Annotated in this window: 50 protein-coding genes and 3 pseudogenes; 24 read left to right on the forward strand and 29 right to left on the reverse strand. The window is 72.4% G+C overall.

Translation table 11 applies throughout. The features are described from left to right. Positions 1-194, reverse strand: a pseudogene (locus B5M43_RS13305) (IS3 family transposase); the annotation flags it as partial. A 69-nt stretch (positions 195-263) separates the two neighbouring features. Here B5M43_RS13305 and B5M43_RS13310 point away from each other — a divergent pair. Beyond that, positions 264-650, forward strand: coding sequence for a hypothetical protein (locus B5M43_RS13310; RefSeq protein ID WP_055988888.1), 387 nt, complete (start codon positions 264-266; stop codon positions 648-650). After that, on the forward strand, positions 647-847 hold the full coding sequence (locus B5M43_RS13315) for a hypothetical protein (protein ID WP_134747375.1): 201 nt from the start codon (positions 647-649) through the stop codon (positions 845-847). The genes B5M43_RS13310 and B5M43_RS13315 overlap by 4 nt, the downstream gene beginning before the upstream one ends. A gap of 70 nt (positions 848-917) precedes the next feature. Here the strand turns inward: B5M43_RS13315 and B5M43_RS13320 are convergent, their stop codons facing one another. Both B5M43_RS13320 and B5M43_RS13325 read right to left on the reverse strand, forming a co-directional pair. Then, the gene (locus tag B5M43_RS13320) at positions 918-2,180 is read right to left on the reverse strand and encodes a Glu/Leu/Phe/Val dehydrogenase dimerization domain-containing protein (protein WP_134746696.1); all 1,263 of its coding nucleotides are present in this window, start codon (positions 2,178-2,180) and stop codon (positions 918-920) included. 163 nt (positions 2,181-2,343) lie between these two features. Beyond that, entirely contained in the window at positions 2,344-2,865 is a 522-nt protein-coding gene (locus tag B5M43_RS13325) for an Lrp/AsnC family transcriptional regulator (protein ID WP_134746694.1), read from the reverse strand. Between the two features lie 178 nt (positions 2,866-3,043). Between B5M43_RS13325 and B5M43_RS13330 the strand changes: the two genes are divergently transcribed. From B5M43_RS13330 to B5M43_RS13350, 5 genes are all read left to right on the forward strand, one after another. Further along, the gene (locus B5M43_RS13330; protein WP_055988891.1) at positions 3,044-4,021 is read left to right on the forward strand and encodes an ABC transporter substrate-binding protein; all 978 of its coding nucleotides are present in this window, start codon (positions 3,044-3,046) and stop codon (positions 4,019-4,021) included. Between the two features lie 7 nt (positions 4,022-4,028). Then, on the forward strand, positions 4,029-4,928 hold the full coding sequence (locus tag B5M43_RS13335; RefSeq protein ID WP_134746692.1) for an ABC transporter permease: 900 nt from the start codon (positions 4,029-4,031) through the stop codon (positions 4,926-4,928). Beyond that, complete coding sequence (locus B5M43_RS13340; RefSeq protein WP_134746690.1) at positions 4,928-5,719, forward strand: ABC transporter ATP-binding protein; 792 nt, start codon at positions 4,928-4,930, stop codon at positions 5,717-5,719. The genes B5M43_RS13335 and B5M43_RS13340 overlap by 1 nt, the downstream gene beginning before the upstream one ends. A gap of 69 nt (positions 5,720-5,788) precedes the next feature. Beyond that, on the forward strand, positions 5,789-6,328 hold the full coding sequence (locus tag B5M43_RS13345; protein ID WP_134746688.1) for a YaeQ family protein: 540 nt from the start codon (positions 5,789-5,791) through the stop codon (positions 6,326-6,328). A 120-nt stretch (positions 6,329-6,448) separates the two neighbouring features. Beyond that, a complete protein-coding gene (locus B5M43_RS13350; RefSeq protein WP_134746686.1) occupies positions 6,449-7,975 on the forward strand; it encodes an ATP-dependent DNA ligase in 1,527 nt (508 codons plus the stop codon). 76 nt (positions 7,976-8,051) lie between these two features. Here B5M43_RS13350 and B5M43_RS13355 read toward each other — a convergent pair whose 3' ends face one another. The 3 genes from B5M43_RS13355 to B5M43_RS13365 all read right to left on the reverse strand — a co-directional run bounded on the left by B5M43_RS13355 (position 8,052) and on the right by B5M43_RS13365 (position 11,586). After that, the gene (locus B5M43_RS13355; protein WP_205829533.1) at positions 8,052-8,612 is read right to left on the reverse strand and encodes a hypothetical protein; all 561 of its coding nucleotides are present in this window, start codon (positions 8,610-8,612) and stop codon (positions 8,052-8,054) included. Further along, complete coding sequence (locus B5M43_RS13360) at positions 8,605-8,856, reverse strand: DUF4242 domain-containing protein (RefSeq protein ID WP_134746684.1); 252 nt, start codon at positions 8,854-8,856, stop codon at positions 8,605-8,607. Before B5M43_RS13360 ends, B5M43_RS13355 begins: the two co-directional genes overlap by 8 nt. A 135-nt stretch (positions 8,857-8,991) precedes the next feature. Continuing rightward, a complete protein-coding gene (locus B5M43_RS13365) occupies positions 8,992-11,586 on the reverse strand; it encodes an AAA family ATPase (protein WP_134746682.1) in 2,595 nt (864 codons plus the stop codon). Positions 11,587-11,723: 137 nt separating this feature from the next. Between B5M43_RS13365 and B5M43_RS13370 the strand changes: the two genes are divergently transcribed. Together B5M43_RS13370 and B5M43_RS13375 are read left to right on the forward strand one after the other, a co-directional pair. Next, entirely contained in the window at positions 11,724-12,086 is a 363-nt protein-coding gene (locus B5M43_RS13370) for a metalloregulator ArsR/SmtB family transcription factor (protein ID WP_134746681.1), read from the forward strand. After that, positions 12,083-13,084, forward strand: a complete 1,002-nt coding sequence (locus tag B5M43_RS13375) for a cation diffusion facilitator family transporter (protein ID WP_134746679.1) — start codon at positions 12,083-12,085, stop codon at positions 13,082-13,084. The genes B5M43_RS13370 and B5M43_RS13375 overlap by 4 nt, the downstream gene beginning before the upstream one ends. Before the next feature lie 3 nt (positions 13,085-13,087). Here B5M43_RS13375 and B5M43_RS13380 read toward each other — a convergent pair whose 3' ends face one another. The 4 genes from B5M43_RS13380 to B5M43_RS13395 form a co-directional block, all read right to left on the reverse strand. After that, on the reverse strand, positions 13,088-13,528 hold the full coding sequence (locus tag B5M43_RS13380) for a hypothetical protein (RefSeq protein ID WP_134746677.1): 441 nt from the start codon (positions 13,526-13,528) through the stop codon (positions 13,088-13,090). Between the two features lie 184 nt (positions 13,529-13,712). Continuing rightward, the gene (locus tag B5M43_RS13385; protein ID WP_134746675.1) at positions 13,713-14,567 is read right to left on the reverse strand and encodes a prolipoprotein diacylglyceryl transferase; all 855 of its coding nucleotides are present in this window, start codon (positions 14,565-14,567) and stop codon (positions 13,713-13,715) included. A 4-nt stretch (positions 14,568-14,571) separates the two neighbouring features. Then, the gene (locus tag B5M43_RS13390) at positions 14,572-14,880 is read right to left on the reverse strand and encodes a hypothetical protein (RefSeq protein WP_205829532.1); all 309 of its coding nucleotides are present in this window, start codon (positions 14,878-14,880) and stop codon (positions 14,572-14,574) included. Further along, positions 14,877-16,505 carry a radical SAM protein gene (locus B5M43_RS13395; RefSeq protein WP_230668151.1) on the reverse strand — a complete coding sequence of 543 codons (1,629 nt, stop codon included), beginning with the start codon at positions 16,503-16,505 and terminating at the stop codon, positions 14,877-14,879. Before B5M43_RS13395 ends, B5M43_RS13390 begins: the two co-directional genes overlap by 4 nt. Positions 16,506-16,729: 224 nt before the next feature. Here B5M43_RS13395 and B5M43_RS13400 point away from each other — a divergent pair, with 224 nt between their 5' ends. After that, positions 16,730-17,203, forward strand: coding sequence for a histidine phosphatase family protein (locus B5M43_RS13400; protein WP_134746673.1), 474 nt, complete (start codon positions 16,730-16,732; stop codon positions 17,201-17,203). 12 nt (positions 17,204-17,215) lie between these two features. Here the strand turns inward: B5M43_RS13400 and B5M43_RS13405 are convergent, their stop codons facing one another. Next, complete coding sequence (locus B5M43_RS13405; protein WP_167626807.1) at positions 17,216-18,076, reverse strand: IclR family transcriptional regulator; 861 nt, start codon at positions 18,074-18,076, stop codon at positions 17,216-17,218. 167 nt (positions 18,077-18,243) lie between these two features. Here B5M43_RS13405 and B5M43_RS13410 point away from each other — a divergent pair, with 167 nt between their 5' ends. Beyond that, positions 18,244-19,608: an aminomethyltransferase family protein gene (locus B5M43_RS13410; RefSeq protein WP_134746669.1), complete on the forward strand. Its 1,365-nt coding sequence runs from the start codon at positions 18,244-18,246 to the stop codon at positions 19,606-19,608. A gap of 60 nt (positions 19,609-19,668) precedes the next feature. Here the strand turns inward: B5M43_RS13410 and B5M43_RS13415 are convergent, their stop codons facing one another. The 8 genes and pseudogenes from B5M43_RS13415 to B5M43_RS13450 all read right to left on the reverse strand — a co-directional run bounded on the left by B5M43_RS13415 (position 19,669) and on the right by B5M43_RS13450 (position 25,988). Beyond that, a complete protein-coding gene (locus B5M43_RS13415) occupies positions 19,669-20,052 on the reverse strand; it encodes a hypothetical protein (RefSeq protein WP_167626806.1) in 384 nt (127 codons plus the stop codon). 326 nt (positions 20,053-20,378) lie between these two features. Further along, entirely contained in the window at positions 20,379-22,058 is a 1,680-nt protein-coding gene (locus B5M43_RS13420) for a thiamine pyrophosphate-dependent enzyme (RefSeq protein WP_134746667.1), read from the reverse strand. Between the two features lie 131 nt (positions 22,059-22,189). Next, a complete protein-coding gene (locus B5M43_RS13425) occupies positions 22,190-22,666 on the reverse strand; it encodes a hypothetical protein (RefSeq protein WP_230668153.1) in 477 nt (158 codons plus the stop codon). 45 nt (positions 22,667-22,711) lie between these two features. After that, complete coding sequence (locus tag B5M43_RS13430) at positions 22,712-22,855, reverse strand: hypothetical protein (RefSeq protein WP_230668155.1); 144 nt, start codon at positions 22,853-22,855, stop codon at positions 22,712-22,714. A gap of 112 nt (positions 22,856-22,967) precedes the next feature. Beyond that, positions 22,968-23,507: pseudogene (locus B5M43_RS15460) on the reverse strand (MFS transporter); the annotation flags it as partial. A 103-nt stretch (positions 23,508-23,610) separates the two neighbouring features. Beyond that, positions 23,611-24,018, reverse strand: a pseudogene (locus B5M43_RS15380) (low molecular weight phosphatase family protein); the annotation flags it as partial. Next, the gene (locus B5M43_RS13445; RefSeq protein WP_230668157.1) at positions 24,015-24,389 is read right to left on the reverse strand and encodes an arsenate reductase ArsC; all 375 of its coding nucleotides are present in this window, start codon (positions 24,387-24,389) and stop codon (positions 24,015-24,017) included. The pseudogene B5M43_RS15380 and the gene B5M43_RS13445, both read right to left, overlap by 4 nt. A 93-nt stretch (positions 24,390-24,482) precedes the next feature. Then, positions 24,483-25,988 carry a SulP family inorganic anion transporter gene (locus B5M43_RS13450; RefSeq protein WP_055988911.1) on the reverse strand — a complete coding sequence of 502 codons (1,506 nt, stop codon included), beginning with the start codon at positions 25,986-25,988 and terminating at the stop codon, positions 24,483-24,485. Between the two features lie 166 nt (positions 25,989-26,154). On the opposite strand from B5M43_RS13450, the gene B5M43_RS13455 reads away from it, so the two are divergent. Beyond that, positions 26,155-26,508, forward strand: coding sequence for a MerR family transcriptional regulator (locus tag B5M43_RS13455; RefSeq protein ID WP_055988912.1), 354 nt, complete (start codon positions 26,155-26,157; stop codon positions 26,506-26,508). A gap of 86 nt (positions 26,509-26,594) precedes the next feature. Here the strand turns inward: B5M43_RS13455 and B5M43_RS13460 are convergent, their stop codons facing one another. The 3 genes from B5M43_RS13460 to B5M43_RS13470 form a co-directional block, all read right to left on the reverse strand. Continuing rightward, positions 26,595-27,464 carry a metalloregulator ArsR/SmtB family transcription factor gene (locus tag B5M43_RS13460; protein WP_082542967.1) on the reverse strand — a complete coding sequence of 290 codons (870 nt, stop codon included), beginning with the start codon at positions 27,462-27,464 and terminating at the stop codon, positions 26,595-26,597. Positions 27,465-27,624: 160 nt separating this feature from the next. Then, positions 27,625-28,152, reverse strand: a complete 528-nt coding sequence (locus B5M43_RS13465; protein ID WP_134746780.1) for a GNAT family N-acetyltransferase — start codon at positions 28,150-28,152, stop codon at positions 27,625-27,627. Further along, positions 28,143-29,444 carry an NAD(P)-binding domain-containing protein gene (locus B5M43_RS13470; RefSeq protein ID WP_134746750.1) on the reverse strand — a complete coding sequence of 434 codons (1,302 nt, stop codon included), beginning with the start codon at positions 29,442-29,444 and terminating at the stop codon, positions 28,143-28,145. Before B5M43_RS13470 ends, B5M43_RS13465 begins: the two co-directional genes overlap by 10 nt. Before the next feature lie 90 nt (positions 29,445-29,534). Here B5M43_RS13470 and B5M43_RS13475 point away from each other — a divergent pair, with 90 nt between their 5' ends. The 3 genes from B5M43_RS13475 to B5M43_RS13485 all read left to right on the forward strand — a co-directional run bounded on the left by B5M43_RS13475 (position 29,535) and on the right by B5M43_RS13485 (position 30,597). Further along, positions 29,535-29,882: a metalloregulator ArsR/SmtB family transcription factor gene (locus B5M43_RS13475; protein ID WP_134746752.1), complete on the forward strand. Its 348-nt coding sequence runs from the start codon at positions 29,535-29,537 to the stop codon at positions 29,880-29,882. A gap of 87 nt (positions 29,883-29,969) precedes the next feature. After that, positions 29,970-30,176 (forward strand): hypothetical protein, encoded by a 207-nt coding sequence (locus B5M43_RS13480; RefSeq protein ID WP_134746754.1) that lies wholly within the window; start codon positions 29,970-29,972, stop codon positions 30,174-30,176. Further along, positions 30,139-30,597, forward strand: coding sequence for a DUF6098 family protein (locus tag B5M43_RS13485; RefSeq protein WP_230668159.1), 459 nt, complete (start codon positions 30,139-30,141; stop codon positions 30,595-30,597). Before B5M43_RS13480 ends, B5M43_RS13485 begins: the two co-directional genes overlap by 38 nt. Positions 30,598-30,618: 21 nt before the next feature. Here B5M43_RS13485 and B5M43_RS13490 read toward each other — a convergent pair whose 3' ends face one another. From B5M43_RS13490 to B5M43_RS13500, 3 genes are read right to left on the reverse strand one after another with little or no spacing between them, the layout of a single operon-like run. Further along, the gene (locus B5M43_RS13490) at positions 30,619-31,581 is read right to left on the reverse strand and encodes a carbohydrate ABC transporter permease (RefSeq protein WP_134746756.1); all 963 of its coding nucleotides are present in this window, start codon (positions 31,579-31,581) and stop codon (positions 30,619-30,621) included. Next, positions 31,578-32,474, reverse strand: coding sequence for a carbohydrate ABC transporter permease (locus B5M43_RS13495; protein ID WP_134746757.1), 897 nt, complete (start codon positions 32,472-32,474; stop codon positions 31,578-31,580). The genes B5M43_RS13490 and B5M43_RS13495 overlap by 4 nt, the downstream gene beginning before the upstream one ends. Further along, on the reverse strand, positions 32,471-33,847 hold the full coding sequence (locus B5M43_RS13500; protein ID WP_230668161.1) for an ABC transporter substrate-binding protein: 1,377 nt from the start codon (positions 33,845-33,847) through the stop codon (positions 32,471-32,473). The genes B5M43_RS13495 and B5M43_RS13500 overlap by 4 nt, the downstream gene beginning before the upstream one ends. Before the next feature lie 239 nt (positions 33,848-34,086). On the opposite strand from B5M43_RS13500, the gene B5M43_RS13505 reads away from it, so the two are divergent. Next, positions 34,087-34,572 (forward strand): ferritin-like domain-containing protein, encoded by a 486-nt coding sequence (locus tag B5M43_RS13505; RefSeq protein WP_134746761.1) that lies wholly within the window; start codon positions 34,087-34,089, stop codon positions 34,570-34,572. Between the two features lie 59 nt (positions 34,573-34,631). Here B5M43_RS13505 and B5M43_RS13510 read toward each other — a convergent pair whose 3' ends face one another. Both B5M43_RS13510 and B5M43_RS15210 read right to left on the reverse strand, forming a co-directional pair. Beyond that, positions 34,632-35,306, reverse strand: coding sequence for a DUF6766 family protein (locus tag B5M43_RS13510; RefSeq protein WP_134746763.1), 675 nt, complete (start codon positions 35,304-35,306; stop codon positions 34,632-34,634). 2 nt (positions 35,307-35,308) lie between these two features. Further along, entirely contained in the window at positions 35,309-35,437 is a 129-nt protein-coding gene (locus B5M43_RS15210; RefSeq protein WP_268777923.1) for a hypothetical protein, read from the reverse strand. A gap of 211 nt (positions 35,438-35,648) precedes the next feature. Here B5M43_RS15210 and B5M43_RS13515 point away from each other — a divergent pair, with 211 nt between their 5' ends. Further along, a complete protein-coding gene (locus B5M43_RS13515) occupies positions 35,649-36,125 on the forward strand; it encodes an SRPBCC family protein (protein WP_055988919.1) in 477 nt (158 codons plus the stop codon). Between the two features lie 116 nt (positions 36,126-36,241). Continuing rightward, entirely contained in the window at positions 36,242-36,568 is a 327-nt protein-coding gene (locus B5M43_RS13520; protein WP_134746765.1) for an ATP-dependent DNA ligase, read from the forward strand. A gap of 72 nt (positions 36,569-36,640) precedes the next feature. Here the strand turns inward: B5M43_RS13520 and B5M43_RS13525 are convergent, their stop codons facing one another. Then, on the reverse strand, positions 36,641-36,979 hold the full coding sequence (locus B5M43_RS13525; protein ID WP_134746767.1) for a hypothetical protein: 339 nt from the start codon (positions 36,977-36,979) through the stop codon (positions 36,641-36,643). 149 nt (positions 36,980-37,128) lie between these two features. Between B5M43_RS13525 and B5M43_RS13530 the strand changes: the two genes are divergently transcribed. The 3 genes from B5M43_RS13530 to B5M43_RS13540 all read left to right on the forward strand — a co-directional run bounded on the left by B5M43_RS13530 (position 37,129) and on the right by B5M43_RS13540 (position 39,074). Further along, on the forward strand, positions 37,129-37,833 hold the full coding sequence (locus tag B5M43_RS13530; protein ID WP_134746769.1) for a GTP pyrophosphokinase family protein: 705 nt from the start codon (positions 37,129-37,131) through the stop codon (positions 37,831-37,833). A 75-nt stretch (positions 37,834-37,908) separates the two neighbouring features. After that, positions 37,909-38,583 (forward strand): ThuA domain-containing protein, encoded by a 675-nt coding sequence (locus tag B5M43_RS13535; RefSeq protein ID WP_134746771.1) that lies wholly within the window; start codon positions 37,909-37,911, stop codon positions 38,581-38,583. Continuing rightward, a complete protein-coding gene (locus B5M43_RS13540) occupies positions 38,580-39,074 on the forward strand; it encodes a glutaminase (RefSeq protein ID WP_134746773.1) in 495 nt (164 codons plus the stop codon). Before B5M43_RS13535 ends, B5M43_RS13540 begins: the two co-directional genes overlap by 4 nt. Here the strand turns inward: B5M43_RS13540 and B5M43_RS13545 are convergent. After that, complete coding sequence (locus tag B5M43_RS13545; protein WP_134746774.1) at positions 39,071-39,793, reverse strand: LysR substrate-binding domain-containing protein; 723 nt, start codon at positions 39,791-39,793, stop codon at positions 39,071-39,073. The two genes, B5M43_RS13540 and B5M43_RS13545, sit on opposite strands and share 4 nt — an antisense overlap. A 128-nt stretch (positions 39,794-39,921) precedes the next feature. On the opposite strand from B5M43_RS13545, the gene B5M43_RS13550 reads away from it, so the two are divergent. The 3 genes from B5M43_RS13550 to B5M43_RS13560 all read left to right on the forward strand — a co-directional run. After that, complete coding sequence (locus B5M43_RS13550) at positions 39,922-40,221, forward strand: hypothetical protein (RefSeq protein WP_134746776.1); 300 nt, start codon at positions 39,922-39,924, stop codon at positions 40,219-40,221. A gap of 152 nt (positions 40,222-40,373) precedes the next feature. After that, positions 40,374-41,783, forward strand: a complete 1,410-nt coding sequence (locus B5M43_RS15385; protein ID WP_167626814.1) for an AAA family ATPase — start codon at positions 40,374-40,376, stop codon at positions 41,781-41,783. Positions 41,784-41,960: 177 nt separating this feature from the next. After that, positions 41,961-42,155 (forward strand): transposase (locus tag B5M43_RS13560; RefSeq protein WP_230668036.1); only part of this gene is annotated, 195 nt, incomplete at its 3' end.

Here is a 42,155-nt window from a genome sequence, read left to right on the forward strand (position 1 = left end):
TCGATGTCGGCCTGCTTGACCCACATCCGCACGGACTCGACCCCGTAACCCAGCTGCGTCGCGACCCGCTGCACCGTCCCCTGCGTGACGCCGAGCTCAGCGCGCAGCGTCCTCACCATCCGCACCGCAGCGGCCTTCTCCTCGCTCGAGTAGCGACGCGTCGTCGGCTTCCCATTCGCCAGTTCCTTCGGCATGACTCCATCCTCGTTTCCAAGGTCAGGAGCCTCCAACAAACTCAGGGCGCTTCAGACTCGCCAGCCGCTGTGAAATCGAGCAATCGCGTAGCGAACGCGGTCGTCGCCTTCCGGGGGCGTCTCAGCATCGAGTCACGCCACGAGTCGAACGACGCGCGGCGCTGGGGGCAGGCGGCGACCGAGGTAGGAGAGAAGGTGTTCGCGTCGGCGTCCGAGGGTGCCGCGGTAGCCGCGCGGGTCGGAGCCTCCACGCTCGATCGGGCCACCGAAGCGTTCCGCGCGGTCGACCTCGATGGCGACGGTGTCCCAGACAGGCCTCGCGCGGCGGTTGCCGCTGAGGAAGCGCGTGCGGCTCTCAAGGGTGCGGCTGCCGGAGTCGCTGGGGCCCTCGGCACACTGTTCACGCGCAGGGAGTCCGTGGTGCCAGAGACGACCGAAGATGAGACGCGGCAGTGAGCGCGCAGTCGACGCCGGAGATGCCCAGCCTGGGTGACCTGCTGCTCGACGCGATGCTGCAGGTGCCGGGGCAGCTCTGGGCGGCGGTGCAGTTGAATCCCGGTCCTTGGGCACTCGTCGGTGCCATGTTCGCCGGCCTCGTGCTTCTCAAGTGGCTCGCCGGGCGTAAGCGACCGGGAGCGCCCCGCCGACGCTGATCCAGCCCCAGCACACGGGAGCGGCGGGGTCTGCCCGGCCCGCCGCTCCCGTGTGGGTCTCTCAGCGGCCTCAGCCGAGCTTGTCGAGCGCGACCTCGAGGGCGGCCGCGGCCAGGCGGGTGCGGGTCGCGCCGGTCGCGTGGACGTCTCGCAGCGCGGCGCCGATCGTGGCCGACACGTCGCCGAAGATGGCCTCGTCGGTGAGCGGCCCGGTGCCCTCCATGAGGTACGCGAACACGCGGGCCATGCCGGCGTTCGCGATGAAGTCCGGGATGACCGCGAGGCGCTCGTCCGCGTACGCGTAGGTCGCGCCGTAGAAGATCTCCGGATCGGCGAAGGGCACGTTCGCGCCGCTCGCGATCACCTGGACGCCGGCCGCGACGAGCCGGTCGATCTGCTCCCGGGTGACCAGGCGCGACGCCGCGCACGGCACGAACACGTCGGCGGGCGTGTCCCAGATGCGGGCGTCGACCTCGTCGAACGGCAGCAGGTCGTCGGCGGCCAGCGCGTTGCCCTGCTTGCGCAGGTACAGCTCGCGCACCTCCTCGCGCTCCATCCCGTCGGGGCGGATGACGCCGCCCGCCCGGTCGATCACGCCCACGATGCGCGCGCCCGCGTCGGCCAGGAACCATCCGGCGGCCGAGGCGACGTTGCCCCAGCCCTGCACGATCACGCGCTTGCCCGCGAGGTCCTCGCCGGTGAGCGCGCAGTGGTGGCGCACCGACTCGGCCACGCCCCATCCGGTCACGAGGTCGGCGACCGTGTAGCGGCGCTCCGGCGACGGCGTGAAGCGGGGATCGGCGACCACGCGCGAGACCCCGTCGCGGAGGCGGCCGATGCGGCGCACGCGGTGCGCGTCCTCGCCGGTCGCGCCGCCGTAGTGGCCGTTCGCGACGCCCTCGAGCGGGTGCCACACTCCGAGCGGCTCGGTCGCCGGCACGACGTCGGCGAGCTCGTCGACGTTGAGGTCGCCGCCCGTGCCGTAGTAGGTCTTCAGCAGCGGCGCGACCGCGCGGAACCAGCGGTCCAGCACCTCGCGGCGCCGCGGGTCGCGCGGGTCGAAGTCGATGCCCGACTTGGCGCCGCCGGTCGCCGGGCCCGACACCGTGAACTTGACCTCCATGGTCTTCGCGAGCGACACGACCTCGTCGCGGTCGAGACCGGCGCGCATCCGCGTGCCGCCGCCGGCGGCGCCGCCGCGCAGCGAGTTGATCACCAGCCAGCCCCGCGCCGGGGTCTCCGAGTCCTTCCACTCGAAGACGATCTCGGGGTGCTTCCCCTCGAAGGCCTTCAGTCGCTCCAGGACCGTGACGCCGCCATCGCCGTCGCTCATCACCCGTGCACACCTCTCCATCGATCGCGCCCCCTCGTCGGGGCGCCGAACACGAACACGGATGATGATCCGTGCCGCCGAAGGGCTTTGCAACTGTGCTTCCGATCGCTGCTCAGTCTGTACAGGATGTCGACTGACCGTGGACCACAGCTATGCAGACTGTCTAGCGTGCGCCCGCGCGCGCGGGGGCGCGGCGGCCGTCCGTCCGGCTCGGCTCGACACCCGCCGCCAGTGCGAGCAGCGGCAGGGTCTTGCCCTCGAAGCACGTCGTCAGGATGAGCTCGCTGCGCGTGCGCTGCACGACCGGGATCGCCGCGATCCGGTCGATCACGTCCTGCAGGTCGGCGTTGCTGCGCACCACGATCCGGGCCAGGATGTCCGCCTCGCCCGCCGTCGTGTACGCGTCGATGATCTCGGGGATCGCCTCGAGCGTCGCGTGCAGCGCCTCGCGCCCGGCGCCCTGCTCGATCTGGATCTCGCACATCGCCATCACCCCGAACCCGAACGCGGCGGGGTCGAGCTGCGGCGCGTCGGATCGGATGACGCCCGCCGCGTGCAGCTTGTCGAGCCGGGCCTGCACGGTCGCGCGGGCGACGCCGAGGCGGCGCGAGACCTGCACGATGCTGATGCCGGGGTCGCTGCTGAGCAGGCTGACGATGTCATGATCGAGCGGATCGAGCTTCATGGCGCCGACCATACAACCTGACTAGTTCCGGTGATAGAGCGCCGGTGATCCTGTGCAGTCTGCTCGTTCATCCGGATGCTGATTGTCATGCGATCCGCGGATCCGTATCGTTGCCGCCGCAATGGCGCAGACGTTCCTCCCGCATCGCCGCAGGAGGGCCACAGGAGGCAACACACCCATGAACGCACGCATCGTCCCGGCCGCGCTCGCGGCCCTCGGGCTGCTCACTCTCACCGCATGCGGATCCGGCGGCGGCGCCCCGGAGGGCGCGCCCGGCGCGCTCCGCATCGGCATCTCGCAGATCGTCCAGCACCCCGCGCTCGACGCGGCGCGCGAGGGCTTCAAGCAGGCGCTCGAGGACGCCGGCATCGAGGCGGTCTACGACGAGCAGAACGCGCAGGGCGAGCAGGCGACCGCGACGACCATCGCGACCACCTTCGCCACAGAGGGCGTCGACCTCGTGCTCGCGATCGCGACCCCCACGGCGCAGGCCGCTGCGCAGTCGATCGCCGACATCCCCGTGCTGTTCACGGCGGTCACCGACCCGGTCGAGGCCGGACTGGTCGCCAGCTTCGACGCCCCGGGCGCGAACCTCACCGGCACGAGCGACATGAACCCCGTGGCCGAGCAGATGGACCTGATCGCCGAGGTTCTGCCCGACGCCGAGCGCGTGGGCATCGTGTACAGCTCGGGCGAGGTCAACTCCGAGATCCAGGTCGGCCTGGCCAAGGAGGCCGCCGAGGAGCTCGGCCTCGAGATCGCCGAGGCCACCGTGACGAACTCGAGCGAGGTCGGCCAGGCCGTCGCGTCGCTCGGCGATGTCGACGCGATCTACGTCCCGACCGACAACCGCGTGGTCGAGGGCCTCGAGGCCGTGGTGCAGCACGCCGAGGCGAACGGAATCGCGCTGTTCGGATCCGAGATGAGCCAGGTCGAGCGCGGCGCGATCGCGACCTACGGCATCGACTACACGGCGCTCGGCTACCAGACCGGCGAGATGGCCGTCCGCGTGCTGACCGACGGCGCGGACCCCGCCGAGATGCCCGTCGAGACGCTCGCGAAGTACACCCTGGTGATCAACGAGGCCGCAGCCGAGCGCCAGGGCGTCGAGCTGCCGGCCGCGGTCGTCGAGCGCGCCGACGAGATCGTGGAGTGACGCGGCCATGACCGGCACGCTCGAACTCGGGCTCCTGTTCGCGATCACCGCGCTCGGGGTCTACCTCACCTTCCGGGTGCTGAAATTCCCCGACCTGACGGTCGACGGCAGCTTCACGACCGGCGCCGCCGTCGCGGCCTCGCTCATCGTCGGCGGCGTGCCCGCGCCGCTCGCCACCCTCGCCGGCACGGCGTCGGGCGCGGTCGCGGGCGCCGTGACCGGCCTGCTGTATACGAAGGGCCGGATCGACGGCCTGCTCGCGGGCATCCTGACGATGATCGCGCTGTGGTTGATCAACCTGCGGATCATGGGCAAGTCCAACGTGCCGCTGCTGCGCGAGGACACGGTCATGACCCCGCTGCGCGAGGGCGGCCTGCTCGGCTCACCCGTCGCGATCCTGCTGTTCGCGGTCGGGGTGTTCCTGCTCAAGGCCCTGATCGACTGGTTCCTGCACACCGACCTCGGCCTCGCGATCCAGGCGACCGGCAACAACGAGCAGATGATCCGCAGCTTCGGCGTGAACACGCACGGCACGACCATCCTGACGCTCGCGCTGTCGAATGCGCTCGTCGCGCTGAGCGGCGCGCTGATCGCCCAGTACCAGGGCTTCGCCGACGTGAGCATGGGCATCGGCCTGATCCTGGTCGGCCTCGCGTCGGTCATCATCGGGCAGGCGATCTTCGGCACGCGGACGGTCATCCTCGCGACGCTCGGCGTGATCGCGGGCGCCGTGCTCTATCGGCTCGTGATCTTCTTCGCACTCGCCGCGGGGCTCAACCCGAACGACATGAAGCTCATCTCGGCGGTGCTCGTGGTGGCGGCGCTGCTGCTGCCGCGGTGGGGCTTCCTCAAGCGACTGCCGAGGCTGCGCTTCGCCGCCGCCCGCGGATACGGAAAGGCCGCCTGATGCTGCGCATCCACGACGTCACGAAGACGTTCTTCCCCGGCACGGTCAACGAGCGCGTCGCGCTCGACGGGCTGTCGCTCACGCTCGAGGCCGGCGACTTCGTCACCGTGATCGGCAGCAACGGCGCCGGCAAGTCCACGCTCATGAACGCGATCTCGGGCCGGATCCCCGCCGACACGGGCACGATCGAGATCGACGGCCGCAGCGTCGGGCGCCTGCCCGATCACCGCCGCGCGAGCTTCGTCGGCCGGGTGTTCCAGGACCCGATGGCCGGCACCGCCCCCGACCTCACGATCGAGCAGAACCTCGCCCTCGCCCTGCGGCGGGGGCGCGGCCGCGGCCTCGCGAAGGGCGTCACGCGCGGGCGCCGCGAGCTGTTCCGCGACGAGCTGCGCGCGCTCGAGCTCGGCCTCGAGAACCGCCTCAAGGCGCGCGTGGGCCTGCTCTCGGGCGGTCAGCGCCAGGCGCTGTCGCTGCTGATGGCGAGCTTCACCAAGCCCGACATCCTGCTGCTCGACGAGCACACCGCGGCGCTCGACCCGCAGCGCGCCCAGCTCGTGACCCAGCTGACGAAGAGCATCGTCGAGCGCGACGGCCTGACGACGCTCATGGTCACGCACAACATGGAGCAGGCGCTGCAGCTCGGCAACCGGCTCGTGATGATGCACGAGGGCCGGATCATCCTGGAGTTCGACGCGCAGCAGAAGCGCGAGGCGACGGTCGAGTCGCTGCTGGGCGAGTTCGCCAAGATCAAGGGCGCCGTGGTCGACGACCGGACCCTGCTCGGCTGAGGCCATGCCACGGGACCCCCTCCGCGTGAGGGGGTCTCGTGCATCCGGGTTCCCGTAGGCTCGACGCTCATGGCCCTCGGCGCGACGATGCACACCTTCGACGTCCAGCTCGCGGATGTGGACCGCGGCGTCTACGACGAGCTCTCGCTCCGGGTGGCGCGGCATCCGTCCGAGACCGACGCGTACATGGTGACGCGCCTGCTCGCGTACTGCCTCGAGTACGAGGAGGGGATCGCGTTCAGCGACGGCCTCTCGCAGACGGATGAGCCCGCGGTCGTCGTGCGCGACCTCACGGGCGCGCTCGTCGCGTGGATCGAGGTGGGCGCACCGGATGCCGAGCGGCTGCACTTCGGCAGCAAGGCCGCCGAGCGCGTCGCGGTCTACACGCACCGCGACCCGGAGAAGGTGCTCGCGCAGTGGGCGGGCAAGCGCATCCACCGCTCCGAGCACCTCGTGCTGCGCAGCTTCGACCCGGGGTTCGTCGACGCCGCGGTGGCCGCGCTCGCGCGCCGCAACGCCATGACGCTGTCGGTGACCGAGGGGCAGCTCTACCTCGACCTCAACGGCACCTCGCTGACCTCCGCCGTGCACGAGCACCGGATGGAGTGACGCCCGCGCATCGCGTGTGAACCGGTGCCGTCCGGCCCGTTTGGGCGTGGATAAGGGCCGAAGCGCACCGGAACCCTGCGGGTCGGGCGCCGTGTCCCCGCCCGGGTGCATGATGGGCGCATGCGGCTGAGCGCACTGGTCGAGGCGACCGACGCGGTGGCGACGACGTCGTCGCGGCTCGCGAAGATCGCCGCGCTCGCCGCCGTGCTGCGGGAGCTCGAGCCCGACGAGATCGGGCCCGCGATCGGGTTCCTCACCGCGAGCCCGCGGCAGGGGCGGATCGGCGTCGGATGGCGCGGGCTGGCGAGTCTGGCGGTCGAACACGCGGATGCGCCGACCCTGACCGTGCTCGACGTCGACGCGGCGCTCGACCGGCTCGCCGCGGCCGAGGGGCGCGGCTCGGTGGACGCGCGGCGGCGCGAGCTCGAGGGCCTCGCCGGGCGCGCGACGGCGCCGGAATGGGACTTCGTGTCGCGGGTCATCCTGGGCGAGCTGCGCACCGGCGCGCTCGAGGGCGTGCTGCTGGATGCGATCGCGAAGGCGGCGGAGCGGGAGGCCCCGAGCGTGCGGCGGGCCGCGATGCTGTCGGGCGACCTCGGCGAGACCGCGCGCATCGCGCTGACCGGCGCGGCCGAGGAGCTCGAGGCGGTGGGGCTCCGGGTCGGCCGGCCTGTGATGCCGATGCTCGCGTCGACCGCGGGCTCCACGGCCGAGGCGCTCGCGACGCTCGGCCGCGAGGCGTCGGTCGAGTACAAGCTCGACGGCGCGCGCATCCAGGTCCATCGCGACGGCGACGACGTCCGGATCTACACGCGCAGCCTCGCCGACGTGACGCACCGCGTGCCCGAGATCGTCGAGGCGGTCCGTGCGCTGCCGGCCGAGCGGGTCATCCTCGACGGCGAGACGCTGTCGCTCGACGAGGACGGCAGGCCCCGCCCGTTCCAGGAGACGATGTCGCGCTTCGGGTCGGAGGCCGCCGCGGCCGTCGCGCTGCGGCCGTGGTTCTTCGACATCCTGCACCTGGACGGGCGCGACCTGATCGACGAGCCGCTGTCGACGCGGCTCGAGGTGCTGGAGAGCGTGGTCGGCGCATCGCGCATGCCGGGCATCCGGACCGACGATCCGGAGCGGGCCGAGGAGTTCTCGCGGCAGGCGCTCGCCGCGGGCCACGAGGGCGTCATGGTGAAGGCGCTCGACTCGCCCTACGCCGCCGGGCGGCGCGGCAAGAGCTGGCTCAAGGTCAAGCCGGTGCTCACGTTCGACCTCGTCGTGCTCGCCGTCGAGTGGGGGTCGGGGCGTCGCCGCGGCCAGCTGTCGAACCTCCACCTCGGCGCGCGGGACCCCGAGGGCCGGTTCGGCGAGCCGGGCGGCTTCGTGATGGTGGGCAAGACCTTCAAGGGGCTGACGGACGCGACGCTGCGCTGGCAGACCGAGCACTTCCCGACGATCGAGACGCACCGCACCGCCTACGCCGTGCACGTGCGCCCTGAGACCGTGGTCGAGATCGCGATCGACGGCGTCCAGCGCTCCAGCCGCTACCCCGGCGGCATCGCGCTCCGCTTCGCCCGCGTGAAGGGCTACCGCCCCGACAAGCGCCCCGCCGAGGCCGACACGATCGAGTCGCTGCGCGCACTGCTGCGCGGGTGATCCCGACCTCGACGCGCGAACCGGTGCGATCCGGCCCTCATCGCGTTCGATAAGGGCGGGATCGCACCGGAGCGCGTCACGGGCAGTCGACGCGCGGGTTCCAGTCCTCGAACATGCCGTCGGGGTTGTGCTTCCAGAGCCACACGTGCAGCTCGTAGAACGCGGGCAGCCCGTAGCGGTTCTGCGCCGCGGGCTCGTTCGGACCGGGCATCCGGTGCAGCGTCTGCCCGAACAGCTCCGGCACGACGCCGCCGAGCATGGACTCGAAGGCGACGTACTCCACCGCGACGAGGTGGAGGCGGCCGTGCCTGTCGGGCTCGTACACCAGCACCTCGGGCATCGCGGGATCCAGCGCCGGGTCGAGCACCAGGTCGACGTCGACGTAGTGGATGCCCATCCCGCCCGCGGGCGAGTCGATGCACGCGATGCCGGCGGCGTCGACGAGCTCGCCGTAGCCGGCGGCGATGGCGGCGTCGACATCGGCGAAGCGGGCGGTCGCGGCCCGCACCTCGGCGAGCTCGGACTGGGACGTGAGGTCGCCGGAGCCATGCGCGTGGGCGGCCGGAGCCGCGCCGGCGAGCAGCAGCGCCGCGGCGAGCAGCGCTCCGCGAGGCGCATCCGCGCGCGCATCACGCACCTTCCTTCACGGGGAAGATCTCGTCGGCGACGAGCCCGTGCGCCTCGCGGTGCACGCGGTTGGCGGCCTCGGCGTCGGGGGCGTCGACCAGGCAGAAGATCCTGCCCGCGCCCTCGTCCACCCAGTACCGCAGGTACTGCACGTCGTGCGCGGCCTGCGTCTGCAGGTCGGCGGCGTGCGCCATGGCGACGTCGTCCATGCTCACGGCCGAGCCGAGCGTGTGGACGTCCATGTAGAGAGGCATTCCGTGCTCCTTTCCGAGCGGTCGATCCGATGCCTCCAGCACAGCCCGCACGCGCGCGCGGCGGATCGGCGACCGGTGCCCGGTTTCCGGATCGCGGTTGCCCGGTTTTCGACGACGGGTTCAGCCGGCGACGGTTCAGCCCGCGACGGGGACCAGACCCGAGCGGCGCGCGGCCTCCGCTGCCTCGGCGCGCGAGGCGACACCGAGCTTCGCGAGGATCGCCGACACGTGGTGGTCGACCGTGCGCACCGACAGCACGAGGCGGCGGGCGATCTCCTCGTTGCTGAGGTGCTCGCACAGCAGCGCCAGCACATCCTGCTCGCGGCGCGTCAGGTGCGCCGGGTGCGCCCGGGTGGCGGATCGGGATCCGGCGGGGATCGCGCGCAGACCGAGCTCCCGCATCCGGCGCCGCACGGCCCGCACCGCGGCGGTCGCGCCGAGCCGGTCGAACCGCGCGATCGCCTCGCGCAGGTCGGCCTCGTCGTCGGAGAACGCGAGCACGAGGGCGGCGTGGTTCACGTATCCGATGCGCTCCCACGCGGCCACGGCCTCGCGGCGCCTGCCCGCGAGCTCGTGGCGCGGCGCGTCCCAGACGTCGGCGGCGTCGATGTCGCGGGCGGCCGGGCCCAGCAGGCGGTGCGCCCACTCGAGAACCGAGTCGCGGATGCATCCCACGGTCCCGGGTGCGAGGTCGAGCGCGCGGGCGGCCTCGCGTCGCGCGGCGTCGAGGTCGCCGGACAGCCAGTGCGCCTCGACGAGGTTCAGCGCCGACTGCACCTCGTACTGCGGCTGGCCCGAGCCGCGTGCGATCGCATCGGCCTCGCGCAGCAGCTCCATGCCTCGCGGCTCCCCGCGCCGGGACCGGATGCGCCCGGCCACCGACAGGCACGTGTACCGGTTGAGGGGCGTGAGCGGCATGCCCGCGGTGCCCTCCGCCATGTCCAGCGCCTCGTCCCAGTCGCCGCGCCATTCCACGATCTCGGCGTGCTCCATCCGCAGGCACCATCCGAAGCTGAGCGCGTCGTGGGCCTCGCAGAACGCCCAGCCCTCCTCGTACACGGCGATGGCCTCGTCGATCCGCTGCTCGGAGCCGAGCGCCCAGTGCAGGTTGTTGAACGCGCGCCCGGCCTGGTCGGCGACGCCGCCCTCGAGCGCGAGGCGCAGCGCCTCGCGCATCGGCGGCTCCCAGTCCCCGCCCGTCACGGCGAGCGAGCACGCCAGGGTGTCCAGCGCGTCGGCCTGCACCCCCGGAAGGCCGAGCCTCTCGCCCAGCGCCTGGGCCCGGCGCGCGAGCACGACGGCGTCGTCGTCGCGACCGTTGAGCATCCGGTCGCCGGCCAGCTGCGCCAGCGCCGCCGCGTACTCGCGGGTGTCGCCGTGCGCCTGGAGCAGCTCGAGCGCGCGCTCCGCGGTCGCCGTCGCGCCGGTGCCGTCCGCGACGCGGAGCTGCGCGCGGGCGAGACCGCGCAGGCTGTCGCCCTCGCGCACGGTGTCGCCGAGCCCGCGCCACAGCTCGCTCGCCTGACGCCGCGCATCCAGGGCTCGCTCTCCCTGGTCGACCACGGCGGCCTCGGCAGCGAGCGCGTCGAGGAGCTCCGCCCGTTCGCGCTCCGGCAGCCCGTCGGCGTGACGCAGGGCACGCTCGAACTGGACGAGCGCCTCCCGGTGCGCGCCCAGGGCGGCCGCCTCGCGACCGGCGCGGCGCGCGTGCGCCACGGCGCGCGCGGCGTCGCCCGCGCCCTCGGCGTGGAACGCGAGCCGTGCCGGATGCGCGACCTCGAGCTCTTCCAGCGCGGTGAGGATCGCGCGGTGCAGCGCCTGTCGCCTGTGGGGCGGGATCGCCTCGTCGACCGCCCGGCGCGCCAGCTCGTGCCGGAAGGCGAACGCGTCGGTCGTGGCGCGGATGACGCCGCAGGCCAGCATCTCGTCGACGTCGCGCGGCGCCGCCGAGCCGACCCGGCCGAGCAGCGCGGGCGGCACCGTGAGGCCGATCAGGGCGGCCGCGTCGAGCGCCTCGCGCGCGGGAGGCGAGAGGCGTGCCGCGCGGGCGAGTACCAGCTCCCGGATGGACGACGGCATGCCGTCGCCGGGCCCGGATCGCAGCAGCTCGCTCACGAAGAACGGGTTGCCGCCGGTTGCGCGGAACAGCTCGCCGCCGTCGACGCCCCGCCCGGCGGCGAGCGCGTCGACCGCGTGCGCCGACAGCGGAGGCAGGTCGATGCGCCGGGTGGTGCGCATCGCGCCGAGCTGGGCGAGCACCTCGAGCAGACGTGGCCGCGGCTCGTCGTCGCGGAACGTCGCGATCAGCAGCACCGGCAGGTCGCGCACCCGGCGCCCGAGGAAGCGCAGCAGGTCGAGCGTGGCGTCGTCGGCCCAGTGCACGTCCTCGAACACCGCGCAGGTCGGGGCACCGCCGCCCGCGAGCGCCTCCCGCGCCGCGTCGAAGAGGCGCTCGCGCGGGGCGCCGTCGCGGCACATCCGGTCGAGCTCCGGATCGAGCTGCGGCGCGAGATCGACCAGTGCCCCGAGGGGTCGCGGCGTCGTCAGCGGATCGCACGCACCCCAGGCCCAGCGGGCGCCGGGCACTCTCCGCTCGAGCGCCTCGACCAGCGTCGACTTGCCCACGCCGGCCTCGCCCGCGACGAGCACGAGGCGCCCGGCGCCGGCGGCCGCCTCGGCCGCGTACTCCTGCAGGGCCCCGAGCTGCGCGTCGCGCTCGAGCAGATCCATGCGCGAAGGCTACTCCCGAGCGCTCGTCACGGATACGGGCCGGCCACGCCACGGGATCCCCGGTTCTCAGGGCCGGATGCGCCGGATGGACCTGAGAAGCCGGGGTCCCCGGACGAGGACTCTGCAATAATCTGCGTATGGATGCAGATAAGCGGACATGCGGGCGGCTGCCGGACAGCTCGTTCGTCGAGCTCGCGGTCGAGGTGTTCGGGATGCTCGCGGACCCGACGCGCGTGCGGCTCATCCTGGCGCTCAAGGAGCACGGCGAGCTGTCGGTGAACCACCTCGCCGACATCGTCGACAAGAGCCCCGCCGCGGTCTCGCAGCACCTCGCGAAGCTGCGCCTGGCGCGCATGGTCGCGACGCGGCAGGACGGCACGCGCATCTTCTATCGCGTCGTGGACGAGCACGCCGCGAAGCTCGTGACCGAGGCGATCTTCCAGGCCGAGCACGCGCTCGGCACGCCGCACCACCACCGCGCCGAGGCGGCGACGCCGTGACCGCGCACGCCCACGAGCACCCGCACGACCACGATCACGGCGACCACAGCCACGGCCACGCTCACCCGCGCGGCATCCGGGGCTTCCTGCACGAGCTGTTCGTGCCGCACACGCACGACCCGGCCGACTCGGTCGACGACGCGCTCGAGGCGAGCGCGCAGGGCATCCGCGCGCTCCAGGTGAGCCTGGTCGCGCTGCTGCTGACGACCGTGCTGCAGCTGGTCGTCGTGCTGATCAGCGGATCCGTCGCGCTGCTCGCCGACACCGTGCACAACTTCTCGGACGCGCTCACGGCCGTGCCGCTGTGGATCGCGTTCCTGCTCGGCCGCCGCGCGGCGACCCGGCGCTATCCGTACGGCTACGGCCGCGCGGAGGACCTCGCGGGCCTGTTCATCGTGTTCGTCGTCGCGCTGTCCGCCGTCGTGGCGGCGTGGCAGTCGATCGACCGGATCGTCCACCCGCAGCCGCTCGAGAACCTCGGCTGGGTGATCGCGGCCGGGGTGATCGGCTTCCTCGGCAACGAGGCCGTCGCGATCTACCGGATCCGGGTCGGCCGGCGCATCGGATCGGCCGCGCTCGTCGCCGACGGCGTGCACGCCCGCACCGACGGGTTCACCTCGCTCGCGGTCGTGCTGGGCGCGCTCGGCGTGATGGCGGGCTTCCCGCTCGCCGACCCGATCGTCGGCATCCTGATCTCGCTCGCGATCGTCGTGCTGCTGTGGGGGACGGTGCGCAGCGTCGGGCGCCGCATCCTCGACGGCGTGGAACCCGAGCTGCTGGAACGCGCCGAGCACGCCCTCGCCCACGTCGACGGGATCGACCGCGTCGAGCAGGTGCGCCTGCGCTGGGTCGGCCATCGCCTGCGCGGGGACGCCCTGATCGCCCTGACGGATGTGCCGCTCGCCGAGGCCGAACGGATCGCGGCCGAGGCCGAGCGGCAGGTGCACGCGCACATCCGCGGCATCGACGAGTTCCGCGTCACGCCCGTGACGGCGTAGGCGTCAGTAGTTCCCCATCACCGCCACGCACACGCCGAAGAGCACGATCGGCGCGATGGCGATGCTGCACAGCATGCCGGTGCCGATCGCCCGACCGGGTCGCCAGACCAGCAGCCCGATGCCGCCGAGCGCGATCACGGCGAGCAGGCCGCTGCCCACGAAGAATCGCCACTGCTCCCCGCCGCTCAGCCAGACGAGCACGGCGACGACCTCCAGCACCACCCCGGCGCCGAAGCCCGCCAGCACGCCCCAGCCGAACGAGAGCCCGAACAGCCCGCGCGGCTCGGGCGGGGGAGCGTAGCCGTACGGCGCACCCGGCGGGGCGTACCCCGGCGCGTAGGACTGCGGGTGGGGCGGGGAGCCCGGATGGCCCGGCTGGCCTCCAGGCGGCGCGGCGGCGTCCGCGGGCGCGGCCCCGGGTGCCCCGGGCGCCCCCGGCGGCACCTCCGGCGGATGCGCGCCGGGTGGGATGGGCGGCTTCGGCGGCGGCGGCTGCGGCGACGGAGGGACCGGCGGGGGCGGCCCCGGCTGGGGCGCGACGGGCGGATGCTCCGGCGGGGCGGGAGGAATCGGGGTTCCCGGCGCGTGCGGGACCGGCGAGCCGGGCTGATCCGGCTCTGTGGGGTGGTCAGGCGTGCTGTTCACTCGTCGCCGTCCTCTCTGACGTGGCGGTTGCGGGGATGGCCTCGGGGCCGAGCCCGGATGCGGTCGGTGCGGTGCGGAAGCGCCCGGTGCGGATCATCCACGCGATCCGGGCGAACAGGAGGGGCATGGTCGCCAGCAGGAACAGCTGGGGCCGCGTGAGGCCGAGCCACGCGATCTCGTTGCCGCGCACGAACTCCACGGCGAAGCGGAACACCCCGTACGCCGCGATGTACAGCGTGAGCGTCTCGCCCGGCGCGATCGACCGGTGCCGGAGCCAGAACCACAGCAGCGAGAACGCCACGGCGTGGAACGCGATCTCGTACACGAAACTCGGGTGCAGCGGCACGCCGGCGACCGACCCCGTGTACGCGGCGGCATCGGCGTCGAGGACGACGCCCCACGAGGCCCCGGTGGGCGTGCCCGGCTCCTCCGTGAGCAGGCAGCCGATCCGCCCCACGGCCATCGCGAGCGCCACGGCGGGCGCGAACAGGTCGCCCGTGCGGTGCGGGTAGCGGACGATGCGCTTGGCCACGTGCACCCCGAGCCACGCGCCGACCAGCGCCGAGAGCATCGACGCGTTGCCGTACGCGAGCTGGTCGACCAGGCTCAGGTTCTTCGCCGGGTCCAGGTTCTGCGCCCACGTGCCCAGCCGCGCGAGCACGGACGCCCCCACCAGCGCGCCGAGCACGAGGTACCAGATGCGGTGGTCCGACACCCGGCGGCGCCGCTTCTCGGTCACGAAGATCAGGCCCGCAGCGAGCATCCCGAGCGCGACGAACGCCGAGTGGGTGTCGACGCGCGGCAGCCAGCCGGCGAGGTCCTGCAGCGTCGGGAACATGGCGTCACCCCAGCAGGCGCATCCAGAGCCCCACCCACAGCGGGATGGCGGCTGCCGACAGGATCGCGATCACCCAGAGGTACAGCAGCACCAGGCGGGTGTCGCCGAGCTTGCAGCGCGAGCGCAGCAGGCCCGCGCGGCGGGCGCGGGTGTAGCCGGCGATCGCGATGCCGGCGAAGGCCAGCACCGCGAGCGGGCCGAGCAGGCACGCGAGCAGCGCGACGGTCGTGTACACGCAGAGCCGCAGCGGATCGAACGAAGGCGCCGGATCGCCGACCGTCGCGTCGTACTGGTTCAGCCCGTGCACGCTCACGTCGCCACCACCGGAAGCTCGCGGCGTGTCTCGCGCACCGGGGTCAGCGTCTCGGCCCGGTCCCGCGATCCGGTCGCGGTCGACAGGCGCGTGCGGCCCAGCGGCGCCCACGCCTGCACGGCGCAGAACGGCGCGCACTGGTGCGCATCCGTGGTCTCGTTCACGGTCGCCACGTGCACGCAGCACTGCGTGAGCCGCTCCTCGATCATCGTGTGGATGTCCATGAAGGGCTTGACCGTGATCCGCTTGACGCGCTCGCCCATCATCCGGCGCAGGCGCTCGTGCTGGCCGGGCAGGCGCGAGGCGGCGAGGGTCGCGAGGGTTCCGATGCCCAGGTCGCACGCCTGGCAGATGTCGCGCCAGATGTCGGTCATGGACGGGTGCGACAGCGACGACTGCTCGCTCAGCAGGTCGAGCAGCGACGTCTTGACGACCTCGCGGATGCGCCTGTTGACCTGCGAGTCGGCGATCCGGTTGGCGATCAGGTCGGGCTCGAGATCGAGGAACTGCTTGAGCCGGTCGTGGCCGATCAGCCCGACGAGCGACTTCCACTCGCCCGCGTCGTCCTTCAGCAGATACCCGACCGAGCAGCAGTGCGGATGGCTGCACGGCAGTGCCGTGAGGTCGTGCCACGTCACGAGGTCGTCGGTCTGCGGCCCCAGCCGCGCGAGCACGCCCGTGTGGGTGAGGCGGTCGTCCGGATCGATCCCCGCCGAGCGCCCCGATCCGAACACGGGCTGGATCGTGACGCCGCCCACGAACGGGGTGTCGAGCGCGCGGCGGATCACGGCGCCGATCTCGCCGTCGTTCACCCCGAGCGCGGCCGTCATCGTCAGGGTCGTGAAGACGCCCGCGGCCGACAGCCGCTCGAGCGCGCGCTCCTTGAACCGCCGGATGTCCGCGCCGCGGTGGTACGCCGAGGCCTCCTTGGACTCGCCGTCGTACTGCAGGTAGATCTCGATCCGCTGCCGGTACTTCCTCAGCACCTCGACGAACGCGTCGTCCTGCGCGATCCGGAGCCCGTTCGAGTTGATCAGGATGCGCACCACCGGGCGCGCGACCAGGTGCTCGAGAAGCTGCTCGAGCCACGGGTACAGCGTCGGCTCGCCGCCCGAGAGCATCAGCACATCGATGCGGCCGTTCTCCTTGGCCAGGCGCGCGTCCACCGACGCGAGCACCTCGGCGAGGGGAGCGACCGCGCTCGCCGCGGGGCTCGACTCGGCGAAGCAGGTGGGGCAGCGCAGGTTGCAGTGATCGGTGATGTCCTCGAGCAGGATGCACGTGTGCTGCGTCTGCATCTGCGGCAGGCCGTCCTCATACGCCGACGGGACCGGCTTGAAGTTGCCGATGAGATCGGGCGCGTGCACCTTGGTCGGCGCGGTCCACTGCTCGAGGTACGTGAGGATCTCGGCCGACTCGTCGTACATCGTGCGGATCAGCCCGTGATCGGGGCATCCCCGCTCGAGCCAGATGCGTCCGTCCCGGTTCGCGAGCCACCCCGACAGCCGCCGCACCTCCGAGAGCGGGCGATCCGGATCCTCCTCGTGGCAGCGCGGGCAGAACGCGTTGACGTACCGGTGGATGCGGTAGTCCCGCAGCGGCATCCCGGCGCTGGGCTGGCTCATGCGATCACCCTAGGCCCGGGCGTCCCGCCGCGTCTGTCCTCCGTTCGGCGGCGCGCGGGTCGGGCGGGCGTTTCGTCTCCGCTCCTTCGTCGCTCCGCTCAACGACCGGGCGCTCTCGGTCGTTGAGCGGAGCGAGCGCCAGCGAGCGGAGACGAAACGCGTCCAAGCATCCCGCGCAGGAGTAGCGTCGAGGACGTGACGGGCTCGATGGAACGGACGACGCCGTGACCAGGCTGGTGCTGGTGCGGCACGCGAAGTCGGACTGGGGCGATCCGCGGCTCGACGACCACGACCGCCCGCTGAACGACCGGGGCCGAAGGGATGCGCCGCGCATGGCGCGCCGGCTGGCCGAGACGGGCTTCCGCCCCGACGCGATCCTGTCGAGCACCGCGCTGCGCGCACGGACCACGGCCGAGGCGTTCGCCGCCGAGCTCGGCGTGCCGGTGGCCCTGGATCCCGGCCTGTACGGCGCGCCCGCCCGCGCGCTGCTCGCCGCCGCGGCGGCCACGGGGCTGCCCGCCGTGATGGTGGTCGCGCACGACCCGGGGATGACCGCGCTCGCCGAGGAGCTGTCCGACGGCGCCATCGGCCACATGCCGACCTGCGCGGTCGCGACCTTCACCTGGGACGAGGACGACTGGGACGTGGCGAGCGCGATCGAGCCGTCGTCCTGGACGTTCGACTCGCCGCGCTCCTGACGTCCGCGATCCTCAGCGCGCGCGGGCGCGGCGCTCGAGGTACTGCATCGACTGCGCCGACGACGAGACGAGCGCGCGCAGCGAGCCGCCCGGCAGCGCGCGCGGGTGGCCGGCCGGCAGGTAGGCGCGCAGCAGCGCATCCGAGATGCGGTGCGCGGTCTCCTGCAGCAGCGCCGCCAGGCGCCGGGGCGACGCGCCGTCGTTCGGGACGACCGCCCCGAGCGCGCCCACCACCACGTCCTCCGACCCGCGCACCGGCACGGCCAGCCCGCGCGAGGCCGGGTGGATCCAGCCCTCCGCGTCGGCGTACCCGTGCGCGCGCGTCGCGTCGACCGCGGCGCGCAGCTGCTCGGCGGTCTGCGGCCCGGCGGACGTCATCGGCCGGATGCCGCCCTCCAGCACCGCGTCGAGCAGGCCCGGCTCGCCGAAGGCCAGGAACACCAGGCCGCTCGACGACAGCTGGATCGGGATGCGCCCGCCCACGATCGACCCGTTGATCACCGCATCCGGGGCGGAGATCCGCTCGATGATCAGCACGTCGGTGTCGATCCGCACGGCCAGCTGCACGTGCTGTCCGACCTCGTCGTGCAGGCGGCGCAGGTACGGCTCCGCGATCTCACGCAGTCCCAGGGCGCCGGGCGTCTTGCTGCCGATCTCCCACAGCCGGTTGCCCAGCCGGTACGTGCGCCCCGCGACCGGCTCGAGCAGCCCGTGCGCCACGAGCTCGGCCACGATGCGATGCACCGACGACAGCGGGATGCGCGAGCGCCGGTGGATCTGTGTGAGCGTCAGGAACGGCGCGTCGGCGGTGAAGGCGTCGAGCACCGCCAGCACGCGCGTGAGCGCGGAGGTTCCCTCTGATGATCTCGCCATTCGGACCTCCTGGGATGTCTCGGCGGTTTCGACTCGGTCGCTGGCGCTCCCTCGCTCAACCAGCATGGGGAACGCTTCCGTTGAAAGGAAGAGTCGATTCCGATCGCCGAGCGCGGTTCCTAGGCTGACCGCGACATCCCGTCCCGTTTCGATCGAAGGAGATCGACATGTCCGAGACCCTCGCCCAGGCACTCGCCCGCGTCGGAGACCCGGTGAAGCTGCTGCGCGACGTGGACTATCCGGCGTTCACGTTCCCCGTGCATCCCGAGTTCAGCAACTGGCGCTCCGAGTCGCGGTCGTGGAACGAGACCGTCGCGCTCATGGATCAGTCGCACCACATGACCCAGCTGTTCCTCACGGGCGCCGACATCGCCGAGGTGTTGAGCCCGATCGCAGTCAACACGTTCACGAACTTCCGCCCCGGCGTCGCCAAGCAGCTCATCTCGGTGAACCACGACGGGCACGTGATCGGCGACGGCATCCTGTTCAACCTGAACCACGCGACCCCGCAGGGCGAGACCGTCGTGCTGATCGGCCACCACGTCCTGATCGACTGGGTGCGATTCCACGTCGAGCGTTCGGGCAAGGACGTCCGGTACCGCCTCGAGGGCAACTCGAACATGCGCGAGGGCGACCCGACGTTCTACCGCTACGAGCTGCAGGGCCCGCGCGCGCACGACGTGCTCGAGAAGCTGCTGGGCGGCCCCGTGCCCGAGGTGAGGTTCTTCCACATCCACGACTTCGCGTTCGCGGGCACGACGGTCCAGGGGCTCCGGCACGGCATGGCCGGGCAGCCCGGCTTCGAGTTCTTCGGCCCGTACGCCGAGGGTGAGACGGTGCGGCAGGCGCTGCTCGATGCGGGCGCGGAGTTCGACATCGTGCGGATCGGCGCAAAGGCTTACTCGGTCACGCCGCTCGAGTCGGGCTGGGTGCCGACGCCGTTCCCGGCGATCTTCGGCGACGACCCGCTGTTCGTCGAGTACCGCGAGTGGCTGCCGCTGGCCCGCGCCGGTTCGATCGGCGGATCGCTTTACGGGCCGGTCGAGGACTTCTACCTGACCCCGTACGACCTGGGCCTCGGCCGCTCGGTGAAGTTCGACCACGACTTCATCGGCCGCGAGGCGCTGGAGCGGATCGCCGAGTCGCCCGCGCGCCGCAAGGTCACGCTGATCTGGGACGCCGCGGACGTCGCGGAGGTCGTCGAGTCGCAGCTCACGCCCGGCACGCCGGCCAAGTACCTCGAGTTCCCCAAGGCGCGCTACGGGTTCTACCAGTTCGACGAGGTGCGGCAGGACGGCCGTCGCGTCGGCGTCTCGACCGACGCGGGGTACGTCGCGTACGACCAGCTCTACCTGTCGCTCGCGTCGGTCGATGTGGATGTGCCGGACGGCGCGCGCGTCGAGGTCGTGTGGGGCGAGGAGCCGAACTCGCGCAAGAGCAACGTCGAGCCGCACGTGCAGGCCCACATCGGCGCCACGGTCGCCCCCGCGCCGTACCACGACTACGCGCGCACGACCTACCGCGACCTGTGACACCCGGCCGTGGCCCCGACCTGCCGCATCGTTCCGGCAGGTCGGGGCCACGAGCGCCGGTCAGGCGCCGGCGTCGTCCTCGCCCTCGGCCTGCGAGGGGTGGCCCTCCGGGCGGAGCGTGTCCGCGTCGTGCGGGTCGTCGGGGTCCTCGCCCTCGGCCTGCGAGGGGTGCTGGCCGCCGCCGTAGCTGTACTCGTGGTGGCCGCCCACCTCGCCGCCGCCCAGGGTCGCGCCGCCCTGGTTGGCGTCCTCGACGCCGAGGTCAGCGCCTCCGCCGGCCGACGGGACGTCCGTCGGCGGGTCGGCCATGCCGGGCTCGTCGTCCAGCTCGGCGGGACCGTCCTCGATCACCGGGTCCTCGCCCGTCGAGAGGTCCGGATCCTCGCTGACGAGGTCGTCCTCCGGGCCGCGGTGCTCGTTCGGGTCGGTCGTGTTCTCGCTCATGTGGCACCTCCATTCGGTGCCGCCAGCGTCGCGCGGCGCGCCGCGGCCGCGCCAGGGGATTGACACGGCACGCGGCCGGCATCCGGAGACGGGAGACGTGGATGCCGGCCGCGCGTGTGGGGCCCGGACATGACGCGGCGCGCGGGCGTCCGTGCTCCGCGCGCCGCGACCGAACCGGGCGGTTCAGGGGATCAGAAGTCCTCGCCCTCGGCCTGCGAGGGGTGCTTGTCGAACCAGTAGGGGCGGCCGAGGTGGAGGAGGGCGTCGGTGTCGAACTCGTGCTTCATGGGTGTTCTCCGTTTCGTGAGCGGCGGATGGGGTGACGGTCAGTACGCCTGGGCGCGCTGACCGACGATCAGGTGGATGAGGGCGAAGCGGCCCTCGCGCTGGGCCTTGAGCGCCGCGGCGACGGCGGCGGGCACGTCGGCGTCGCGCTCCACGCGCACGCCGAAGCCGCCGAAGGCGACCGCCATGGCGGCGAAGTCGGGGTTCACGAGCTGGGTGCCCGAGATGCGGCCCGGGTGGTGGCGCTCCTGGTGCGTGCGGATGGTGCCGTACTCCTGGTTGTCCATCACGACGACCAGGGGAGCGGCGCCGTACTGCCGCGCGGTCGCGAGCTCCTGGCCGTTCATGAGGAACTCGCCGTCGCCCGCGATCGTGACGATCTGGCGGCCGGGGAAGCGCAGCGACGCGGTGACGGCCGAGGGGATCGAGTACCCCATCGAGCCGTTGCCCGCGCTCACCATGGCCGGATACTGACGGACCGGGAAGTAGCGGTGCGCCCAGTTCGTGTGCTCGCCCGCGCCCAGCGTGACGAGCGCGTCACCCTGCAGCTGCGGCACGAGGTGCGCCATGAGCGTGTCCATGCGGGCGGGCGCCTCGGCGTCGGTACGGGCGGCCGGAAGGGCCGCGAACTCCTCCTGCTGGCCGCGCATCCGGGCGGTCCACTCGGCCCATTCGGGCTTGGTGGGCACGTCCAGCGCCTGCAGGTCGCGGACGAACGCGCTCGGCTTGGCGACGATCTGGTGCGACACGGCGCCCGAGCGCCCGCGCAGCGAGGCGTCCATCGTGATCAGGAAGTTGCGGCGGTGCCAGCCCTGGCGGGCGATGTAGCCGCTGGTCAGCACGTCGCCGGGGACCGTGCCGACGAAGACCAGCAGGTCGGTCTCCTCGAACAGGTCGTAGGTGGGCTTGGGGCGGCCGTACCCGATGGGGCCGACGTAGCTCGGCGAGTCGAAGCCCACGACGCCCTCCGTGCGCCACTCGGCGGCCGCGGCGATGCCGTGCTTCTCGAGCCAGGCGGTCAGCTGCGCCGACGCCTCGGGCGTCCAATCGCTGCCGCCCGTGACGAACAGGGGCTTCTCGGCCTCGCGCAGGGCCTCGGTGAGCGCGGCCGCGTCGGAGATCGAGACGCCACCGGCGGCGACCGGGATCGGCGGATGCACCGTGACGGACACCTCGCGCCGGATGACATCCTCGGGCAGGCCGACGACCACCGGGCCGGGGCGGCCGGAGCGGGCCGCGAAGATCGCCTCGGCGACGGTCTCGGAAGCGCGCTCGGCCGAGTCCAGCACCAGCACGCGCTTGGCGCCCTTGTCGAACCAGCCGTGGATGTCGAACTCCTGGAACGCCTCGCGGCCGCGGTGGTCCATCGGGATGAGCCCGACGAACAGCACGAGCGGCGTGGAGTCCTGCCACGCCGTGTGGAGCCCCACCAGCGCGTTCGCCGCGCCGGGGCCGCGCGTCACCATGACGATGCCGGGCAGGTCGCTGAGCTTGCCCTCGGCCTCGGCCATGTAGGCGGCGCCGCCCTCCTGGCGGCACACGATCGTCTCGATCGACGAGGCGTGCAGGCCGTCGAGCACCTCGAGGTAGCTCTCGCCCGGCACGACGTACGCGCGCGGGATGCCGTGCTCCTCGAGCGTGCGGACGATCGCGTGGCCGGCGGTCTCCGTGGTCGGCAGGGCGGGGGCCGTCGTGGCCGGGGTCTCCAGAATGCTCGTCATCGTCGCTCCGGGAAGTCGGTGGGGTGGACACCAGATTCCCACCGCGCACAACGGTTCTTGCCCGTCCGATGTCCCGAAAGATCACGCGATCTTTCGCGAACGATGAAGTATCGGCCCCCGCTCGTCGCGGATCAGGACCACCGGGCGATCAGCGCGCCCAGCAGCGCGACCCCCGCGGCCGCGATCGCGACCGCGCCGTAGCCGCCCGCGGCGGTCGCCGCGACGGGGCCGAGCGTCGGGCCGAGCGCCGCGACGATCGTGATGGGCGCGGCGAACACGCCGTTGATCGCGCCGTAGTCGCGCGTCCCCCAGCGCTCGGCCACCGCGGAGCCCTGCACGAGCGTCTGCGCGCCGCGCACGACGCCCGCCGCGACCCCGATCCTGATGAGCAGCCACGCCGGCCCCGGCACGGCGGCGAGCAGCAGCAGCGCGAGGGCCGCGAGCGCGGACGTGACCGTGAGGGCGATCCGCGGCGGCGCGCCATGCGGCAGGGCGACGTAGATCAGGCGCCCGATCACCTGACCCGCGCCCAGCAGGCCGAGCCCCCAGGCCGCGAGCGTGTACGTCATCCCCTTCTCCAGGAAGAGCGGGATGGCCGCGAGCGTCACGGTGTAGGGGGAGGCCGCGAGAAGCAGCGTCGAGATCTCGAGCGCTCAGAAGCGGCGCGAGAGCAGCACGGCGCGCAGGGCCGCGGGCGGCTCGTCCTCCGGGGCGGACGGCGGCGCGGGCGGCCAGCGGCGCTCGAGAGTGAGCCAGTGGACGGGCGCGGTCACGGCCGCGAGCACTCCGGCCAGCACCAGGAAGGTCGTCCGCCAGTCCGTGACGGTCAGCAGCGCGGCGACGTGCGAACACGGTCGAGGCGAGCCCGCCCGCGAGCGTCAGCACGGTCATGGCGCCGCGGCGGTGCCGCCGGTACCGGTGGGCCAGGACGGTGAACGCCGCCTGGTACAGCACCGCCGACTGCGCGGCGCCCGCGACCAGCCATCCGATCCCGAACACCACCGGATCCGGCGCGAGGGCCACGATCATGAGCCCGCCGGCCCCGGCGATGCTGCCCACGGTCATCGCGCCCCGCGGCCCGCGGTCCAGGATGCGCCCCACGGGCACGCCGAGGATCGCCGAGGCGATGAGCCCGAGCGAGAACAGCGCCGTCACGAGGGCGAGCGGCCATCCGGTGTCGTCGGAGATCGCCGGCGCCGCCACGATGAGCGCGTAGAACAGGATGCCCCAGCTCACGAGCTGGGCCAGCGAGAGCGCGGTCAGGCGCCCGGCCTGCCACGCCTCGGCGGTGGCCGGCGGGTGGGCCCCGACCGGTGGTGCCGGATCCGGGCCGGTCACGCGGGGTCGGCGGTGAGGCGGGCGGCAAGTCCCTCGACCGCGGCGCGGATGTCGTCGCGCAGGTCGCGGATGCCCGCGTCGTCCCAGCTCTCCGGGTCGGGGAACGCCCACTCGACCAGCTCGCCCCGCAGCGGCCGGGCAGCTGCAGGCCCGGCTTCATCGTGACGACCACGTCGGCCGTGGCGAGGTCCTCGGCGGTGACCGCGCGCGGGAGCGCCTGCGACGCGTCGATGCCGAGCTCGGCGAGCGTCGCGACGGTGGTGGTGCTCGGCTCGGCCGCGGGTGCGACGCCGCCGTTGATCGCGCGGAGCCGGTCTCCCGCCACATGGTCGAGCAGGTGAGCGCCGAGCTGCGAGCGGCCGGCGTTGTGCGTGCAGATGAACAGCACGGTGGGTCGGCCTTCGGCCCCGGTGGTGGCTGTCGTGGTCTCCGTCATGCGCTCGCCTCTCCTGCTCGTGGTCCACAGGGCAGGCGCTTCGGGTAGCGCGCGAGTGAACCGGGCCGCTTCGGCGTGGAGAGGTGCCCCCGCGCGGCGCTCGGACATCCTGTGAGGGGGCTCGGGATGTCGGTGACGGGCGGTGAAGCCATACGTGACGTCGACGACCAGGAGGGCGTGTCTCATGTCGCGTTCCACTTCTCCACGAGGTCGTCGAGCGACATCGCGTCGGCGTACTTCATGCTCATGAGCTGCCAGTCCTCGTAGCGCTTGCCGGGGAAGATCGGGCAGGCGTCGCCGCAGCCCATCGTGATGACGACGTCGGACTCCTTGACGGCCTCGACGGTCAGCACCTTGGGGGTGTTGCCGGCGATGTCGACGCCCTCCTCGGCCATGGCCTGCACCGCGACGGGGTTGATCTCGTCCTTGGGCGCCGAGCCGGCCGAGAGGACCTCGACCCGGTCGCCCGCGAGCGCCTGCAGCCATCCGGCGGCCATCTGCGAGCGCCCGGCGTTGTGGACGCACACGAACAGGACGGTGGGCTTGGTGGCGGTCATGGGCGCTCTCCTCGATCGGCGGGGTGTGCCTAAAGCATAGATCACGATCTATGTGTTGCGCCAGACCGGGATCGCCCCGCCGCGAAGGTGGGGTCAGTGCTCGCCACCGAGCCCTCCCGAGAGGCGGCCGTGGATGCCCGCGGTGGCCTCGTTCATCCCGACGATCTCGACCTCGGCGCCGTGGCGCTCGTACTTCGTGACGATCGCGTCGAGCGCGGCGACCGACGAGGCGTCCCACACGTGCGAGCGCGACATGTCGATCACGACGCGAGCCGGGTCGTCGACGTACTCGAACTGCGTGGTGAGGTCGTTCGACGACGCGAAGAACAGCTCGCCGTCGACCGTGTAGCGCGCCTCCGAGCCATCGGGTGCCACGGCGCGCTCGACCGTCGTGAAGTGCGCGACGCGGCGCGCGAACAGCACGGCCGCGACGATCACGCCGACGATCACGCCGATCGCGAGGTTGTGCGTGATGACCGTCAGCGCCACGGTCGTGACCATCACCGCGGTCTCGCTCTTCGGCATCCGCGAGAGGGTCGACGGCAGGATGCTGTGCCAGTCGAAGGTGAGCGCCGACACCATGATCATGACCGCCACGAGCGCCGCCATCGGGATGATCGCGACCACATCGCCGAGCGCCACGACCAGGATCAGCAGGAACACGCCCGCGAGGAAGGTCGAGATGCGGGTCCGGGCTCCCGACGCCTTGACGTTGATCATGGTCTGGCCGATCATCGCGCAGCCGCCCATGCCGCCGAACAGGCCGGAGAGCACGTTCGCGACGCCCTGGCCCCACGACTCCCGCGTCTTCGACGAGCGGGTGTCGGTGATGTCGTCCACGAGCTTCGCCGTCATGAGCGACTCGAGCAGGCCGACCGCCGCCATCGCGAGCGCGTACGGCCCGATGATCCCGAGCGTCTCGAGCGTGAGCGGCACGTTCGGGATGAGCAGGAACGGCAGGCTCTCGGGCAGCGCGCCCTGATCGCCCACGGTCGGCACGTCGATCGCGAACACCACGACGACGGCGGTGAGCAGCACGATCGCCACCAGCGGTGCGGGCACGGCGCGGGTCAGCTTCGGGAACAGCCACAGGAGCAGCAGGCCCGCGGCGACGAGCGGGTACACCATCCAGGGCACGTCGACGAGCTGCTCGAGCTGCGACAGGAAGATCAGGATGGCGAGCGCGTTCACGAAGCCGACCATCACGCTGCGCGGGATGAACCGCATCAGCTTCGCGACCCCGAGCAGGCCGAGCGCGACCTGGATGACGCCGGCCAGGATCACGGTGGCGAGCAGGTGGTCGAGGCCGTGGTCGCGCATCACGGGTGCGATCACGAGTGCCACCGCGCCGGTCGCAGCCGAGATCATGGCCGGGCGTCCGCCGAGGAACGCGATGGCGACCGCCATGACGAACGACGAGAACAGGCCGACCCGCGGGTCGACGCCCGCGATGATCGAGAACGCGATCGCCTCGGGGATCAGCGCCAGCGCCACCACGAGCCCGGCGAGCACCTCGCGCGTGAGCAGTCGCGGCGAGCGCAGCGCATCGCGCACGGAGGTCGCGAACCGGCCGTCGGCCGACGTCAGGACAGGGGGCATGGATCCTCCAGGGCGTGGGCAGGCGCGCGGGACGCAGGGGAGACCGCCGGATAATGGATGACTGCGCCGCGCGAGAGCCGCGGGCGCGCTCAACCCTACCGTAACGTGAGGGTTGAGCTCGGGAGGGGGCCGCGTGCTGGATGACGACGCCGTGCGAAGCGGGACCATGCACATCGGCGAGCTCGCCGAGCGCGCAGAGCTGTCGCTGCGCACCATCCGGCACTACGACGAGATCGGCCTGCTCAAGCCCTCGGCGCGCACCGACGGCGGCTTCCGGCTCTACACGGAGCGCGACCTCGCACGCCTGCTGCTGATCCGCCGCATGAAGCCGCTCGGATACTCGCTCGAGCAGATGGCCGAGCTGCTGCGCATCGCCGACGGTCTCGATGCCGACCCGGAGCACGCGGTCGCGAGGGAGCGTCTGGCGCGCCTGATCGCCGACGCGGAGGAGCGCCGCGAGAAGGCGCGCGCCCAGCTCGCGATGGCCGACGAGTTCATCGAGCTGCTGCGCCGCCGCTGAGCGGCGCCGGGGTGCGAAGGTATGCGAAACGCACCTTTCGACGCCGCACCGCATGCATTTCGCATACCTTCCGGGCGTCGCCGGCGTCAGAGCAGCTCGTCCAGGAGAGCGCGGACGCGGCGCTCGACGTCGTCGCGGATGGGGCGCACGCCCTCGAGCGGCAGGCCCGCGGGATCCGCGAGATCCCAGTCCAGATAGCGGATGCCGGGGTACACCGGGCAGACGTCGCCGCAGCCCATCGTGACTACGACGTCCGCCGCGCGCACGGCCTCGTCGGTCAGGGGCTTCGGGAACTCCCCGCCGACCGTCACGCCGATCTCGTCGAGCGCGAGCGCGATGGTCGAGCGCATGTCGGGCGCCGGAAGCGACCCGGCGGTGCGCACGCGCACGCGATCCCCCGCGAGGTGCCGCAGGATGCCCGCCGCCAGCTGCGAGCGGCCCGCGTTCTGCACGCAGACGAACAGCACCTCGGGGCGGTCGCGGTGGGAGCGGTCCGCGCGCGCGAGGGCCTCGAGCCGTCCGGCGGCGAAGGCCGCCGTGCGCGAGGCGAGGTGCCGGGGCGGCTCGTCGCCGCGGGCGAGCAGGTCGCGGCTCTCGCGCACGTACGCCGCGACGGTCTCGGGACTGAAGACCCCGCGGAAGCGCAGCGCCAGGTCGGCCGCGATGCGGTCGAGGTCGGGTTCGGCGCCGCGCGGGGCGGCGCCCACGAGCTCGGCGACCGCGTCGACGCGATCGGGCGCGACCGAGAACCAGGCCCGGCGGCCGTCCTGCTCGCGCGTCACCAGACCCTCGGCGAGCAGCGCCTTCATGTGGTGGCTCACGGTCGGCTGGCGCAGCTCCAGGCGCTCGGCGAGCTCGCCGACGCGAGCGCGCCCGTCCGGTGCGTCGAGGATCAGCCGCAGGATGCGCGCGCGCGTCGGATCCGCGAGCGTCGCGAGCGAGCGTGCGGCATCCATAGATGCAAGTCTATGTGCGGTGGGAGCCGCCGGCGGCGCTCGGGGTGCTCGTTGGGCGACCGAGCGCCAGCGAGGGAGACGAAACGGTCGAAGCGTGCCGGCGGGTTCGACGCCGTTTCGACTCGCTTCGCTCGCTCAACGATCACGGGGGCGTCCTCGCTCAGTCGGGGCGGCGGCGTTCCAGCAGGATCGTGTCGAGCCACTCGCCCGTGTGCGGGCCCGCCTGGGCCTGCGCGATCCGCTCCCGGCGGCCGACCTCGCGGAAGCCCTCCGCGAGGTGCAGGCGGAAGCTCGCGGAGTTCTGCGGGAAGACCGACGACTGGATCGTCCAATACCCCGCGGCGTCGGCCGCCGCGATGAAGGCCCGCAGGAGCGTGCGCCCCACGCCGCGCCCGCGCGCGGCCGACGCGATGTAGATCGAGTGCTCGATCACGCCGCGGTACACCGGCCGCGCCGAGACGGGCGAGGCGGCCGCCCAGCCGAGCACCGCGCCGGTCTCGTCGACGGCCACGAGCCGCGGCGCGGCGACCTTGCCCGCGTCGAACGCCTCCCACGACGGGGTCGCGGTCTCGAACGTGGCGACGCCCGTGTCGATGCCCTCCCGGTAGATGCGCTCGACCGCGGGCCAGTCCTCGGGCGTCAGGTCGCGGATCGAGATCACGGATCCATTCTCGGCCGTCAGCAGCATCCGCCCGCGGACGTCGAGCACACCCCGGTCGCGGGAAGCGTCAGCTCGACGCGCCCCGCCGACGCGGCGTCGCCCGCGAGCCACGCGACGACCGAGCGAACCTGCTCGTACCCGGTCTTGAGCAGGAACGTCGGCGCCCGGCCGTAGCTCTTCATGCCCACGATGAAGAAGCCCTGCTCGGGGTGCGCCAGCTCGCGGTACCCGTGCGGCGACACCGTGCCGCACGAGTGCACGTTGGGGTCGATGAGGGGCGCGAGGCGACGCGGCGCCTCGACGATGTCGTCGAGCTCGAGCCGCAGCTCGCGCAGCATGCCGAGGTCCGGCCGGAAGCCCGTCGCGGCCACCACCAGGTCGGTGTCGTGCGCCGCTGCCTCGCCCGCGCGCCGGCCGTGCAGGCGCACGCCGTCGCCGGCGGGTTCGGCGCGCAGGATCTCGAACCGGTCGAGCACCTCCACGCGGCCGTCCGCCACGAGACGCTCGAGCCGGGCGCCGAGCGCTCCGCGCCCCTCGAGCTCGTCGCCGCCGGTCGAGATCCGGGCGGCCGCCGCGTTGCGGATGAGCCACGTCACGCGGGTGCCCGGCTCGTCGCGCGCGAGCGACGCGAGGGCGATGAGCGTGTTCGCGGCGGAGTGCCCGGCGCCCACGACGGTCGTGTGGCGGCCGGCGAAGCGCTCCCGGTCGGCGCCGAGCACGTCGGGGAGGGCCGGAGCGACCCGGTCGGCGATCGCGTCCCAGCCGAGCGGGGCGAGCCCGCCCGACCCCAGCGGGTTCGCCTGTCCCCAGGTGCCCGAGGCGTCGATCACGGCGCTCGCGGTCTCGTCGACGATCGTGCCGTCCGCCAGCCGCAGGCGCAGGGCGAACGGCGCCCGGGAGCGACCCGCGGTGCGCGTCCGGTCCATGCCCTCGCGCGTCACGGCCAGCACCTCGACGCCCGTGCGCAGGTGCGGGGCGATCGCCGGATGTGCCGAGAGCGGCGCGACGTACTCGTCCACCAGTTCGCGACCGGAGGGGGCGCGCCCCGCGGCGGGCGCCCGCCATCCGGTGGGGGCGAGGAGGCGCGCGGCCGCGTCGTCCACCAGGTGCTCCCACGGCGAGAACAGGCGCGTGTGGCCCCACTCGCGGATCGCGGCGCCGGCCGACTCGCCCTTCTCGAGCACGACGAACGGGATGTCGCGCTCCGCGAGGTTTGCGGCCGCGGCGAGCCCGATGGGCCCCGCGCCGATGATGGCGACGGGAAGCGCGTTCGCCCGCGCCGTCGCGGCGGGAGCGGGGGTGAGGTCGATGAGGGTCATGTGCGGCTCCTGGACAGGATATCGATGGCTGTCGATGTCCGAGTCTGCCCCGCTCTATCGATGGATGTCAATATCGACTATGATCGATGCATGCCCGGTCCCGCACTCGACGTCATCCAGCCCGCCGGCGCGTGCTGCGCGCCGCTGCAGCGCGAGCCGCTCGCGGCCGCGGAGGCCGAGGACCTCGCGCGCACGATGAAGGCCCTCGCCGACCCGGCGAGGCTGCGACTGCTGTCGATCGTGGCGGCGAGCGAGGGTCAGGAGGCCTGCGTGTGCGACCTGATCGACCCGCTCGGGCTCGCCCAGCCGACGGTGTCGCATCACCTCCGGGTGCTGACCGAGGCGGGGTTCCTGGCGCGCAGCAAGCGCGGGACATGGGCCTACTACGCGCTGGTGCCCGGGGCGCTCGACCGCATCGCCGACGTCCTGCGTCCCTGATTCGCGTCGCGCGCTCGCCGCGTGGCTGACCCCCGTGCACGTGTCAACCCGTTGAGCGGGCGTGGCCGCGCGCCTAGCGTCGGGGCCATGAACGCCCAACATCCGTCGATCCACGAGTGGTGGCCGAAGCTGTCGATCCAGACCAAGGAGGCGCTGCGCGAGAGCGCGGGCGACCTCACGCCGGAGGTGCGCGAGGAGATCTCGCAGCTCACCGGCACGGACGTGCCCGAGGGTGCGTCGCTCAGCGAGGAGGATCGTGACTTCATCCGCACCCAGTCCGAACCCGTCGACTGACGCGGGCCTGCCGGCGCTGACCACGCTCGCCGAGCTCGCCGAGTTCGTGCGCGCGCGGGACGCGTCGTACATCCGCTATTCGGAGGGGCCCGATCACGACGCGGCCGAGCAGAGCCGCGACACGGAGAGCGGGCTCGACCTGCCGGGGCTGTCGGTCAACCCGCTGCATCCGGAGTCGTGGTGGACGCGTCCGCTCGAGGACTGGCTCGCCCGACAGGTGCGCCAGTACGCCGAGCTCGCGGAGAAGAACCCCGACCGCTACGCGTGGGTGCTCGACGGCCGCACGGTCGGCCGTGGACCGGACTGCGAGCCGCTGCTGGCCGAGATCCGGCCCCTCGCCACGCTGACGCCCGAGCTGCTCGACGAGGCCGCCGAGCGCTACGAGCGCGTCTTCGACGCGGGCCGCGGCCCCGAGGACTGAGCCTCGGATACACGCCCGCGGTCAGCCCTTCACGCCGCCGGCCGTCACGCCCTCGATGATGTGCTTCTGGGCGACGAAGAACAGCACGATCATGGGGATGGTCGTGATCACGCTCGCGGTCACGAGGATCTCCCAGTGCCACTCGCCGCCGAAGCCGAAGTTGTCGACGAGCGCCTTGAGTCCTCGCGGCACCGTGAAGTTGGCCGAGTCCCGCAGGTAGATCAGCGATCGCATCAGGTCGGTCCACACCGCCTGCACCTCGAACACGAGCGTCACCGCGATCGCGGGGCGGCTGAGCGGCAGCCCGATCCGCCAGAACACCTGCCACGGGTTGGCGCCGTCGACCCGGGCCGCGTCGAACAGGTCGCGCGGCAGCGACAGCATGAACTGGCGCAGCAGGAAGATGTAGAACGCGCTGCCGAACAGGTTGTGCGCCCACATCGGGATCAGCGTGTTGACCGTTCCGAGCGAGTTCCAGATCAGGAACGTGGGGATCATCGTGACGGCCCCCGGCAGCATCATCGACCCCAGCACGAGCGCGAACAGCGGCCCGCGCCCCCTGAACCGGTAGTACGCGAAGCCCCACGCGACCATCGCGCTGGAGAGCGTCACGGTGGTCGCCGCGAGGACCGTGACCAGCAGCGTGTTGGTGAGCCAGAGCGCGAGCGGCGCCTCCTGCCACACCTGCACGTAGTTGTCGAGGATGAACGTCTCGGGGATCAGCCGGTTGTCGAACACCTCGCCGCGCGGCTTGAACGAGGCGCTCACCAGCCACACGAACGGGTACAGGAAGACGACGCCCACCGCGGTCAGCGCGATCACGGTCAGGACGCGCCCCGCCCGCGTCTGTCGGCGCCGCGACGGCAGCCTCCGCTGCTTCGCGGCGACCTCCTCCCGCGGCTCGGTCGCGACGGGGGCGACGACCAGCGCCTCGGCGCCGCCGACGGGCCCGGGCTTCCCCAGCGATCCGGACAGCGTGCTCATCGCGCGGTCCCTCCCTCGTAGTGGACCAGGCGCCGCGAGACGACCGCCTGGATCGCCGTGACGACCATGATCACCAGGAAGAGGAGCCACGCCATGGCGGCCGCGTACCCCATGTTGAGGAACTGGAACGCCTGCTGGAACAGGTAGATCACGTAGAACAGGGCCGCGTCGTTGCCGTAGGTGGTGTTGCCGGCACCGAAGAACGCGGTGTAGGCCTCGTCGAAGGTCTGCAGGCCCGCGATCGTGTTCACGACGACGATGAAGAACACGGCCGGGCTGATCATGGGCAGCGTCACGCTGAGGAACTGCCGCCACCATCCGGCGCCGTCGATGCGCGCCGACTCGTACAGCTCGTCCGGCACACCGCGCAGTGCGGCGAGCAGGATGAGGACGGACGCGCCGACCGTCCACAGGCTCATGATCACCAGACCCGGCTTCACCCAGGCCGGGTCGGTGGTCCAGGACGGCCCGTCGATCCCGACCGTGCCGAGCGCCGTGTTGAACAGGCCGTTCTGTCCGTTGAACAGCAGCAGGAACAGGATGCCCACCGCCACCGGCGGGGTCATCTTGGGCAGGAAGAACACGGTCCGGAAGAACCCGGACGCGCGTCCCGCTCGCGCCAGCAGCAGGGCCAGCGCGAGCGAGACGATCACGTACAGCGGCACCTGCACGACCGTGAAGAACAGGGTGTTCGACAGGGCCAGGGCCACCTTGGGGTCGGAGAACAGCTCCGCGTAGTTGTCGAAGCCGACGAACGTCGGATCGTTGATCACGTCGTAGTCGGTCAGCGACAGGTAGGCGCTGTAGATGAGGGGCCACGCGGTGAAGACCGCGAACCCGATCAGCCACGGCGACAGGAAGAGCAGCGCGGCGCGGTTCTCCCGCCGGGTCATCCCTCCTCCTGCGACTGCTCCATCTCGGCCCAGGCGTCGTCGAGCGCCTTCTGCGCGGTCTGCTGCGCCTCCGCCAGAGCGTCGGCGGGCTCAGCCTCGCCCGAGAGCACCGAGTTCACGGCATCCTGCATCGCCGACTCGAACTCCGCGTCGGCCGGGCTGGCGGGCAGCGCGAACGTGTGCTCGTTCGCCTCGTAGGTCGACGCGACCGCGGTGTCCCACGGCTCGCCGCCCGAGGTGACCATGCCCCGGATGAGCTCGTCGGCCTCGGCGTTGCCCGTCAGCAGGCCGGTGAAGGGCTTGCCCTCCTCCTCGCGCAGGTCCAGGCGGGCCTGCGCGGCGGCCTCCCACGAGTCGACCGCGGTCATCACGCGCGCCCAGCGGCACGCGGCCTCCGGGTTGGCGGCGCCGGCCGGGATGGCCCACGCCGAGCCAGAGGAGAACGCGATCGGCTCGCCCTGACGGTCCTTGACCGTCGTGAACGCCATCGGCGCATCCGGCGAGACGTCGCCCAGCACGTTGATGTACCACTGCTCCATGGGCATCGCGCCGAGGAGGTCGGTCGCGAACTGGTTGCCCTCGCCGAAGAAGTCGGCCGAGTCGCGGTACGCCTTCACGTCGCCGAACCCGCCCTGCGCGTCGTAGATCGACACCGCCCACTCGAGCGCCTCGATCGCGCCCGGGTCGTCGAGGTTCGCCTCGCGGCCGTCGGCGCTGAGCAGGTCGACGCCGTTCGCCTTGGCCCACAGCGGGAAGAACTCGGGCAGCTTGCTGTCGTACCCGATCACGCTCAGCTTGCCCCCGTCCGAGCTCGTCAGCGCCTCGTTCGCCGCGCTCACGGCCTCCCAGTCGGACCCGTCGACGTCCGACAGCTCGAGGCTCGCCTGCTCGAGCAGGTCGGCGTTGGCCATCGTGACCTGCACGACGTTGAACTCCGGGATGCCGTAGACCTGGCCGTCGAGCGTGACCTGCTCGATCGCCGACTCCACGAACATCCCGGTGTCGATGCCCTCGCCCTCGATGCAGCGCTCGAGCGGGACGATCGCGCCGCGCGCCGCGAGCGATCCGATCTGGTCGCGGTTGGCGTAGATGAGGTCCGGCGGGTCGCCCGTCGCGGCCGCCGAGAGGAACTGCTGCAGGTCGAGCTCGCCCTCGGCGACCGAGACCTCGACCTCGCCGAGCGCCTCCTTCGCCAGGTCCATGCGGGTGGTCGCGACCTCGTCCACGCCGCCGAAGCCCATGACGCTGAGCTCGCCGGTGAGCTCGGCCTCCGAGTCGTACTCGGCGCCGGAGTCGTCGGCACCTCCCGTGCCGACCGCGCACGCGGTCGTGAGGACGAGGATCCCGCCCGCCATCAGCGCCGAGGCGGCCATTCGATTGCTTCTCATGTGATCCACTCCCGTCGTCGCTCCCCCTGGGGCGACGCTAGGAGCGGTTCCCGGAGGCAAGAAGCGGCTTGACAGAAGCGCGCCTCGGCCGTACCCCCGCCCAGCGGGCGTGCGTAGCGGCGTATGCGGCCGGGCGCAATCCCCTGACGACGGCACGGCCGGCATGCCTACGGTCGACGACGTGCCGGCCGACCGCCGGCGACCGCAGACGCAAGGAGGACCACATGAGCCAGACCCACCTGGAGACCCCGGAGGACCTGCTGCGCTTCCAGCTGCGCACCGCCATGACGATGGAGGAGGACTCGCTCGCGGCGCTCGGCGAGCTCGCCGAGGCCGCGAAGTCGGCCGACATCAAGAAGCTCTTCACGCACCACGCGGAGGAGACCCGCGAGCAGATCGCGAACCTGCAGCAGGTCTTCAAGCTCCTCGAGGTGCCCGAGTCGACCGCCGCGTCGCCCAGCACGAAGGGCATCGGCAAGCAGGCCGAGGCGCTCATCGCGCGCACGGCGCCCGAGCTGCGCGACCAGGTCACGCTCTCGGCGGCCCTCGGCAACGAGCACTACGAGATGGCGGCGTACGAGGCGCTCATCCTGCCGGTCCAGGTGCTCGGCGCGACCGACGCCCTCGCGCTCCTGAAGGCCAACGCCGAGCAGGAGATCCACACGAGCCAGGAGCTGTCGAACCGGCTCAAGCAGCTGCTCGGCGCCTGAGCGGCTCACGCGGAGAGGGGCGGATCCCGCGCGGGATCCGCCCCTCTCCGCGTGCGGGCCTACTCCGACTCGAGCGCCGCGGTGCCGTTCGGGGTTCCGACGGGCTTGGACTCGGCCGAGCCGCGCTGGCGCAGGTAGATCGAGAAGGCGACCATGCAGCCGACCGCGAGGAACTCGGACTGCCAGTTCTGCAGCGTCCGGTTCCAGAACTCGGGACTCGCGACGTAGGACGGCCACGTCATCGGCAGCTCGCCGTGGTCCATCGCCTCCTGGTTCGCGACGACGAGCCCGCCGAGCGACTGCGCCCACCATGACAGCAGGAAGATCGTGCCCATCACGAGCAGCATCGAGTTCGCGAGCAGCCAGCGGCGCCACCCGTCCGCCCGCGCCCACGGCGGCGAGTCGGGGCGGGCGTGGCGTCCCACCATCTGGTCCTCGTCGGTGCCGAGCCCCTCGTCGCCGGGCTTCTTCGACTCGGGCGACCCGCGCTGCACGAGCCACACCGTGGCGAGGATGAACAGGAAGAACTGCAGGAACTCCGACTGCCAGTTCTCCGACACGTCGACCAGGAACTCGGACGACGTCACGAACTCGCCCAGCGAGATGGGGGCCTGGTCGTGCCGGATGAGCTCCTCGTTCTCGTTCGCGTGGCCGACGAGCGCCTGTCCCAGCACCGTGAGCGCGAAGAGGGCCAGGAAGAACAGGCTCAGGGCGTTGTCCTTGACGGCGCGCATGCTCACCTCCCGGCCAGCGGCAGCACGATCATGACGGCGAGGCCCGCGATCACGATCGCCATCCAGCTCCAGAAGGCGAACCGCATGCCGGCGGTCTCCTCGACGGTCTCGTCGCTGTTCGTGTCTGACATGCCTGCACGCTACGAGCGCCGGGCGGCGGGTCGCCACGGGGTTGACAATCGGCGCCGCGGGCGAGAAGTGCTCCCGCTCAGTGAGCCGGAGGGGGGGAAGGCGGGCGGGTTCTAATGACCGCTCCTGCCTACGTCAACCCCGTTCATGCCCGCGCGCGACGTGCCTAGCGTCGACTGCACAACGTGAGTGACCGAGCAATGGAGGCATGACATGACCACCACCCTGACCGCCGAGATCGACGTCGACGCCCCGGTCGACGTCGTCTACAACCAGTGGACCCAGTTCGAGTCGTTCCCGGAGTTCCTGGGCGCGGTGAAGGAGGTGCGGCAGATCGACGACGTGCGCACGCACTGGACGGTCAGCATCGCCGGCAAGGAGGAGGACTTCTACGCCGACATCGTGGACCAGGTGCCCGACTCGCACGTCGCGTGGCAGAGCACGGACGGGACCTTCCACGCCGGCCGCGTCGACTTCCAGCCGCACGGCAACGAGACGCGCGTGAAGCTGCGCATGGAGTGGGAGCCGGAGGGCTTCATCGAGAAGGTGGGCGCGGCCCTCAACATCGACGACGCGCAGGCTCAGCTCGATCTGCAGAGGTTCAAGAAGTTCATCGAGAGCCGCGGCGCCGAGACCGGCGGATGGCGCGGCGAGGTCCACGGACGACAGGAGACCAGTCCCGACCAGTGAAGCGGATGAGGGTCCCCGGCTCGTATACCGGTATCGATTCCTTCGTTTAGGGTCACGAAGCGTCGTTCCGCGGGACGGGGGACTGTCGCGCTCGCAAGGTGAGTATAGTCGCGACTATGGGGCGATTCATCTACGGAGCAGGCGGCGATTCGGTCGAGGTCGACGACCGGACCCTCGCGCATCTGCGCATCGTCGTCATGAACAAGCTGCGCCGAGGCGAGCCGTTCATGTACGACACCAAGCTGGGCGACGGGATCGGGCGGCGGAGCTTCTGGCTGCACCCGTCGGTGCCGCTCCAGTTCCACTTCTCGGGCGGCAGGGCGCCGCGCATCAACCGCGCGTGGCTCGACGAGCTCATGAAGGCCGCGAGCGGCCCGAACGGGCTCACGGTCATGCCGGAGCCGCCGGACCCGGCAGAGGCGCGGGGCGCTCCCGACGAGTGACCCGCAACGCGACGAAGTCCCCGCCACGGCATCAGCCGGGCGGGGACTTCGCTTCGGGGGGTGTGGGAGGGGTCAGGCCGCCGGTGCGGCCGGTTCGAGCGTCGCCTCGCTGCTGACGTGCTCGGACACCAGGGTGATGCCGCCGAGCGCGTTGGCCGACTGCGCCAGCTCCTCGAGCCACTCGCGGTTCAGCTCGGGAGCCACGGCCGCGTCGAACTGGAAGCGCACGGGGATCGAGGGGTTCAGCCAGATGGTGCTGCGACCCGCACCGTCCTCCTCGGGGTGCTGCCACGACACCGGGAAGCTCTCCTGGCGACGGAGCTTGCTGACGACGACCACTTTGAGATGCGCCAGCGCTCGATCGTCGATGTGGATCGGCGTCGAGTCCGTGCCGTAGTGAAGGATGCCCATGTGGACCAGGATACGGGATTCCTTTCGGGCACTAATCGTTCTCCTGACCAGTCACGTAACGCTGGGTCCGATACGCGGAAAGGCGCCGTATCCCGCGCCGGGCGCGGGCTCCCAGCCCGCTCGTAGAACCGGCTCATAGCGTGACGCGCATGGCCTCCCTGCCCGTCGACGACGACCTGATCGAGCACGTCCGCGGGCTGCGCGACGAGATGACCCGGTTCCTCGCGGAGTACCGCTTCGGCATGCGTGAGATCGAGACGAAGATGTCGATCCTGCGCGAGGACTTCGAGCACGCCCACGCGTACAACCCGGTCGAGAACGTCAGCTGCCGGCTGAAGTCGCCGGACTCGATAGCCGAGAAGGTCGCCCGCAAGGGCATCGAGCCGGACCTCGAGTCCATCCGGGCTCAGATCACGGACATCGCCGGAGTGCGGGTCACATGCAGCTTCGTGCGTGACGTGTACCGGCTCTTCGAACTGCTGGTGTCCCAGGACGACGTCACGGTCCGCGAGGTGAAGGACTACATCGCGAACCCCAAGCCGAACGGCTACAAGAGCCTGCACGCGATCGTCGAGGTCCCGGTGTTCCTGTCCACCGGGACGGTGCACGTGCCCGTCGAGGTGCAGTTCCGGACGATCGCCATGGACTTCTGGGCGAGCCTCGAGCACAAGATCTACTACAAGTACGACAAGCAGGTGCCGACCCGGCTCACCGACAGCCTGCGAGAGGCCGCGATCACGGCCGCGGAGCTCGACGCGCGCATGGAGAGCCTCCATCGCGAGATCCACGGCGAGCACGCGGCGCCGGTCGCTCCGCTGCGCACGCTGCCGTCGGGCCGCGCATCCCACGCCTGAGGCGGCGTCACGCTTCCCCCGGGCGCGGCGCCGTCGCGTGCGCTGAGATGATCGACGAGACCGATCGGAGGCGGCATGTCGACGCAGACCACCCCGCGGGCACTGGTGGCCGTCGGAACCGGGCGCTATGCCGACCCGTGGCATCCGTTCGCGCGCACGGGCGCCGCGGTCGCGGACATCCTGCGCGGCGACGGCTTCGACGTCGACGTGGTGCCGGATGTCGACCGGGCGCTCGCCGCGCTCGTCGGCGTCGACCTGCTCGTGGTCGCGGCCGGGGATCCCTGGCGGGAGGGGGAGAGGATCGCGCCGCCGGCGGCCTCCGTCGACGGCCTCGCCGCCGCGCTCGCCCGCGGAATCGGGGTGCTCGCCCTGCACAGCGCAGTCGCGAGCCTCCGCGACCATCCGGAGTGGGCGCCGGCCGTGGGGGCGGTCTGGCGGCCGGGCACGTCGTTCCACCCGGCCGCCGGGGTCACGTGGATCCGGACCGAGGCGGACTGGGGCGAGGACTTCGACGTGCAGGACGAGCGGTACTGCCGCCTGCAGCCGATCGGCCGGTCGACGCCGGTCGCCTGGCACGAGGGGGACGAGGCGGGCACGGGCCCCGAGCCGGCCGCCTGGGTGCGCGAGCATGGCGCCGCGCGCATCGCGGTCGACGTGCTGGGACACGACGAGCGCTCGTACGAGCCGGAGGGGCACCGCGCCCTGGTCCGGCGGCTCGCGCGGTGGACGGTGGAGCGGGGCGCATCGTGAGGGACGACGTCTCGCGGCTGTTCGACGTCGCCCGCGGCCGCCTCGCGGGGCTGCCGCGCGAGGCGCTCGGCGAGATCCGGGAGCCGGGACGCGTGCGCGCGATGCTGGGCGCCGGACCGCGGATGACGCGGGTCGGCGACGCGTGGCGCGTGGGCGCGCTGCTGATCGGCGACACCGAGGTGCTCGAGGCCGGCGAGGTGCTGCGCGCGCAGGATCCGGGGCGGCGCGGTTACGCGGCGGAGTCCGCGCGGCGGCGCGCTGAGCTGCGCGCCCTGGCGCTGCGCGGCGGGTTCGCGGCGGGCGAGACGGTGAACCTGGGCTGGCGCGCGATCGACCTGCCCGCCGTGGCCGCGGGCGGATCCGACGGCCCGCTCACCTGGGACGGCGACCGGGCGATGATCCGCTGGGCGGCGTCCGGTGCGCTGATGCCCCTCGCCTCCTACCTCGCGGAGCGCATCGACCTGCTGCGCGACCCTCCCGGCGGGGCCTAGCCGCGCGACGAGTTGGATGTGCGGCCGCGCACGATCCCCACGAAGGCGTCCACGTCGGGCGTGGTGCGGTCGGCGTGCCACGCGAGCGCCACGGACGAGACCGGCCCGCCGCGCAGCGGGCGGTACGTCACGTCGCGCCGGTGATGCAGGCGCGCGAGCGACATCGGCACGATCACGACGCCGACCCCGGCGGCCACGGTCGCGATCGCGTCGGCCGTGGTCTCGGGCGCCTCGAAGCGCGGCGGCTCCGTGCCGGGCAGCTCGAGCGTTCCGAGCACGTCGTCGCGCGGGGTGATCACGACCTCGCCCGCCAGATCCTCGGGGTCGAGCTCGTCCGCCGCGGTGAGCGCCGAGTCGACGGACGCGACCACGACCGGCTCCTCGTCGTACAGCGCGATCACGTGCAGGTCCTCGCGGTCGATGGGCAGCCGCACGATCGCCGCGTCCACGTCGCCGGCGAGGATGGACGTGCGTTGCTCCTCGGCGGCGAGCGGCACCAGCTCGAGCGCGACGTGCGGCATCCGCTCGCGCCAGCGGTCGATCCACTTGCCGGGCGTCGCGCCGGCCACCGCGCCCAGCCGGAAGGTGCGGGGCTCCTCCGGGGCGGGCTGCGGTGCGGGCCCGGGCTGCGGGCTCGGGACGCGCCGCTGAGGGGTGCGTGCGCGCGCCGTGCGCGCGGGAGCGCCGCGTCGCCTGCCGCCCCGTCCCGTCTGCGCCATTCCGCCAGATTACGCGGCGCCGCCTGGGGAGGCCTCCCCGCCGCCGCAGTCCCACACAGTGGGGGTGCGACCGCTACCCTGGCGCAGGGAGCGCGAGCGCGCTCCCGCAGATTCGGGAGGGAATCACCATGGGTTTCACGGAGTGGGCCAAGTCGGTCTTCGGCGGCGCCAAGCAGGCCGCGACCGAGGCGACCGCCAACGTCAAGGAGTTCGCCGCCGAGGCGACCGAGAACGTCTCGGAGTTCGCCGCCGAGGCCACGGAGAACGTCAAGGAGTTCGCCGCCGAGGCGACCGAGAAGGTCAAGGACGTCTCGGAGGACGTCGTCGCCAAGGTGCAGGATGTCGCCGGCGACGCCACGGAGAAGGTCAAGGACGTCTTCGACGGGGACCAGCCCGCTGCGGGCCAGACCCAGACGCCCGGCGCCTGAGCCGACCGCGAACGGGGCCGATCCGCGCTGCAGGCGGCCCCGTTCCGTGCGCGGAGCTCGGATCGCGCGCGGGTACGGTTGATTCCGAGTTCTTTCACGCGGATCCGCACAGAATGCCAGGTCCCGCGTCGACGCACAGCCAAGGAGACCCCGTGACCGATCGCGACGACATCCCCGACCGGCCCCGCATCTCGGTCGTGACCGATGACGACGGGTCCGGAATGGTGACCGTCGACGGCTCCACCCGTCCGGTCAGCGCCCCGGACGCCGCGGGCGCCCGCAAGGCGGTGCTCGCGATGGTCGTCGAGGTCGCGCAGCAGTACGGCCGCCCGGTGCGGGTCGCGGCGAGCGGCAGCGACGGGCTGCGCACGCTGATCGTCGCTCCGGACGGCGCCGTCGAGGAGGCGATCGAGTCGCCCGCGCCCGCCGCCGTCTCCGGTCCGTCCGTGCTCGCGCCCGAGATCGTGACGAGCGTGCCGCGGTCCGCCCCGTCCGTCGTTCCCGCCGAGAACCCCGCGCAGCCGGAGCCCGCGCCCGCCGGCCCCGCCCCCGTGTCGGCCGCGGCCGCCCCCGTCGAGACCGAGTCGGTCGTTCCCGACGACGCGGGCGCCGAGCCGCTCACCCGACGTTCGGCCCGCCTGCTCACAGCCCGCGACTTCGTCGAGACCGCGGCGCCGACCAAGCCCGTCCCCGCGACCGAGGGCTGGCGCGGATCCTTCAACCGCATGGGCTTCCGCCTCAAGCCGGGCAAGGAGGAGCAGGCGCGCCGCGACCGCCGCGAGACCATCCAGCGCGCGTTCTCGGGCCGCAAGACCATCGCGGTCATCGGCGAGAAGGGCGGCGTCGGCAAGACCACCACGACCTACCTGCTCGGCGCGACCCTCGGTCGCGTGCGCGGCGGCAGCGTGCTCGCGTGGGACAACAACGAGTACAAGGGCACGCTCGGCATCCGCGCCCTGCGCTCGCCCGACCACGACCACACCGCGATCGACCTGCTCAACCACGTGCAGCAGACGGATGCGCCGCTCAGCGCCGCCGACCTGATCGACTTCGTGCGCGCCCAGGGCGAGAACAAGTTCGACGTGCTCGCGTCGCAGAGCCTCGACGGCGACAGCGACGTGATCGACGAGGAGGCGTTCGGCCTGCTCCACGACACGCTCGCCCGCTCCTACCGCGTCATCATCGTCGACACGGGCAACAACTCGAAGGCGGGCACGTGGCAGTCCGCCGTCGCGGCCGCCGACGTGCTCGTGCTCACCACGATCGTCAAGGAGGACAGCGCACGCACGCTCGCCTCGATGGCCGACACGCTCGTCGCGCACGGCCACGAGGAGAAGCTGCGCAACGCCGTCACCGTGATGAGCCACCCGTCGCCCACCAGCTACCCGGACCTCGAGCGCCGCCTGCTGCGGCACATGGGCGAGCTGACGCGCGAGGTCGTGTCCGTGCCGTTCGACCCCGCGCTCGACCGCGGCGACGTGATCGACTACGACGCGCTCAGCGACGAGTCGCGGGAGGCCTGGCTGGAGGTCACGGCGGCTGTCGCGGCGGGGCTGCGGTAGGTTCCGCTCCGGCTTCAGGGGGTCTCCGGCTACAGGGCCGCTCCGGCTCCGGGGTTCCGGGCTTCAGACCGCTCCGGCTCCGGGGGATCCGGTCGCGAACTTGGGGCCCGGGTCGCTTCGCTCCCCCCTAGGGCGTGTCTGACAAATAGTTCGGCGGCGCGCTGAGAGTCTGAGGTCGTGACGCGGTTTCAGGTGCTCTCGGATGCTCAGTGGTCGTTGCTCGAGGAGATGCTGCCGCGCCCGACCGGGCGCAGGGGACGGCCCTTCGCGGACGCGCGGTTGATGGTCGAGGGCATCGTCTACCGGTATCGGTGCGGGATCGCGTGGCGGGATCTGCCGGAGGTGTTCGGGCCGTGGCAGACGGTATGGACC

Origin of the sequence: Microbacterium sp. MEC084, assembly GCF_004514465.2 — a bacterium.
In the GTDB taxonomy this organism is placed as follows: domain Bacteria; phylum Actinomycetota; class Actinomycetes; order Actinomycetales; family Microbacteriaceae; genus Microbacterium.

Bases quoted from the DNA above. Each gene is read 5' to 3' on its own strand.
- B5M43_RS13320 (WP_134746696.1), bottom strand. From the start codon at position 2,180: ATGAGCGACGGCGATGGCGGCGTCACGGTCCTGGAGCGACTGAAGGCC.
- B5M43_RS13325 (WP_134746694.1), bottom strand. From the start codon at position 2,865: ATGAAGCTCGATCCGCTCGATCATGACATCGTCAGCCTGCTCAGCAGC.
- B5M43_RS13330 (WP_055988891.1), top strand. From the start codon at position 3,044: ATGAACGCACGCATCGTCCCGGCCGCGCTCGCGGCCCTCGGGCTGCTC.
- B5M43_RS13335 (WP_134746692.1), top strand. From the start codon at position 4,029: ATGACCGGCACGCTCGAACTCGGGCTCCTGTTCGCGATCACCGCGCTC.
- B5M43_RS13340 (WP_134746690.1), top strand. From the start codon at position 4,928: ATGCTGCGCATCCACGACGTCACGAAGACGTTCTTCCCCGGCACGGTC.
- B5M43_RS13345 (WP_134746688.1), top strand. From the start codon at position 5,789: ATGGCCCTCGGCGCGACGATGCACACCTTCGACGTCCAGCTCGCGGAT.
- B5M43_RS13350 (WP_134746686.1), top strand. From the start codon at position 6,449: ATGCGGCTGAGCGCACTGGTCGAGGCGACCGACGCGGTGGCGACGACG.
- B5M43_RS13360 (WP_134746684.1), bottom strand. From the start codon at position 8,856: ATGCCTCTCTACATGGACGTCCACACGCTCGGCTCGGCCGTGAGCATG.
- B5M43_RS13365 (WP_134746682.1), bottom strand. From the start codon at position 11,586: ATGGATCTGCTCGAGCGCGACGCGCAGCTCGGGGCCCTGCAGGAGTAC.
- B5M43_RS13370 (WP_134746681.1), top strand. From the start codon at position 11,724: ATGGATGCAGATAAGCGGACATGCGGGCGGCTGCCGGACAGCTCGTTC.
- B5M43_RS13385 (WP_134746675.1), bottom strand. From the start codon at position 14,567: ATGTTCCCGACGCTGCAGGACCTCGCCGGCTGGCTGCCGCGCGTCGAC.
- B5M43_RS13395 (WP_230668151.1), bottom strand. From the start codon at position 16,505: ATGAGCCAGCCCAGCGCCGGGATGCCGCTGCGGGACTACCGCATCCAC.
- B5M43_RS13405 (WP_167626807.1), bottom strand. From the start codon at position 18,076: ATGGCGAGATCATCAGAGGGAACCTCCGCGCTCACGCGCGTGCTGGCG.
- B5M43_RS13410 (WP_134746669.1), top strand. From the start codon at position 18,244: ATGTCCGAGACCCTCGCCCAGGCACTCGCCCGCGTCGGAGACCCGGTG.
- B5M43_RS13415 (WP_167626806.1), bottom strand. From the start codon at position 20,052: ATGAGCGAGAACACGACCGACCCGAACGAGCACCGCGGCCCGGAGGAC.
- B5M43_RS13420 (WP_134746667.1), bottom strand. From the start codon at position 22,058: ATGACGAGCATTCTGGAGACCCCGGCCACGACGGCCCCCGCCCTGCCG.
- B5M43_RS13445 (WP_230668157.1), bottom strand. From the start codon at position 24,389: ATGACCGCCACCAAGCCCACCGTCCTGTTCGTGTGCGTCCACAACGCC.
- B5M43_RS13450 (WP_055988911.1), bottom strand. From the start codon at position 25,988: ATGCCCCCTGTCCTGACGTCGGCCGACGGCCGGTTCGCGACCTCCGTG.
- B5M43_RS13455 (WP_055988912.1), top strand. From the start codon at position 26,155: ATGCACATCGGCGAGCTCGCCGAGCGCGCAGAGCTGTCGCTGCGCACC.
- B5M43_RS13460 (WP_082542967.1), bottom strand. From the start codon at position 27,464: ATGGATGCCGCACGCTCGCTCGCGACGCTCGCGGATCCGACGCGCGCG.
- B5M43_RS13465 (WP_134746780.1), bottom strand. From the start codon at position 28,152: ATGCTGCTGACGGCCGAGAATGGATCCGTGATCTCGATCCGCGACCTG.
- B5M43_RS13470 (WP_134746750.1), bottom strand. From the start codon at position 29,444: ATGACCCTCATCGACCTCACCCCCGCTCCCGCCGCGACGGCGCGGGCG.
- B5M43_RS13475 (WP_134746752.1), top strand. From the start codon at position 29,535: ATGCCCGGTCCCGCACTCGACGTCATCCAGCCCGCCGGCGCGTGCTGC.
- B5M43_RS13480 (WP_134746754.1), top strand. From the start codon at position 29,970: ATGAACGCCCAACATCCGTCGATCCACGAGTGGTGGCCGAAGCTGTCG.
- B5M43_RS13490 (WP_134746756.1), bottom strand. From the start codon at position 31,581: ATGAGCACGCTGTCCGGATCGCTGGGGAAGCCCGGGCCCGTCGGCGGC.
- B5M43_RS13495 (WP_134746757.1), bottom strand. From the start codon at position 32,474: ATGACCCGGCGGGAGAACCGCGCCGCGCTGCTCTTCCTGTCGCCGTGG.
- B5M43_RS13500 (WP_230668161.1), bottom strand. From the start codon at position 33,847: ATGGCCGCCTCGGCGCTGATGGCGGGCGGGATCCTCGTCCTCACGACC.
- B5M43_RS13505 (WP_134746761.1), top strand. From the start codon at position 34,087: ATGAGCCAGACCCACCTGGAGACCCCGGAGGACCTGCTGCGCTTCCAG.
- B5M43_RS13510 (WP_134746763.1), bottom strand. From the start codon at position 35,306: ATGCGCGCCGTCAAGGACAACGCCCTGAGCCTGTTCTTCCTGGCCCTC.
- B5M43_RS15210 (WP_268777923.1), bottom strand. From the start codon at position 35,437: ATGTCAGACACGAACAGCGACGAGACCGTCGAGGAGACCGCCGGCATG.
- B5M43_RS13515 (WP_055988919.1), top strand. From the start codon at position 35,649: ATGACCACCACCCTGACCGCCGAGATCGACGTCGACGCCCCGGTCGAC.
- B5M43_RS13520 (WP_134746765.1), top strand. From the start codon at position 36,242: ATGGGGCGATTCATCTACGGAGCAGGCGGCGATTCGGTCGAGGTCGAC.
- B5M43_RS13525 (WP_134746767.1), bottom strand. From the start codon at position 36,979: ATGGGCATCCTTCACTACGGCACGGACTCGACGCCGATCCACATCGAC.
- B5M43_RS13530 (WP_134746769.1), top strand. From the start codon at position 37,129: ATGGCCTCCCTGCCCGTCGACGACGACCTGATCGAGCACGTCCGCGGG.
- B5M43_RS13535 (WP_134746771.1), top strand. From the start codon at position 37,909: ATGTCGACGCAGACCACCCCGCGGGCACTGGTGGCCGTCGGAACCGGG.
- B5M43_RS13545 (WP_134746774.1), bottom strand. From the start codon at position 39,793: ATGGCGCAGACGGGACGGGGCGGCAGGCGACGCGGCGCTCCCGCGCGC.
- B5M43_RS13550 (WP_134746776.1), top strand. From the start codon at position 39,922: ATGGGTTTCACGGAGTGGGCCAAGTCGGTCTTCGGCGGCGCCAAGCAG.